Genomic DNA, 57,671 nt, shown 5'->3' on the forward strand with positions numbered 1-57,671 from the left:
GTACGGCCCCGCACATCATGCCCTCGACGAGACAGAGGGGGGCCGCCTCACCCCAGGACGAGGTCAGCGCCACCACGTCCGCGGCGGCGTACACATGCTCCATGTCGTGCCGTACGCCCAGCAGGTGCATCCGGCTCGCGAGCCCCCGGTCCGCCCCGAAGGCGACCGAGATGTCCGCGTCCAGGCCGAAGTTGGCCGGCGTCATCCCGGCGCCGCACATCAGCACCTGCCCCTCGGGCTCCCCCGCCAGCCACTCCCGCGCCGACCGCAGGAACAGCGGGACGTTCTTCATGGCGTCGTAGCGGGCGGCGAAGACGACCACCGGTGCCGTGGCGGGGATGCCGAGGGAGGTGCGCAGGGCGAGGCGGCGGGCCGCGTCGGGGCGGAAGCGGAGGAGGTCCACGCCGTTGGGGATGACGTGCAGCAGCTCACCCGGCACCCCCGCCGCCTCGTACGCCGCCCGCGTCGACTCCGCGCAGCACACACACGCGACGACCGTGCCGTCCGCGATGGCCGCCTTCAGCTCGTCCAGGGCGGCGCCCTGGTTCTCGGGGTCGGAGCGGTGCAGGCAGACGACGACGGGACGGCGCGGCAGGCCGGCCTGGTTCAGAAGCCGCAGCGGCTGCTCCTTCAGGGAAAGGATCACATCCGCGTCCGCCGTCGCCCGTGCGGTATCGGCCAGTTCCGGACCGGTGAAAACGGCCGGATCCCCGCTCACGCCACCCGGTCCGAAACTCCGGCCGAGCGAGGAGACGCCCACGCCGGCCGAGGTCAGCGACCGGTAGCAGGCGTCGTCCTCCATCCGCTGCCGGGTGGCCTCGCGGTGCACCTCGCCATGGATGCTCAGCACACGATGGTGCTGGTCACCCTCCTGCAGTCCGAGGACCACATCGGTATGAACGATCCGGGCTCCGCCGGAGAAGAAACCCTCGTAGACCGAGAGCACGTGCAGTCCGCGCCTCGCACGCACACGACCACCCGCCTTGCCACAAATCGAGCCATCCCCGAGAACTGCGGGTTAGCCGATATGAGGCGCCATCAATATTGCGTACGGATTAACTTGGCGCTTCGTGTCGGAGTCCTCTCGATTACACCCGGCGTTTGTTTACACGGACGAGCGAATGGCGGCGGTTCCGTAAGAATGTCCCGTGATTTTCTCGATCACCTTCGCAGAAATCGTCTTGGGCGCGGCCGAGGGAACGACCGGGGCGTTCGGGAGCGCCGAGAAGACGCCCGCCCTCGCGGACCAGTCCGCGAAGACGCCGTGGAACAGCTGGTGGGGTTCGCTCCGCCGCGAACCGGTCAGGTATGCCATGCGTTCGACGGTAGGGAGAAATGGCCCGCTGCTACTGTCCAATGACATGCGGGAAACGCAGACCAATCGGACGCGGACCAATCGGCCGCAGACCCATCAGACGCGGGCCCAGCTGGCGGGTGATCTGCTTCTCCAGCTCGGCCGGGACGGCACCGGTCCGCTGCACGAGCGGGTCAAACGTGCCCTGCGTACGGCGATCAGGGCGGGGCGGATCGAGATCGGTACCGCGCTGCCGCCCAGCCGCAGGCTCGCCGCCGACCTGGGTGTCTCGCGCTGGGCGGTGACCGAGGCGTACGGGCAGCTGGTCGCCGAGGGGTATCTGGAGGCGCGGACCGGCTCCGCGACCCGGGTCCGGTGGTCGAACACGGCGGACGACGGGGCGGCACACCGTGCGCCCCGCCCGGCACCCGCCGCCCGCTTCGACCTGGCACCGGGCCTGCCGGACCTACGGGCGTTCCCGCGCCGCCGCTGGGCGGAGGCGGTCCGTGCCCAGGCGGCGACCGTGGCCTTCACCGAGCTCGGTTATCCCCCGCCCGGCGGCCACCCCCGGCTGCGCGCGCTGCTCGCCGCCAGTCTGAACCGCTCGCGCGGGGTCGTTGCCGCCCCCGAGGACGTGACGGTCTGCACGAGCGTCACCGACGGCGTACGGCGTGTGTGCCAGGTGCTGCGGGCCCGTGGCATCACGGCGGTCGGCTGCGAGGAGCCGGGCTGGACGCGGCTGCGCGAGGTGATCCGCGCGGCCGGTCTGGAGCCGGTGCCGGTGCGGGTGGACGGGGGCGGGCTGCGCGTCGAGGACCTCGGCCGGCACCCCGGTCTGCGGGCCGTACTCGCCTCCCCGGCCCACCAGTTCCCGCTCGGCACCGTCCTCGCCCCCGAGCGCCGGGCCGCCCTGCTGCGCTGGGCCCACGAGGTCGACGGCGTCGTACTCGAAGACGACTACGACGCGGAGTTCCGCTACGACCGGCGGCCGGTCGCGGCGCTGCAGGGCATGGATCCGTCGCGGGTCGTGCTGTTCAAGTCGCTCAGCAAGATCCTCTCCCCCGCGCTCGGCATCGGCTGGCTCGTGGCGCCGCCGCGCTGGACCCATGAGCTGCACCTGGCCGACCAGACCGCGGCCCAGCCCCCGCCCCTGGACCAGCTGGCCTTCGCCGACCTGCTGGAGTCCGGCGCCTACGACCGCCATCTGCGCGCCTGCCGCAAGCGGTACCGGGACCGACGGGACGCGCTGGTGCGGGCGCTCGCCGAGCGGTTGCCGCAGGCGCCGGTGTCGGGGGTCGCGGCGGGGCTCCACCTCATCCTGCGGCTGCCGGCGCACGTGGACACGGGGGCCGTGGTGACGGCCGCGGCCGCCCGGTCGCTGCTGGTCGCCGACCTCGCCGCGTACCACGCCACCGAGGACCACACCGATCACGGCCTGGTCCTCGGCTACGGCAACCTCGCCGACGGGACGGTGGAGGAGGCGGTACGACAACTGCGCGCGGCGCTCGCCGAAGCGAGCCGCCGGGGCCCGTCGCGGCCCTAGCCCCGCCCCAGCCCTGCCCCAGCCCTTTCCTAGCCCTGTACTAGCCCTTCTTCAGGACCAGTTCCGTGTTGCGGTCGTTCGGGTCGCCGCCGAGGACCTTGCTGGAGCCGGGGGCGTTGTAGGCGATCTCGCGGTAGAGGGACGCGAGGCCGGTCTGGGTGAGGTCGGAGAAGTCGGTGCGGTGCGGGGCGGCCGACTCGACCAGGGTGGTGAACAGGGAGAGGGTGCCGTCCTTGTTGTCGGCGATCTCGATCACCCGGGCGAGCTGGGGGTGGTCCACGTGCGAGGCCGTCGAGATCTCCCAGAACGAACGGCCGCCGGACGCCTTGTGCGGGGTGATGTCGTTGCGGTGGATGTGGCCGTTCACCCAGGCGAGCACGTTGGCGTGCTTGGCGAGGACGGAGAGGACCGCCTGACCGCCGTGGCGGCGCTCCTTGGGGCGGGCGGGGTCGACATGGGAGGTGTTGTCCATCGTCTGGCTGGTGTGGTGGCTGAAGACGACGGCGTACGAGTGCTTGTAGTCCCGCAGTTGCTTGTCCAGCCAGTTCAACTGGGCCGTCCCGATGGAGCCTTCGTAGTGGCCGCCCGGGTCGGTGGTGTCGATGCTGATGCCGATGACGTCGTCGGCGATGCGGAAGGTGTAGTACTGGGTGCCCGCCGCGAGGTTGGCGGAGGAGTATCCGTGCCCCACCGGGCCGAGACCGCGGTACGCCGGGTCGAGGTGGGCCTTGAGGTACTCGGCCCGGGTGTGCGGCGCCCGCCTCTCGTCCGGTGTCACCGAACGCATGTCGCGCGCGTGCGCCTTCAACAGGTCCCGGAAGCCGTGGCCCTGCGGGTCGTTGCCGCTCCTGATGTGGTCCTGGAGCTTCTTGGCCTCGGCCGCGGACAGGTTCATCAGCTTCTTGCCACCGACCGCGTACTCGGCGAGCCAGGAGTCGCCGTGGCCGTAGCAGCCCAGCGGCAGGGCGTCGTGGTTGCCGACCGTGGAGTACCAGGGCAGGTTGAGGCCGGGGCTGCGGACCTCGCGGGTCGCGGCGGCCAGGAAGCCCTCCAGGTGCGGGAAGCCGAGCTGCTTGTCGCCGTCGCGGACGGTGGAGTCGGGCTGCCAGTAGAGCCCCAGCCCGCTGTTCTGGACACCTTCGTAGTGCCGCGGGTCACCGGAGTTGGGCGTGATCCGCCCCCCGCTCATGATGGTGAGGAACCACTCCAGCTCGGTCTTCGCGTTGTTGTCCGTGTTGTCGCCGGTGGTCATGGCGAAGTGGAGCGGGGTACCGGTGACCGGCGCTCCGCGCAGCGCGTTGATCCGCTCCACCAGCGAGATCGCCCCGTGCACGGTCAGCGCCTCGTGCGGACGCCAGGCGTGCTTGTCGGTCGAGCGGAGGTACTCGAGGCGCAGCGGGTGCTGTGCGTCGATCAGGTGCATGTCGGTGAGCTGCACGAAGGCCGCGAGTGCGGTACGGCGGCCGGCGCGGCCCGACTTGGGGGCGGCGAGGTCGCCGCGCACGACACGCGACCAGCCGGGGCCGTCGCCGAGCCTGCGGTACTGCGCGCCGGTGCGCGGGGCGGCGACCGTGGCGAGGGTGGTGCCCTTCGTGTACGGCGCGAGGGGCGCGGCCTCGATCTGGCGGGAGTGCGCCACGGTGGCCTGGTGGGCGTCGGTGGCCGTGGTGGCGGCCTGGCTGTCGGTGGGCCGCAGGGCGTAGCCGACGCCCGCGGAGACGGCCGCCGCGCCGGTGGCGGCGAGGACGGTACGGCGGTTGATCGCCGGGGTGGCGGCGACGACAGAGCGTATGCGCGACATGGCGCGATCTCCCCGAGTGCGAACGCGTCGGCAGTGGTCGCGGGCCGTCGCTTCCGCGAACTTCCCGCTCGTACTGGATGCTTGGCACCGGGGATGACCTGCGCGTGAACGAGACGGCAACGGGTGACACCGATCACCGTACGTGGATCTAGGAGAACCCTGTGCGTTTGCGGGCGCTCTTCGGACGGCCGGGGGGCGGTCACGCCGCGTTCATCTTTCGGGGTAGTCACCTTCTCGGCCGTGAACGGCCGAGCTTGTGTGCTCGGTCGTTCACACCTCGTCGCGCTCCCGACTGCCCCTTACGACAGGACGGTCACGGGTCGCATCTCCCGCTATCGGCTAGGCCGGTGACGGAACGGGCATGGTGACGAATGCCCACGCCGAGCGTGCGCGGTTGCGCACGTTGACCCCGGCGACGACATCGGCGGGGCCAGCGAGCCCGCACCGACGACAACGGAAGTGGTCCCTCTCGGACCGGTTGGCCCGCTCAGTGTGCCCGCAGCGCGGGCAGCGTTGCGAGGTATGGCGCGCGTCCACCTCCACAAACGGCACCCCGGCCTTCTTGGCCTTGTAGGCCAGGTGCTGTCCGAGCTGGTGGAAGGACCAGGAGGAGAGAGTGGCCCGCTGGTCGCGGCGAAGCCGTACCCGCTCGCGGATCCCGCCGAGTTGCTCGACGGCGATCCCGCGACCGGTGCGTTGCGCGACGGACACGATCCCCTTGCTGATCCGGTGGTTCACATGGGTGGCATGGCGATGCTCCTTCTGGGCGCGGCGGGCGAGGCGGCGGGTCGCCGAGCGGGTCTGCTTCCGCTGCAGTTCGGCACGCTTATGGGCCTGCCAGCGCCGGTATCGGCCCAAACGCCGACCCTGGTAGTTGGTTCCGTCGCTGGTGGTGGCCAGATTCACGATGCCCCGATCGACGCCGATCCAGTCGACCGGCTCGTACACCTCGGGCTCGGGCAGCTCGCAGGTGGCGACGAGGTACCACTTGCCGTTGCGGAACACCAGATCGCTCTCACCCTTGCGGTACTCCACCAGCGTCTTCATCTGGTCGGGCGAGCACACGAACCGGACGCCCTTCATCCGCCCGTCCACCGTCCAGATCGACACAGTGCGCGCGTCGTACTGCCACGACAGGCAGCGGTCGTCGAACGGCTGCGCCGCCTGCGCCCGGAACGCAATCGCGGCGCTGACCGCCTTGCGATACCGCCGGGACGTGGGAGCACCCAGCTTCCCGGCCCGCAGGCCCGCCTTCAGTGCCGCGTAGGCGTCAACGACCTTCTTCACCGCTCGCACCGCCGGCTGCGCCGACAGACCGAACGTCGCCTTCAGGTCCGCGTACACCTCCTTCTGCAGACCATTGCGGTCCGTCAGTTTTTTGGTGAACGCTACCTGCGCGGCGTAAGTGGCAGCCCGGTTGCAGGCACGCAGGGTCGCCTCCAGCACCGACGCCTGCCCGGGCGTCGGCAGCAGCTTCACCCGCACCACCAACTTCATGACATCGGACCGTAGTGCGACACCCGCACACACGATCACCCTTCACCCGGCAACCACCCAAACCAGCGATCCATCGACCTGCTGTTCGCCCCGTCGCGACCATCGCCAGAAGGAGGTGACGCTATTCTGCGGCGCTCTGCAGAGTGGCCACCGTCACATGCCCTGTCACCGGCCGGTCCCGCCACAGGGCCAGGCCCACGTCGACCAGCCGTACCCGCCTGAGCTCCGGCACCTCCGTCAGCGGGTGCCAGGCCGCCATGTCCGTCGAGCCGTTGGTCTCGGGGCGGAGTTCGCCGCCGATGACGCGGCCCTCGTAGACCAGGCGCAGGCCCTGGTGGTCGACGGTGCGGCCGAAGCGGCGGGGGAAGTGGAAGCGGTTGGTGTGGACGCCGAGGAGGCCGGTGATCTCGATCAGGTAGCCGGTCTCCTCGTCCACCTCCCGCAGGACCGTGTCGTAGGGGTCCTCGCCGTGTTCCATGCCGCCACCCGGCAGGGTCCACTCGGGCCGACCGTCGCCGTCGTACCCCCGGGCCAGGAGGAGTTGGTCGTCACGGACGCACATGGCGTAGGCCGCCACCCTCAATGTCGTTCGCACAGAGGGAAGTTAGCCGGAGACGGGAGGATTGGCAGGTGAGTATTCGGCGCGAACTCCGTCCACGCCTCGCCCGTGAGTTGCAGTGCGGTGCCCGTCGCCCGGGGCCCCGGCGAGACGCCCGAACTCGGCGATCCCGCCTGGGGACCCGCCTGGCTCGCCGCCCGGAACTACCTGGAGCTCATCGCCACCGCACCGGACCGCATCCGCGGCTGCGCCCACGACTCCTGCGTCCTGCACTTCTTCGACACCTCACGCAACGGCACCCGGCGCTGGTGCTCGATGGCCGCCTGCGGAAACCGGGCGAAGGCGTCACGTCATTACGCGCGCTCGAAGGAATCCTGAACCACCCGGAACTGTCGGGTGATTTGACGTCATTGACACCCCTTGCACCTAAAGTGCATAGCGGGTTTTCCCCATACGTCCATATCGCTTCGGTCAACACTTCCCAAACAACTGTCCCTTGGGTAAAGCTGTGCGCTCGTCCGGCACTGGAAACTTTCACCTACAAGGGATGCCGATGACCCTCACCCCCCAGAGACGCGTGGCCCGCATAGCCGTGGCCGCCGGTCTCGTCGCCGCGCTCTCCGCGGCGGGGCCGATACCCCTGGCCTTCTCCGCGGACGGCCCGTCCGCCACCACGCCCTCGGACGGCACCGTCAAGTCCGCGGCGGACAAGCTCGGTTCCGACGACGCCGACCTGCTCGCCGAGGCCAAGGCCCACGGCGACAAGAACATCACGATGATGGTCGCCACGGCCCCCGGCAGGACCGAGCAGGTCGCCGAGGAGCTGGACGCGGTCAAGGGCGGCACGGTCGGCAAGACGTACGACAAGCTCGGCTACGTCCGTGCAACCGTCCCCACGAGCAGGGCGGACGCGGCCATCGCCGCCGCCGCGAAGCTCTCCTCCGTGCACGGCATCGACCTGCGCGACGAGATACCGCTGGACGACCCGAGTGTCGCGTCCACTGCCAAGTCCTCGTCGGCGACGGCCACTTACCCGGCCCCCGACAAGAAGACCCCGGCCAGGAACCCGTACAACCCGTCCTTCGAGACGGGCGCCGTCGACTTCGTCAAGGAGCACCCGAAGGCGGACGGGCGCGGGGTCACCATCGGCATCCTGGACTCCGGCGTCGACCTCGGCCACCCGGCGCTGCAGAAGACCACCACGGGTGAGCGGAAGATCGTCGACTGGGTGACGGCGACCGACCCGGTCAACGACGGTGACCGGACCTGGCGTCCAATGCTCACCTCGGTCTCCGGGCCCACCTTCACCTACGGCGGCAAGACCTGGACGGCGCCGGCGGGCTCGTACCGGATCAGCACCTTCCTGGAGTCGTACACCACCGGCGGCGACGCGGCGGGCGACGCGAACCGGGACGGGGACACCACGGACAGCTGGGGCGTGCTGTACGACGCCGCCGCCGGGACCGTGCGCGTCGACCTGAACAACAACAACGACTTCAGCGACGACACCCCGATGAAGCCGTACAAGGACGGCTTCCAGATCGGGTACTTCGGCACCGACAACCCGGCGACCGACGTCGTCGAGCGGCAGCCGTTCGTCGTCGAGATCCGCAAGGACGTCGTCTACAACTCCACCGGTTCGAAGGCCGACTTCGTCAACATCGGTGTCATCGAGTCCGAGCACGGCACGCATGTCGCGGGCATCACCGCGGCCAACGGCCTGTTCGGCGGCAGGATGAACGGCGCGGCCCCGGGCGCGAAGATCGTCTCCTCCCGCGCCTGCACCTGGACCGGCGGCTGCACCAACATCGCCCTCACCGAGGGCATGATCGACCTCGTCGTCAACCGCGGTGTCGACATCGTCAACATGTCGATCGGCGGCCTCCCGGCGCTCAACGACGGCAACAACGCCCGCGCCGAGCTGTACACGCGGCTCATCGACACCTACGGCGTCCAGCTGGTGATCTCCGCCGGCAACTCCGGTCCCGGCGCCAACACCATCGGCGACCCGGGCCTCGCCGACAAGGTGATCTCCGTCGGCGCGGGTATCTCCAAGGAGACCTGGGCCGCCAACTACGGCTCCCAGGTGGAGAAGAAGTACGCGCTCCTCCCCTTCTCCTCCCGTGGCCCGCGTGAGGACGGCGGCTTCACGCCGACCCTGGTCGCGCCCGGCGCCGCGATCAACACCACCCAGACCTGGCTGCCCGGCGCCCCGGTCGCCGAGGCGGGCTACTCGCTGCCGGCCGGCTACTCGATGCTGCAGGGCACCTCGATGGCCTCCCCGCAGGCCACCGGCGCCTCCGCGCTGCTGCTGAGCGCCGCCAAGCAGAAGGGCATCGACCTCACCCCGGCGACCCTGCGCACGGCGCTGACCTCGACGGCCAAGCACATCAAGGGCGTTCAGGCCTACGAGGAGGGCGCGGGACGCATCGACATCGTGGACGCGTGGGACGCGATCCGCGACGACGCCACCGCCCACGAGTACACCGTCAAGGCGCCGGTCGACACCGCGATCGACTACGCGCTGAAGACGCCGGGCTTCGGCACCGGTCTGTACGACCGCGAGGGCGGTCTGAAGGCGGGTGACAAGAAGACGTACGACGTCACCGTCACCCGCACCTCCGGTCCGGACAAGGCCGTGCGGCACAGGCTGCGCCTGGAGAACAACGCCGGTGACACCTTCAAGCTGCTCGGCGACGACGACGTCAGGCTGCCGCTGAACCAGCCCGTCACGGTGAAGGTGCAGGCGCACCCGCGGTCCGCCGGCATCAAGAGCGCGATCCTGGACGTCGACGACCCGAGGACCGAGGGCACCGACAAGCAGATCCTGGCGACCGTGGTGGTCTCGACTCCGGTGAAGTACACCTTCTCCGCCGCGAACACCGTGCAGCGCAACAGCTCGCAGTCGTACTTCGTGACCGTGCCCGAGGGCGCCAAGTCCCTCGAGGTGGCCATCGGCGGGCTGAAGGACAAGAGCCAGACCCGGTTCATCGCCATCCACCCGTACGGCGTCCCGGTCGACAACACCTCGACCCCGTACTGCTACAACAACTACCTCGACGGCAACGGCTGCAAGCCCGACGTCCGTTCCTACGCCGACCCGCAGGCCGGTGTCTGGGAGATCGAGGTCGAGTCGCGCCGCACCTCGCCGCTGCTCGACAACCCGTACAAGCTGAACCTCGCCGTCTACGGCGCCGCCTTCGACCCGGAGACGGTGACCGTGCCCGAGGCCAAGGTCGGCACCCCGGCCACCGCCTCCTGGAAGGTCACCAACAACTTCGCCGCGATCGACGGCAAGCTGGTCGGCGGGCCGCTCGGCTCGGCGAAGTCGGCCCGCCCGACCATCAAGGAGGGCGAGACCCAGATCACCACGGTCGAGGTGCCCGCCGGAGCCAAGTCCCTCGACGTCGCCATCGGCAATGTCTCGGACGCCTCCGCCGACCTCGACCTGACGGTGAAGAACGCCGCCGGCACGACCGTCGGCTCCTCCGCCGACGGCGACTCGGAGGAGGCGGTCTCCATCGCCTCGCCCGCCGCCGGCACGTACACCATCGAGGTCGCGGGCTACTCCGTCCCGGCCGGCTCGACCGCGTACGACTACCAGGACGTCTTCTTCTCCGCCGCCCTGGGCACCGTCACGGTCGACGGCTCGACGCCGGTCAAGCTCGCCACGGGCGCCTCGGCGACCGTCTCCGGCAGCGTCACCGCCGCGGCGGCCGCCCCGGAGGGCCGGGAGTTCTTCGGCCAGGTCCAGCTGGTGAACGGCAACGGCTCGGTGGCCGGACTCGGCAGCGTGAAGATCGAGAAGGTCACGCCGTAGTCGCACCGGTACGGCGGTGAGGGCGGGCGTCCGTGCGGGACGCCCGCCCTCTGCCGTGCCGGGCCCCCTCCGTCATCCGCAGGGAAGGGCCGTGGCCTGCGGCAACGCCTCGGTGATCCCGGCGCGTTCGGTGGCGATGGACGTCTCGCCGACCACCACCTGGTCGGGGGTGGCCGAGTGCGGCGGGATGGCGACCAGGAGACGGTCGCCCTTGTGGAGGGCCTTGGAGACGGTGTCCGGGTCGAGCAGGAAGGTGATGTCCTTTTTCCCCTTCTCCGGCTTGTACGAGCGCGTGATGTGCAATGTCACCCGCTCCCGGCCGGGGTTGCCCGCGACCCGCTCCACGCGGGTGACGTCCCCCTCCGCCACCAGGGCGCTGCAGGCGAGGAAGTTGGCGCTGAAGAAGGGCGAACGGGCCGCGGAGTCGGCCGACTTGGCGCCCTGCGCGCTGCTCGCACTGTCGGCGGCGCCGCCCCCGGCCTGCGCCAGCAGCCAGCCCATCCCCGACAGCACGCCCGCGACGGCGGCGACGGCGAGCCCGGCGGTGGCGAACCTGCGCATCCGGGGCCGGGCGGGCCGTGACACCCGTACCGGAACCGGCCGCCGCTCGGGCCGAGGAGCCTCGGCGAGCGCGTCCCCGATCAGCCCGAGCCGCTCCCGCAGCAGGGCCACGTCGGCCACGGCCTCGCGGTGCTCGGCGGCGAAGGCGGCGTCGGCCAGGGCCTCGGCGCTCGGCTCCGCACCGGTGATCGCGGCCATCAGCGCGTCGGCGCCGTCGTACCCGGGGATCTCGTGGCTCCCGTGGCTCTCGTGGGCTTCGTGTCCGGCGGTCATCTCACACCACCTCGTCCTCGTGCAGACGGGCGCGCAGGGCCCGTACCGCCGTGTGCAGGCGGCTCTTGACCGTGCCCTCGGGGACGCCCAGCTCCTGGGCGATCGAGCGGACGGGCAGGTCGGCGTAGAAACGCAGGACGACGACCTGGCGCTGGGGATCCGGCAGCTCGTCCAGGCCCTGGGCGACGGCCAGGGAGAGCACGCTGGTGTCCTCGCCGGAGGGCTGCTCGTGCTGGCGCAGCGAGGACAGCCGCTCCCCCAGCCGCTCCTGGCGCTTCTTGGCCCGGTGCCAGTCCATGGCCAGGTTGGAGGCGACGACGGCCGCCCACGCGGAGACGTCGCGCGGGGCCTCGTACCCCTTGGCCGCCCGTTCGAGCAGCCGCAGGCGTACCTGCTGTACCCCGTCCGGCAGGTCCGCCTGCGGCACCCCGCCCAGCGCGAGCACCGCCCGCACCCGGCGTTCCTGAGCCGCGTCCAGGGGATCGCCGTGATCGTCCCCCTGGGCACGGCGGGCCTTTCTGCGCAGCACAAGCCACCCCCTCACCGCGTTTCCTCTACGACGCCACCGGGCACGGAAACGTTCGGCCGGGGACGGAGAACTTTTGCCGAGGTGTACGTCACACCCGTGCACGGGTGCAGCACAGCTTGCGGCAGGGGATCGTCGTAGGGCCAATTTCTCCAGCTCAGTGGGGGTGCGGCGGAAGTTCCGGAGGCGCCGGTCACTCGTCCGTGTCCCGGCTGCCGGACATGGGACGCAAAGAATTGGACAGGTGGACCCGGGTCGGCCGCATCATGGAAAAGCCGCGGACACACGAAGAACACGTAAAAGGGAGTCGCCGTGAGGGTCGGAATCGTCGGAGCCACCGGTCAGGTCGGGACGGTCATGCGCAGGATCCTCCAGGAGCGCGCCTTCCCGGTCACCGAGCTGCGCCTGTTCGCCTCGGCCCGCTCGGCGGGGACGGTCCTGGACGGTGTGACCGTGGAGGACGCGGCGAGCGCCGACTACAGCGGCCTGGACATCGTGCTGTTCTCCGCCGGCGGCGCCACGTCCCGGGCGCTGGCGGAGAAGGTGGCCGCGCAGGGCCCGGTCGTGATCGACAACTCCTCCGCGTGGCGCAAGGACCCCGAGGTCCCCCTGGTCGTCTCCGAGGTGAACCCGCACGCGATCGCGGACCGCCCCAAGGGCATCATCGCCAACCCGAACTGCACGACGATGGCCGCGATGCCGGTCCTGAAGGTGCTGGACGCCGAGGCCGGTCTTGAGGCGCTGGTCGTCGCCACCTACCAGGCGGTGTCCGGCTCGGGCCTCGCGGGCGTGGCGGAGCTGCACGGACAGACGCAGAAGGTCGTCGCCGACGCGGACAAGCTCACCCACGACGGCGGCGCGGTCGACTTCCCGGAGCCCGGCGTCTACAAGCGCCCGATCGCCTTCAACGTGCTTCCCTTCGCCGGCAACCTGGTCGACGACGGTCTGAACGAGACCGACGAGGAGCAGAAGCTGCGCCACGAGTCCCGCAAGATCCTGGAGCTCCCCGACCTCAAGGTCTCCGGCACCTGCGTCCGCGTCCCGGTCTTCTCCGGCCACTCCCTGCAGGTCAACGCCCGCTTCGCGCGTCCGATCTCCCCGGAGCGCGCGACGGAGCTCCTCGCCGCGGCCCCGGGCGTCGAGCTCTCCGACATCCCCACGCCTCTCCAGGCCGCCGGCCAGGACCCCTCCTACGTCGGCCGCATCCGCCGCGACGAGACGGTGGACCACGGCCTCGCCCTGTTCATCTCCAACGACAACCTCCGCAAGGGCGCCGCGCTGAACGCGGTCCAGATCGCGGAACTGGTGGCCGAGGAGCTGAAGGGCTAGGAGGCCCCCCGACCTCGGGGCCCCGGGCCTCGTACAGGAACAGCCGTACTCGACGGCCCGGACGTGGACCAGTGCCACGGCCGGGCCGTCGTTTGCGTTTCACCGGCGGGGAAGGTGCATCGCTTTCACCTGGGCCGCCGTGGAAGGATGACCGAACCCACACATAACGAGGAGATGACCGCGTGCCTGGCACAAACCTGACTCGCGAAGAGGCGCGGCAGCGGGCGAAGCTGCTCACCGTTGACTCGTACGAGATCGATCTCGACCTCTCCGGCGCGCAGGAGGGCGGTACCTACAGGTCCGTGACCACGGTGCGCTTCGACGTGGCCGAAAACGGTGCCGAGTCCTTCATCGACCTGGTGGCACCGACCGTCCACGAGGTGACGCTGAACGGTGATCCGCTGGAGCCCGACGAGGTCTTCAAGGACTCGCGGATCGCCCTGCCGGGGCTGCTCGAAGGACGCAACATCCTTCGGGTCGTCGCCGACGCCGCCTACACCAACACGGGCGAGGGACTGCACCGGTTCGTCGACCCCGTCGACCAACAGGCCTATCTCTACACCCAGTTCGAGGTGCCGGACGCCCGCCGCGTCTTCGCCTCCTTCGAACAGCCCGACCTCAAGGCGACCTTCCAGTTCACGGTGAAGGCCCCGACCGGCTGGACCGTCATCTCCAACTCCCCGACGCCGGAGCCGAAGGACGACGTCTGGGTCTTCGAGCCGACGCCGAGGATCTCGTCGTACATCACCGCGCTGATCGTCGGGCCGTACCACTCCGTGCACAGCGTGTACGAGAAGGACGGCCAGTCCGTGCCGCTCGGCATCTACTGCCGGCCCTCGCTCGCCGAGTTCCTCGACTCGGACGCGATCTTCGAGGTCACCCGGCAGGGCTTCGAGTGGTTCCAGGAGAAGTTCGACTACGCGTACCCGTTCAAGAAGTACGACCAGCTGTTCGTGCCGGAGTTCAACGCGGGCGCGATGGAGAACGCGGGCGCGGTGACCATCCGCGACCAGTACGTCTTCCGGTCCAAGGTGACGGACGCGGCGTACGAGGTGCGGGCCGAGACGATCCTGCACGAGCTGGCCCACATGTGGTTCGGCGACCTGGTCACCATGGAGTGGTGGAACGACCTGTGGCTGAACGAGTCGTTCGCCACCTACACCTCCATCGCCTGCCAGGCGTACCACCCCGCCTCGCGCTGGCCGCACTCCTGGACCACGTTCGCCAACTCCATGAAGACCTGGGCCTACCGGCAGGACCAGCTGCCGTCCACCCACCCGATCATGGCCGAGATCAACGACCTCGACGACGTGCTCGTCAACTTCGACGGCATCACGTACGCCAAGGGCGCGAGCGTGCTCAAGCAGCTCGTCGCCTACGTCGGCATGGACGAGTTCTTCGCGGGTGTCCAGGCGTACTTCAAGCGGCACGCGTACGGCAACACGCGCCTGTCCGACCTGCTCGGCGCGCTGGAGGAGACCTCCGGCCGGGATCTGACCACCTGGTCGCAGAAGTGGCTGCAGACCGCCGGGATCGACATCCTGCGCCCCGAGATCGAGACGGACGCGAACGGTGTCGTCACCGCCTTCGCCATCCGCCAGGAGGCCCCCGCCCTGCCCACCGGCGCCAAGGGCGAGCCGACCCTGCGCCCGCACCGCATCGCGATCGGCCTGTACGAACTCGACGACGAGAGCGGCAAGCTGGTGCGCGAGGAGCGCGTCGAGCTGGACGTCGACGGCGAGCTGACCGCCGTACCGCAGCTGGTCGGCAAGCGCCGTCCGGCCGTCGTGCTGCTCAACGACGACGACCTGTCGTACGCCAAGGTCCGCCTCGACGAGCAGTCCCTCGCGTTCGTCACCGAGCACCTCGGCGACTTCGAGTCGTCGCTGCCCCGCGCCCTGTGCTGGGCGTCGGCCTGGGACATGACCCGGGACGCGGAGCTCGCCGCCCGCGACTACCTCTCCCTGGTCCTGTCCGGTATCGGCAAGGAGTCCGACATCGGTGTCGTGCAGTCGCTGCACCGCCAGGTGAAGCTGGCGGTCGACCTGTACGCCGACCCGGCCGCCCGCGAGGCCCTGCTCACCCGCTGGACGGACGCCACGCTGGCGCATCTGCGGTCCGCCGCGGCGGGCAGCGACCACCAGCTGGCGTGGGCGCGGGCCTTCGCGGCGACCGCCCGTACGCCGGAGCAGCTGGACCTCCTGGAGGCCCTGCTGGACGGTTCGCAGACGATCGAGGGCCTGGTCGTCGACACCGAGCTGCGCTGGGCCCTGGTGCACCGGCTCGCCTCGGTCGGCCGGTTCGACGAGGCGGAGATCGCCGGCGAGTACGAGCGGGACCGGACGGCGGCCGGCGAGCGCCACGCGGCCAGTGCCCGGGCCGCCCGTCCGACGGCGGAGGCGAAGGCGGAGGCGTGGGCGTCGGTCGTCGAGTCCGACAAGCTGCCGAACGCCGTGCAGGAGGCCGTCATCGGCGGCTTCGTGCAGACGGACCAGCGTGAGCTGCTGGCGCCGTACACGGAGAAGTACTTCGCGGTGGTCAAGGACATCTGGGAGTCCCGTTCGCACGAGATGGCCCAGCAGATCGCCGTCGGCCTCTACCCGTCGATCCAGGTATCCCAGGAGGTCCTGGACCGCACGGACGCCTGGCTCGCCGGGTCCGAGCCCAGCGCGGCCCTGCGCCGCCTGGTCTCCGAGTCCCGCTCGGGCGTGGAGCGCGCGCTGAGGGCACAGGCCGCCGACGCGCAGGCGCGGTAGCGGTAGCAGTCGTCCGTACGCGGACGAAGGGCGCCCGGTGTCGTACCGGGCGCCCTTCGTCCGTCTCAGCGCACGACCATTCCGCCCGTGACATTGACGAACGTGCCGGTGATGCCGGCCGCGTGGTCCGAGGCGACGAAGACCGCGGTGGCCGCGATCTCCGCGAGGGTGGGGTTGCGCCGGGTCATGCGCATCCGGGCGAGATTGTCGACGATGCCCTGGACGGCGGCGGCGTCGATCGCCGGGTTGACGGCGGAGAGCTTCTCCACGGTGAACGTCTCCGGCACCCCGGCCGCCCACAGCCCCACCGCCCGCACCCCGCGCGGCCCGAGTTCCAGCGCCAGGTTCCGTACCAGGGTGTCGATCGCGGCATCGGCGGGTCCCGTTCCGCCCATCATCGGACTGCCGTGCGCGGAGCCGCTGTTGAGGGTGAGGACGACACCGGAGCCCCGCTCGGCCATCCGGCGGCCGGCCGCCCGTGCGGTGATGAAGTTGGCTCGGGCGCCGTTGATCACGGGGCGCAGGAAGTCGTCCACGGCCATGTCGGTGAGCGGGGCGCCCTGGACATCGCCGCGGGTGACGAGGTTGAAGGAGACGTCGACCTCGCCGACGTGCGCGAGGTGCTCCTCCACCGCCGTCTCGTCGAGCGCGTCCACGACCGCGACCTCGGCGCCCTCGATGTCCGCGGCCACCGCCTCCAGTGTCTTGCGGGTCCGTCCGACGAGGTGCACCCGGGCGCCCTCGGCGGCGAAGGCACGGGCGACGGCTCCGCCGATCGAGCCCCCGGCGCCGTAGACGATCGCGGTCTTGTCGGTGAGCAGCATGGTGGGCTCCTTCTGAGGTGTCCCGTACGGGTGCCGTAGGTGTGTCGTGTTCCGTGTCGGTCGGTCATACAGACGCACGGCGGTCCGGTCGCTCATCGGTCGCGGGGGATCACAGTTTCAGCGGCAGTCCGAAGGCCGGGAACAGGTGCGGTTCGAAGGAGGTGATCTCGGTGATGCGGTCGTCGGCGTCGAAGCGGAGGACGTCGAGGACCTGGGCGCGGTGGACGTGGGTACCGGGTCTGCGCACATAACCCCCCGCCGCGAGACGGCCGTTGGCGCGGGCGGGCAGATGGCGCCAGTGGCCGAAGAACAGGGGCGACGCCGGGTCGAGGGTGGGGCGCAGGAACTCCAGGAGGGCGTCCCGGCCGGTGAACCAGTACGGGTTCGGCGGCATGGTGAGCGTGACCTCCTTGGCGAGCAGGTCGGTCATCGCCGCGAAGTCGAGCTGCTCGGCGGCCGTCATGTACCGCTGCAGTACGGCGCGTTGGGCGTCCGTCGGCTCGGCGGCCGTCCAGTCGGCGCGCTGTCCGGGCAGACGGTCGCGGAGGGTGGGCCGGGCGCGCTGCAGTGCGCTGTTGGCGGAGGCGACGGTCAGGCCGAGGGCCTCGGCGGTCTCGGCGGCGGACAGGCCGAGCACGTCCCGCAGGACGAGGACGGCGCGCTGGCGGGCCGGGAGGTGCTGGAGGGCGGCGAGGAAGACCAGCTCCAGGGTCTCGCGGGAGACGGCGGCGGCCTCCGGCTGCTCCTCGGCGGAGGGCAGTTCGTCGTCGGGGTAGGGCTGCAGCCAGGTGACCCGGGCGGGCGGTTCGCCGGTGCCGTGGTTCATACCGGGGATCGGCTCGTAGCGCTGCGGGCGGCGGGCGGTGCGGCGCTGGAAGTCCAGACAGGCGTTGGTGGCGACGCGGTACAGCCAGGTGCGGGCGCCGGCCCGCCCCTCGAAGGTGTCGCGGGCCCGCCAGGCGCGCAGGAAGGTCTCCTGGACGAGGTCCTCGGCGTCGTCGTAGGAGCCGGTCATGCGGTAGCAGTGGACCTGGATCTCACGGCGGTGGGACTCGGTGAGGACGGCGAAGTCGGCCTCGGTGAGCTCAGGGCCTTTCGTCACGGAGGTCGGTGTGACGGAATCGCCGGCGCTGTCCCGGGCGACCCGGGCGATACGCCGCAGCCGCGCGACGGCGGCCGACAGCTCGGTCACCCCGGAGTACAGGACCGAGGCGGGCTGGGGCACCAGCTGGGTCACCCGGCGCCCGATGTCCTCGATCAGCCCCTGCACACTCGGCCCGCCCTGCTGCCGCTCCCGGTACGCCTTCTGCCGGCAGGCGGCCGAGCAGTACACGGAGCTGCGGCCGGTGCGCCCCTTCCGGCCGGGCAGCGGCTTGCCGCAGACGGCGCAGACGTCGGCGACCACGGGCACCTCCGGGGGTTGCGTCACGCGGGGACGGTGTGACGCTATCGCGGGTCGGGGCCCTTGAGGTGACTCCGGGCGCACTTGCGGAAGGCCGTCACCAACCGGCCGCGGTCGCCGGCGCGGGTGGCCAGGGCGACCTGGCTGGGCTCCACGCCGTACAGCGGGACGGCGGTGAGGTCGGGGCGCAGCCGGACGCCGGTCGGATACGCGGTGATGACCAGGGCCTCCCCCGCGGCGACGACCTCGAACTTGTCCTCCAGGTCCAGGATCTCGGGGCCGTCGGGCACGGGGCGGCCGTCCGGCCGGGGCTCGATGCGCCAGAAGGCCGCCCAGGTGGGGTCGGCGCCGATGATCCGGGGCATCGGCTCGTCCGCGATGTCGTCGAGGGTGACGGACTCCTTGCCGGCCAGCCGGTGATCGACGGGGACGACGACGGCCCGGGGCTCGTCGTACAGGACGCTCACCTCCAACTGGTCGGTGGCGAAGGGCAGTCGGGTCACCACCGCGTCCACGCGGCGGTCCAGCAGCGCCGCGTGCCCCTCGTCCCAGCGCAGATGCCGGCTGCGCACCTCGGCGTCCGGATGCCGGCGCCGCAGCTCGCGCACGGCCGCGGTGACGAACAGGCCGCTGGTGAAGCCGATGGTGATCCGGCTCGGTTCGGCGGCGGCGCGGGTCTCGGCCACGGCCTGCTCGGTGGAGCGCAGCAGCGCCTTCGCGCGGGGCAGGAACACCTCGCCGGCGTCGGTGAGCCGGGTGCCGCGCGGGGTGCGGTCGAGCAGCCGGGCGCCCATCTGCTGTTCGAGGCTCGCGATCTGCCGGCTGAGGGACGGCTGGGTGATGTGCAGGGCCTCGGCGGCCCGCCCGAAGTGGCGGTGCTCGGCGACGGCGGTGAAGTAACGGACCAGACGGAGGTCGAGGTCGGCCATGCGTCAAGCCTATCCACCTCGGGTGATGCCCGGATCGTATTGCGCCATGCGGAAGAGGCTTTGGACGGGGGCCGGGCCGCCTCCGGAGGATGGGGGCGTATCCCACCACCTCCCCTCCGAAGGGCCGCACCATGCGTGTATTCGTCACGGGCGCCACCGGTTTCATCGGTTCCGCCGTGGTCCGTGAACTTCTCGACGCCGGGCACCAGGTCACCGGCCTCGCCCGCTCCGACACGTCCGCCGCGGCTCTGAGGGCCGCCGGGGCCGAGGTGCGCCGCGGGGACCTGGCCGGCCTCGACGGGCTCGCCGAGGGGGCGGCCGCCGCCGACGCCGTCGCCCATCTCGCCTTCATCCACGACTTCTCGGCGGACTTCGACTTCGCCGCCGCGTGCGCGGCCGATCTGCGGGCCATCGAGTCGATCGGGGCCGCCCTGGAGGGCTCGGACAAGCCCTTCGTGATCTCCTCGGGCACGGCGCTGCTGTCGGGCGGCGGACGGGTCGGCACCGAGGAGGACACCCCCGTACCGGGGTCGTTCGGCGAGGTCCGGGGGCGGAACGAGAACGCGGCCATCGCGCTGGCCGACCGCGGGGTGCGGTCGGCGTCCGTCCGGTTCGCGCCGACCGTGCACGGCCGGGGCGACCACGGATTCGTCCATCTGCTGATCGGCATCGCCCGCGAGAAGGGCTTCTCGGCCCAGGTCGGCGACGGCGCCAACCGCTGGCCCGCCGTGCACCGCACGGACGCGGCCCGTCTGGTCCGGCTCGCCCTGGAGGGCGCCCCGGCGGGCACCCGCCTGCACGCGGTCGGGGAGGAGGGCGTCCCGTTCCATGAGATCGCCACCGCCATCGGCCGCCACCTGGACCTGCCGGTCCACTCCATCGCCCCCGAGGAGGCGGCCCCCCACTTCGGCTGGCTCGGCCATATCGCCACCATGGACGCACCGGCGTCGAACGCGCTGACGCGCAAGTGGCTGGAGTGGGAGCCGACGGGGCCGGGACTCCTCGAGGACCTGGAGGAGGGGCACTACTTCGACCGGCCGGCCTCCGTCTGAGGACCCGCCCGGGTCACTTCCCTGGGCTCCCCGCCCGGGTCACCTCCCCTGGCGCCCCGCGCGGATCACTTCCGCCAGAACAGGTGGTGGGTCACACCGCTCGGACTGGGCACGACCTCCAGATGGAAGCGGTCGCGCAGCTCGTCCGGCGACTCCCACAGCCGTAGCCCGGTCCCGAACTTCAGCGGTGAGACCACGATGTGCAGGGTGTCGACGAGGTCGGCGTCGAGGAACTCCCGGACGGTCGAGACCCCGCCGCCGAGCCGGACGTCCTTGCCCCGCGCCGCCTCCTTCGCCTGTGCGAGGACGTCGGCCGGGGAGGCGTCGACGAAGTGGAAGGTGGTGTCGGAGAGCGTGAACGAGGGGCGCGCGTGATGGGTCAGGACGAACACCGGGGTGCGGAACGGCGGTTCGTCCCCCCACCAGCCCTGCCACTCGTGGTCCTCCCAGGGGCCGCGCTGGGGTCCGAACTTGTTGCGGCCCATGATCTCGGCACCGATGTTGTGGTCCCAGTCCCGGGTGAAGTAGTCGTCCAGACCCCGGCTGCCGCCCGGGTCGTCGCGGTTGGGCCAGCTCGCGGTGGTCCACCCCCACTCGAACAGTTTTCCGGGGTCGATACCGGGCCCGAACGGCCGCTCCAGGCTCTGGTCCTCACGAGCACCGATCCCGTCGCTGGAGACGGTGAAGTTCTGGACCCTCAGTAGCTGAGTCACTCGTTCCTCCTGTTGCTGTCGACGACGGTGATACGACTCCCGGGAGCACCGGAACTCATCGCGGCACGTCCTTCGAGGCGGGCGTCCCGGATCTACCGTCGCAGCATCGCACCGGTCACGCCCATCGGACCCTTGGGCCCCTCCCCTTCGGCGGGGCGGAACGATCTGGGCGCCCCGGCGGTGCCCCGCACCCCGAGCTGGCCCGCCACCGTCGCCCCGAACGCCAGGGCCATGCCCGTGAGTTGGAGGGGGGTGAGGGCCTGGCCGAGGGTCGCCCAGCCGACGATCGCGGCGGTCAGCGGGGAGAGCGGGCCGAGGAAGGTGACCTGGGTGGCGCTGAGGCGGCCGATGCCACGGAACCAGAGCCAGTAGGCGACGGCCGTGTTGGCGAGCGCGAGATAGAGGTAGCCGCCGAGCGCACGGGCGTCGAGCGCGGGCGGGGCACCCTCGACCAGCAGGGCGAGCGGCGCGACGATCAGCCCGCCGGCGGTCAGCTGCCAGCCGGTGAGCGCGAGCGGACCCACCCCGTCGGGCCGCCCCCACCTCTTCGTCAGCACCGTGCCGGTCGACATGGACGCGGTCGAGGCGAGGGCGGCCAGGACACCGACGGGATCGAGCGCCCCGGCCGCCTTCAGTACGACGAGACTGACCCCGAAGGCCGCCACGATCCCGGCGACCAGCGCCCGCCCCGTGGGCCGCTGCCCCAGCAGCGCCGCGGACAGACCGACCACGAACAGCGGTCCGACCGAGCCGACGACGGCCGCCATGCCACCCGGCAGCCGGTAGGCGGAGAGGAAGAGCAGCGGGAAGAAGGCACCGATGTTCAGCGCGCCGAGCACGGCCGCCTTCCACCACCAGGCGCCGCGCGGCAGGACCCGGGCGACGGCCAGCAGCAGGAGCCCGGCGGGCAGGGCTCGGGCCAGGGCGGTGAACAGGGGGCGGTCGGGCGGGAGGAGTTCGGTCGTGACCGCGTAGGTCGTGCCCCAGGAGACGGGGGCGAGGGCGGTGAGGAGCACGGTCGCGGATCGCTTCATGACCAGATCCCATCAGAGAAAGCTTGGTAGGAATTAGCTTAGCGCTAAGCAACTTTCCGTCAAGCTACTTTCTTGCGGGTGACCGGAATCGCGCGGAATACTCGCCGTATGAGTGCACAGCGCAGGGACGCCGTCGACGCGATCATCGACCAGTGGGCGGCCGTGCGGCCCGACCTGGACACCAGGGCGATGGAGGTCTTCGGCCGGATCTTCCGCCTCTCGCGCGCGATGGGCGACCGGATGGAGAAGGCGTACGCCCCTCTCGGGATCTCCCGCGGCGAGTTCGACGTCCTCGCCACCCTGCGCCGCGCGGGCGAGCCCTACACCCTCTCGCCGCGCCAGCTCTCCGCGACGCTCATGCTCACCACGGGCGGTATGACCGGCCGCCTCGACAAACTGGAACGCGCCGCCCTGCTCCGCCGCTCCCCCGACCCCCACGACCGCCGCGCCCTCCAGGTGACGCTCACCGAGAAGGGCCTGACCGTCGCGGACGAGGCGGTCACCGCCGGCCTCGCCACCGAGACGCAGGCCCTGTCCACCCTGAGCGACGAACAGGCCGACCAACTGGCCGACCTGCTGCGAGTGCTGCTGGACGGGACACAGGGGGCGGGGGTGGGTGGCTAGGTGCTATCCCGGGAGGTTGGGGGCGGGTGGCCAGGGGGCGGCCGGGGGCCGTGTGCCGAGCCACTGTTCGGCGCCCCAGGCCTCGAACCGCTCCACCTCGGTGAACCCCAGTTTCTCGGCGAGCCGCATCGAGCCGGCATTGGCGGTCTGCGTGGTGAGGACGACCGGCTCACCGGGAAGGGCACCGTCGAGCCAGCCGAGCGCCGCGGCGCACGCCTCGAAGCCGTACCCGGCCCCCCATGCCCGGGGCAGGAACAGATAGCCGAGATCGGCCTTCCCCGCGGCGGCCGGACGGCGGTGACCCGTCGCCCTCCTGAGCAGGATCTGGCCGATCATCGCCCCGTCGAGTTCGACGACGAAGTTCCCGGGCCACCGCTCGGGCGCCGCGGGCATCTCGCGTTCGATCTCGTCACGCGGCCGGGCGCCGCCGAGGTAGGTGTGCACCTCCGGCGAGGCGTGCAGTTCGACGAAGGCCGCGCGGTCCCGGGCCTCGGGCGCACGCAGCACCAGCCGAGCGGTCCTGATCGGCTCGGGCGGCCAGGTCACGGACAATCCCAGATCTTCCATCCGCGCACGCTACGACACAGCCTCCCGGCGGCGCCGACGGTCAGTGATATCCGACGGCGCCGAGCCCGTGAGAACGCGGCGAGGGCGCCGGCCTCACCGGCTGACGGTGTGACCGGCGCCCTCGGTGAAATCGAGGTCGGCTGCGGGTCAGGCCTTCGCCTTGGCCTTGTCTGCGCCCGGCTTCGCCACGCGGTGGTGGGGGTGGGACTTGTCCAGAACCATCACCAGGCCCGCGATGACCACGAACAGGCCGATCGGGATCGCGACGTAGAGGCCCAGCGTCTGGATGACACTCAGGCCCTTGCCGGGGTCGTCGCCGTCGTCGCGGGTCAGCGCGAGCGCGGGGGACGACATGAGCAGCATCATCAGCGTCGTACCGGCGGCCAGGGCGCCGGCGCGCAGGGCGTTCTTCTTGTCCACGAGCCAAAAATATCCAACGCCGATCCGGGCCGCGCGTCCGGGGTGCCGTAAGGGGTGCGGTACGGGGGGACACCGGCACCGCCGGCTACGTCGGCGTCGTGGGCCGGCGCAGCACCTCGATCAGGGTGTGGAGCCGTGCCGAGCCCGCCAGTTCCTCCAGCGTCACCGGTCTGCCCTCCGCGTCCGCGATCGGCAGCCGCCAGTTCGGGTACTGGTCCCAGGTGCCCGGCAGGTTCTGCGGGCGCCGGTCGCCGACGCAGTCCGGCAGCCAGACGCCCACCATCCGGGCCGGTGTCCGCAGCAGGAACCGGTGGACGGCCTGGATCTCCGCCTCCTCCTGGGACTCGCCGTGCGCCCCGCCCGTGCCGTGGAGCAGCCCCAGCCGGGCGAGCAGGGCCAGCCACTCCCCCGTGTCCGCGGCGGCCTCCGCCCGCTCCTCCTCCAGGGGCCGGGTCAACAGCCCCAGCCGGTCGCGGAGTTCGACGTGTTCTCCGCTGAGCCGGGCCGCCGTGGGCGGCAGGTCGTGGGTGGTGGCGGTGGCCAGGCAGTCCTCGCGCCAGGCGTCCGGCGGCAGCGGACGGCCGTCGCCGTCCCAGTCCCGTTCGAACCACAGCACGGAGGTGCCCAGCACCCCCCGCTCACGCAGCCGCTCCCGCACGCCCGGCTCGACCGTCCCCAGGTCCTCCCCGATGACGACGGCCCCGGCGCGGGAGGCCTCCAGCACCAGCACGGCGAGCATCGCCTCGGCGTCGTAGCGGACGTAGGTGCCCTCCGTCGGCGGATGCCCCTGGGGCACCCACCAGAGCCGGAACAGGCCCATGACATGGTCGATGCGCAGGGCGCCGGCGTAGCGGAAGAGGGCGCGCAGGAGGCGCCGGTACGGTGCGTAGCCCGACTCGGCCAGGCGGTCCGGTCGCCAGGGCGGCAGGCCCCAGTCCTGGCCGCGCGCGTTGAAGGCGTCGGGCGGGGCGCCCACCGACATCCCGGCCGCGAAGTGGTCCTGCTGGGCCCAGGCGTCGGCGCCGTCGGGGTGCACTCCCACGGCGAGGTCGTGCACGATCCCGACCGGCATCCCGGCCTCGCGGGCCACCCGCTGGGCGGCGGTGAGCTGGGCGTCGGTGAGCCAGGCGAGACGGCAGTGGAAGTCGACGCGGTCCATCAGCTCGGCCCGCGCGCGGGCGGTCTCGGCGGAGCGCGGGTCCCGCAGCGCGGCCGGCCACCGTCTCCAGTCGGAGCCGTGCACCTCGGCGAGGGCGCACCAGGTCGCGTGGTCCTCCAGCGCCTCGCCCTGCTCGGCGAGGAAGTCGGCGTAGGCCGCCCGCCGCCCGGGTCCCAGCGACACCTCGCGGATCAGCTCCAGCGCCTCCCGCTTGAGCTCCCAGACGGCGTCCCGGTCGATCAACGCGCCCTTCTCCAGGACCGATCCGCGCAGCCGCTCCGCCCGCTCCAGCAGCGACCGCAGCCGTTCGCGGTCCTCGACGTACGCGTACTCCGGCACGTCCTCGACCCGCAGGTGCACGGGGTCCGGGAAGCGGCGGGAGGAGGGGCGGTAGGGGGACGGGTCGGTGGGGGCGCCGGGGACGGCCGCGTGCAGCGGGTTGACCTGGACGAAGCCGGCGCCGAGCGCGCGGCCGGCCCAGGCGGTGAGTTCGCCGAGGTCGCCGAGGTCGCCCATGCCCCAGGAGCGCCGGGAGAGCAGGGAGTAGAGCTGGACGAGGAGGCCGTACGAGCGTGCGGCGGGTGTCGGCAGCCGGGGCGGGGCGACGACCAGGTGGACGTCGGCGGTGCGGCCGTCGGGCGCGGTGGCCGTCAAGCGGTGGATGCCGGGCGGGAGCCGGTCGGCGGCACCCCGGGTCTCGCCCTGCTCGGTCTCCACGCGCAGCCGGGTACCGGCCGGGAGCCCGGCCAGGGCGGGGGACTCGGTGCCGGCCCACTGCACGACGGTCGGCGGCAGCAGCCGCTCGGACAGTTCCCGTTCACGGGCGGCGAGGGCGGTACGGACGGCCTCCTCGGTGGCCGTGTCGACGCCCAGGGCGGCCAGGGTCAGGGAGACCGCGGTGGCCGAGGCGGCGACGGCGCGGTCCGGGGAGGGGCTGTAGGAGGTGGCGATGCCGTGCAGCCCGGCGAGCCGGGACAGTTCCTCCGAGGGCGGCTCGGCCGGCCCCTGCGCCGTCATCTAGGGCCTCGTGGAGCCCGGCTCGAAGGCCGCCGGGTCGCCGGCCTCGAAGACCGCCGACTCGCTGGTCAGGGGCGCCGCGTCGGCGAGCGGCGGCTCACTGGTGAGGGGCTCCGTGTCGGGCAGCGGCGGCTCGCTGGTGAGCGGGGTCTCGGCGCAGGCGCCCTCGGCGCTGAAGACGCAGAAGTGCGGCTCGGGTTCGAGGGACGGCAGCTGCGCCGCGGGTTTGGAGAGGGGGTATGCCGGTGCGGCCACGAGGGACTCCTTTTCGGGTACGGCGACCTTGCGGGCTACGGCAGCCCTACCCAGTGGGCGCGGCGGCAGACGTACGGAAGGCAACTACGTGCCTCTCCTCACATTCTGGGCCGGACAGCCCACCACGTCACTCCCGCTACGGCCCACCCCTGCCGACTCCCGCCCACCGACCGCGGCGCTGCTGGTACCGCTCGCGCCCACCCGGCGAGGCTGCGCTACGCGTGAGGCATGGCGGTTTGGCCCGGGAGTGCGGGGGACTCCCGGGCCGGACACCCTCAAGGGGTGTCTCTCTGGCCGCAAGCCCTGTGTGACCAGGGGTATGCGAAGGCCCGGATCGTCAGGCGGAGATGCCGTCGATCCGGGCCATGGCGTCTTCCGCGCCGTACGGTTGCAAGTAGGGCAACCAGCGCGGGTCCCTGTGGCCGGTCCCGATGATGCGCCAGGCGAGACCGGTGGGCGGGGCCGGTTTGTGGCGGAGCCGCCAGCCGATTTCGAACAGATGTCGGTCGGCCTTCACGTGGTTGCAGCGGCGGCACGAGGCCACCACGTTGTCCCAGACGTGCTTGCCCCCGCGGCTGCGCGGGATGACGTGGTCGACGCTGGTTGCGACGCCACCGCAGTACATGCACCGGCCCCCGTCGCGCGCGAAGAGCGCCCTGCGGGTCAGAGGAACGGGCCCCCGATAGGGAACCCGGACGAATCGCTTGAGCCGGACCACGCTTGGTGCGGGGACTGTGACGGTCGCGCTGTGCATGAAGGCGCCCGACTCCTCGAGGGAGACGGCCTTGTTCTCCAGGACGAGGACGAGCGCGCGGCGGAGCGGTACGACGCCGAGTGGCTCGTACGACGCGTTGAGGACCAGGACATGCGGCACGGATGCCTCCTTGGGCGTCGGCGGCGCGTGGCTCGCGCCGGGACGATCTGTGGCCAGTCTCCCCTCTTGCCTGGTGGAAGCGCCACCATGTCCCGGTAACGGGCTGGGAGTGTTTTCGACCACATCTCATTCATCCCCCGGACCGGGATCGGTTTATCCCACCTGCTCATCCCGGGGTGCGCACGGTCCCTCCTCAGAAGACGGCAAGGATTCGCACACCGTCCACCGATAGTGTGGTGGGCCTGCCCGTCCGGTGACCTTTCCGTGACCTTGACCGAGCCGGACCAGCTCGGCATACCGGACGGCGGACCGTTGCACCTGGAGGTACCTGCCGTGTCCTTGCCCGCCGTCCTACTGGCCGTCGGTTCGTCGCCGTCACCCTCTCCGTCCCCCTCGGAGACGACGCCGACGGTCCCCTCCCTCCAGGACGCACAGGAGAGCGCGACGAACGCGGCCAGCTGGGTCGAGCAGAACTGGTCGACATGGCTGGCGATCAGTCTGCGGGTCGTGCTGATCCTGGTGATCGCGGGTGTGCTCAGAGCGGTGGTGCAGCGGGCGATCACCAAGCTGATCGACCGGATGACCCGCACCGTCGAGGCCGTCGACGGGACCTCACTGGGCGGTCTGCTGGTCAACAACGAGCGGCGCCGTCAGCGCTCCCAGGCGATCGGCTCGGTCCTCCGTTCGGTCGCGTCCTTCCTGATCCTCGGCACCGCCGCCCTGATGATCCTGGGCGCCTTCCAGATCAACCTCGCCCCGCTGCTGGCCTCGGCCGGTGTCGCGGGCGTGGCGATCGGTTTCGGCGCCCGCAACCTCGTCACCGACTTCCTCTCCGGCGTCTTCATGATCCTGGAGGACCAGTACGGCGTCGGCGACGTCATCGACGCGGGAGTCGCCTCCGGCGAGGTCATCGAGGTCGGCCTGCGCGTCACCAAGCTGCGCGGCGACAACGGCGAGATCTGGTACGTCCGCAACGGCGAGGTCAAGCGCATCGGCAACCTCTCCCAGGGCTGGGCCACGGCCGGCGTCGACGTCACGGTGAAGGCGAACGAGGACCTGGACAGGGTGAAGGCCACCCTGGACGAGGTCGCCGAGAAGATGACCGCGGAGGAGCCCTGGAACGAGCTGCTGTGGAGCCCGATCGAGGTCCTCGGCCTGGACAGCGTCCTGCTCGACTCGATGGTCGTCCGCGTCTCGGCCAAGACCATGCCCGGCAAGTCCATGACGGTCGAACGTGAACTGCGCTGGCGCATCAAGCGCGCCTTCGACGCCGCGGACATCCGTATCGTCGGCGGCGCCACGGCCCCCCTCGGCGAGGAGGAGCCCGTCGACGCGACCGCCGTGATCGCGGCCCCGTCGGCCCACTCCGACTCGGACTCCCCCCAGTCGGCGGCGACCGCGCCGATAGCCCAGCCGAGGACCGCGCCGAAGTAGCCGGCCGCTTCCGTCCCCACCGCCCCCGAGGTAACGAGTCTGTTGCCTCGGGGGCGGTTTCTATTGACGCCTCCTTCGCCTCGGGCTTACGTTCCTTTCCAGCCAATAGGAAACTTTCCTAACAATGGTGGGTATGAGAAGCTGAGCAGTCGAAAGGCAGGTGTCGACCACATGGCAGGAACCGCCGGTACGCCGGGCACCCCGCGCGTCCTGCGCGCCATGAACGACCGCGCCGCCCTGGACCTCCTCCTGGAGCACGGGCCGCTGTCCCGCACACGGATCGGCAAGCTCACCGGCCTGTCCAAGCCGACCGCCTCCCAGCTCCTCGCCCGCCTCGAAGCGGCCGGGCTCGTCCTCGCCACCGGCACCACCGAGGGACGGCCCGGCCCCAACGCGCAGCTGTACGAGGTCAACCCGGCCGCCGCGTACGCCGCCGGCCTGGACGTCACCCCGGAACGCATCCTGGCCGCCGTCGCCGACGTCACCGGCCGCACGATCGGCTCGTTCGAGCTGCAGACCCCCGGAAGGCGGCCCACCCAGCCCGTCGTCCGGCAGGTCACCGACGCCCTCGACGGCGCCGTGAAGGCGGCGGGCCTCGCCCGGGACGACGTCCACCGGCTCGTCATCGGCACCCCCGGCGCCTTCGACCCCAACACCGGCCGACTGCGCTACGCCTCCCACCTCCCGGGCTGGCACACCCCGAGCCTGCTCGACGAGGTCGCCGCCGCGCTGCCGATGCCGGTGGAGTACGAGAACGACGTCAACCTCGCCGCCGTCGCCGAACAGCGGCTCGGCGCCGCCCGTGGCCACGAGGACTTCGTGCTGCTGTGGAGCGAGGGCGGCCTCGGTGCCGCCCTCGTCCTCGGCGGTCGGCTCCATCGCGGATGGACCGGCGGCGCGGGCGAGGTGGGTTTCCTGCCGGTTCCGGGCGCGCCGCTCGTCCGGCAGGTCACCAAGGCCAACAGTGGTGGCTACCAGGAGCTGGCCGGCTCCCAGGCCGTCCCGCACCTCGCCCGGCAGATCGGCATCGGGGAGATCCCCTCGGGCCCGTACGCCGAGGTCGCGACCCTTCTCGTCGAGCGGGCCGCGGCCGAGGACACCGTCCTGAACCGACTGCTCCTGCAGACGTACGCGACCAGACTGGCCACCGGTCTCGCCTCCCTCGTCTCCGTCCTCGACCCCGAACTCGTCGTCCTCAGCGGCGCCGCCCTGACGGCCGGCGGCGAGGTGCTGCGCGCCCTCGTCCAGGCCGAACTGGAGGAGCTGGCCGCCGCCCGGCCGCGGCTCGTGGTCGGCGACGTCCGTGAACACCCCGTACTGCGGGGCGCGTTGGAGAGCGCCCTGGCGGCCACCCGCGACGAGGTCTTCGACACCTCGCGCTGACGCGCCGCAGCCCCGCACAGACACCCGCACCCCTCAAAGCCCCACCCCCCTCGCTCCACCTCCCTTCCCTCGCCATCCCCGCCCTGTCCCTGGGAGACCCAGCCATGCCCGGAATGTCCCGGAAAGCGGCCGTCGCACTCGCCGCGTCCGCCTCGATAGCCCTTCTCGCCACCGCCTGTACCGGCCAGTCCTCCTCCGGCGCCTCCGACGACGCGTCGAAGGACACGACCATCAACTTCTGGCACGCCTGGAGCGCCGCCTCCGAGACGAAGGCCGTGAACGCCCTGGTCGCCGGCTTCGAGAAGGCGCACCCCAACATCCATGTCAACGTCGTCGCCAACATGACCGACGACAAGATCAACCAGGCGCTGCGCACCGGCGGCGACAAGGCACCGGACGTCATCTCCTCCTTCACCACCAACAACGTCGGCAAGTTCTGCTCGTCGGGCGCGCTGGTCGACCTCAACCCCTTCTTCAAGAAGGACGGCATCGACCCGGAGACGACGTTCCCCAAGGCGATGAACGAGTACACCCAGTTCGACGGCAACCGCTGCACGGCGCCGCTGCTGGGTGACGCGTACGGCCTGTACTACAACAAGTCCGCGTTCGCGAAGGCGGGCATCAAGAACCCGCCCAGGACATGGTCCGAGTTCGAGACCGACGCCAAGAAGCTGACGATCACCAAGGGCGACTCGTACTCCCAGCTCGGCTTCATGCCGGACTACCACGGCTGGGAGACCACGACCGAGCACTACTTCGCGCAGTTCTCGCCGACGTACTTCGACAAGGCCGGCAAGTCGGACCTCGCCACCGACCCCGCCTTCCAGGCCGGTTTCACCCTCCAGAAGAAGCTCGTCGACGAACTCGGCGGCTTCAAGAAGCTGGAGACCTACCGCGCCACGCTCGGCGACGAGTGGGGCCCCAAGCACCCCTTCCACACCGGTCAGGTCGCCATGCAGCTGGACGGTGAGTGGCGCCTGGGCATGGCACTGGCCGCCAAGCCGAAGTTCGACATCGGCGTCGCTCCGCTGCCCGTCCCCGACGACCAGGCCAGCCAGTACGGCAAGGGCTACATCACCGGCACCATCACCGGGATCGCCGCCACCAGCCACAAGCAGAACGCGGCCTGGGAGTTCGTCAAGTACATCACCACGAACACGGACGCGGTGGTGAACTTCTCCAACGCGATCCACAACGTGCCCTCGACTCTGGCCGCCCTGAAGTCGCCGAACCTGAAGTACGACCCGCGCTTCAAGACGTTCCTGGACATCGCCGCGAACCCGAACTCCACGACGTCCCCCGCCTCCATCAACGGCGGTGTGTACCTCGCGACCATCCAGAACTTCGGCTACGACTACGAGAGCGGGAAGGTCACCGACCTCAAGGGCGGCCTGAAGAAGACGGCCGCGCAGATCGACACGGACATCGCACAGGCGAAGTAGCCGAGCCGATGAGCACCATCACGCCGGCGTCGAAGCGCCGCAAGGCTGGCCTCGCCGCGAAGCAGCGGAAACAGGCACTTCGCAATCTCGCCTTCATGTCGCCCTGGTTGATCGGCTTCGCGGTGTTCTTCGCGTACCCGCTGATCTCGACGGTCTATTTCTCCTTCATGCACTACGACGGCTTCAAGCCGCCGACGTGGAGCGGGACGAAGAACTGGACCTACGTCTTCGAGCACTACCCCTACTTCTGGCCGGCCCTGCGCAACACCCTCTGGCTGGTCCTCGTCATGGTGACCCTGCGGGTCGTCTTCGGGCTCGGCGTCGGCATGCTGATCACGAAGATCAAGACGGGCACGGGGGTCTTCCGCACCCTGTTCTACCTGCCCTACCTCGCCCCGCCGGTGGCCGCCACGATGGCCTTCGCCTTTCTGCTCAACCCCGGTACGGGACCGGTCAACTCGATCCTGGAGAAGATCGGCATCCCGGCCCCCGGCTGGTTCAACGACCCCAGCTGGTCCAAGCCGGCCCTCACCCTGCTCGCCCTGTGGGGCATCGGCGATCTGATGGTCATCTTCATGGCCGCGCTGCTCGACGTGCCCCAGGAGCAGTACGAGGCGGCCGAGTTGGACGGGGCGTCGGCCTTGCAGCGGTTCCGGTATGTAACCCTTCCCAACATTTCGCCGATCGTGATGTTCGCCGTGGTCACGGGTGTCATCCAGACGATGCAGTACTACACACAGCCCCTCATCGCGGGAAAGGTCGCCTCGGGCGTGATCCAGGGCGCCGGCACCCAGTTCGAGCCCGGCTATCCGGAGAAGTCGACCCTGACCCTCCCCCAGCTCGTCTACAACCTCGGCTTCCAGCGCTTCGACTACGGCTCCGCGTGTGTCGTCGCCCTGGTCCTGTTCGTGCTGTCCATGGCGTTCACCGCGTTCCTGATGCGGCGCCGGGGCGGTCTCAACCTGGCAGGTGACTGACCATGGCCCAAGTGCTGGACAAGCCCGTGCAGGTGAAGGCACCCGTCACCCCCGCCGAACGCACGGCCCGCCGCAGGACGCTCCTGCAGTGGATCGCCGTCCACTCCCTCGGGGTCGCGGCCGCGCTCTTCTTCACCCTCCCCTTCGTGTTCGTGTTCCTGACCTCCCTGATGAGCGACACCCAGGCCCTGAGCCGGGACCTGATCCCGCACACCTGGGAGTGGGGCAACTACCGGAAGGTCTTCGACACCCCGGGCTTCCTGACCTGGTGGAAGAACACCCTGATCTACGCGGGACTGGGAACGGTCCTCACGGTCGTCTCGTCCATCCCGGTGGCGTACGCGCTCGCCAAGTTCCGCTTCCGGGGCCGCAATCTCTCCCTGATGCTGGTCATCTCGATGATGATGCTGCCACCGCAGGTGATCATCATCCCGATGTATCTGTTCTGGGCGAAGCAGCTGGACCTGTCGGGCACGCTGTGGCCGCTGATCATCCCGATGGCGTTCGGGGACGCGTTCTCCATCTTCCTGCTGCGCCAGTTCCTGCTCACCATCCCGAACGAGTACATCGACGCGGCGAAGGTGGACGGCTGCGGTGATCTGCGCACCCTCCTGAGGGTCGTCATCCCCATGGCCAAGCCGGGCATCGCGGCCGTCGGCCTGTTCCAGTTCTTCTACGCCTGGAACGACTACTTCGGCCCGCAGATCTACGCCTCGGAGAACCCGGGCGCCTGGACGCTGAGTTACGGCCTGGAGTCCTTCAAGGGCGCGCACCACACCGACTGGAACCTCACCATGGCCGCGACCGTGCTGGTCATGGCCCCCGTGATCCTCGTGTTCTTCTTCGCCCAGAAGGCGTTCGTCGAAGGCGTCACGCTCACCGGAGTGAAGGGTTAAAGACGTATGAAACTCACCGTGGTCGGCGGAGGGTCGACCTACACCCCCGAACTCGTCGACGGCTTCGCCCGGTTGCGCGACACCCTGCCCATCGAGGAGCTGGTGCTGGTCGACCCGGCCGCCGAGCGCCTCGAACTGGTCGGCGGGCTGGCCCGGCGCATCTTCGCCAAGCAGGGCCACAGCGGCCGTATCGTCACCACCTCCGATCTGGACGCCGGGGTCGAGGGCGCCGACGCGGTGCTGCTGCAACTGCGCGTCGGCGGACAGGCCGCGCGGGAGCAGGACGAGACGTGGCCGCTGGAGTGCGGCTGCGTCGGCCAGGAGACGACCGGCGCGGGCGGCCTCGCCAAGGCGCTGCGCACGGTCCCCGTGGTCCTCGACATCGCGGAACGGGTCCGCCGTACCAACCCGGACGCCTGGATCATCGACTTCACCAACCCCGTCGGCATCGTCACACGCGCGCTGCTGCAGGCCGGCCACAAGGCGGTCGGTCTGTGCAACGTGGCGATCGGCTTCCAGCGCAAGTTCGCGAACCTGCTGGGCGTCTCACCCGCCGACATCCACCTCGACCACGTCGGCCTCAACCATCTGACCTGGGAGACCGGCGTACGCCTCGGCGGCCCCGAGGGCGAGAACATGCTGCCCAAGCTGCTCGCCGAGCACGGCGACGCCATCGCCGCCGACCTGCGTCTGCCCCGCGAGATCCCGGACCGGCTAGGTGTCGTCCCGTCGTACTACCTGCGCTACTACTACGCGCACGACGAGGTCGTACGAGAGCTGCGGACGAAGCCCTCCCGGGCCGCCGAAGTCGCCGAGATGGAACGGCAGCTGCTGAAGATGTACGGCGACCCCACGCTCGACGAGAAGCCCGCGCTGCTCGCCAAGCGGGGCGGCGCCTACTACTCGGAGGCGGCCGTGGACCTCGCCGCCTCGCTGCTGGGCGCGGGCGGATCGCCGTACCAGGTGGTGAACACCCACAACCGCGGCACGCTGCCCTTCCTGCCCGACGACGCCGTGATCGAGGTGCAGGCCGCGGTGGGCCCGAAGGGGCCGACGCCGCTGCCCGTGCCCGCCGTGGACCCGCTGTACGCGGGCCTGATGGCGAATGTGACGGCCTACGAGGACCTGGCCCTGGAGGCGGCCCTGCGGGGCGGCCGGGACCGGGTGTTCCGGGCGTTGCTCGCCCATCCGCTCATCGGCCAGTACGAGTACGCCGAGACCCTCACCGACCAGCTGATCGCGCACAACCAGGAGCATCTCGCGTGGGCCTGACCGCACGTGTCCTCGCCGTCGACGCCGGCAACAGCAAGACCGACGTCGCGGTCCTGTCACCCGACGGGACCGTCGTCGGCACCGGCCGCGGAGGCGGGTTCCGGCCGCCCGCGGTGGGGGTGGAGACGGCGGTGGACGTCGTCGCCGAAGCGGTGGGCGAGGCCTTCGCCGCCGCCGGGGTGGACTCCGTCGACCATGTCTCCGCCTGTCTCGCCAACGCCGACTTCCCCGTCGAGGAGGAGCAGTTGGCGGCCGCGCTGCACGCGCGCGCGTGGGGCGCGTCGACGGAGGTCCGCAACGACACCTTCGCGATCCTCAGAGCCGGTGTCACCGAGCCGCGCGGGGTCGCCGTGGTCTGCGGCGCCGGTATCAACTGCGTCGGCATGCGCCCCGACGGCCGTACCGCGCGCTTCCCCGCGCTCGGCCGTATCTCCGGTGACTGGGGCGGCGGCTGGGGCCTGGCGGAGGAGGCGCTGTGGCACGCGGCCCGGGCGGAGGACGGACGCGGCGGGCCGACCGCGCTCGCCCGCACGCTCCCGGCCCACTTCGGCTACGACACCATGCTCGCGCTGATCGAGGCGCTGCACCTGGGGGAGGTGGAGCAGCCGCGCCGCCACGAGCTGACGCCGGTGCTGTTCGCCACGGCGGCGGACGGCGATCCGGTCGCCCGCGCGGTCGTGGACCGGCTGGCGGAGGAGGTGGTCACCATGGCGACGGTCGCGCTGACCCGCCTCGACCTGCTGGAGGAGGAGACACCGGTGCTGCTGGGCGGGGGTGTGCTCGCCGCGCAGCACCCCCGACTCAGCGACGGCATCAGGGACCTGCTGGCGGCGCGCGCGCCGAAAGCGGTGGCGCGGGTGGTGACCGCGAGCCCCGTGCTGGGGGCGGCGCTGCTGGGGCTGGACCGGGTCGGAGCGAAACCGGAGGTGCACGAGCGGGCACGGGCGTATTTCGAGGGCTGACCTTTGGGAACCGAACTGATTCCGGGGGCGTATTCATGGGCAGGGGGTGGTGCGGGCCTCCGTGTCACGCGCCCTTGAACCGGCAACTCCACTGCGATCCCATCAAGATCCAGTGAAGGCCGGTGCGGATGTCGGTCGCGGCGGTGATACTGGCGGCGACGGGATGGCCATGGGGGAGGTCAACAGTGACAACACCGCCGAAGAGCAGTACGGCGCCACCGGGTTCGGGTGTGCCCACGATCCCGGCCGTGCCGCCGCAGCCCGCAAGGCCCGCGTCCCCCACGCCCGCGGGCCCCGAAGCCGTGCCCGAGCCCGCTCCCCCGCGCCGTACCGCGTTCGCCGAGGGCGTCGACCGGCTGCGCGCCGCCGCCACCACCGAGCCCGGGCGGCTGCGCATCATCGGCGCGCTCCTCGCCCTGCTCGTCGTCGGCTTCGGCGCGGTCGCCGCCTGGCAGATGACCGAGCGGGCCTCGGCCGCCGAGGACGTCCTCACCAGCAGCCAGCCGCTCAGCTCCGACGCGGCCGACATCTACGCCTCCCTGGCCGACGCCAACACGGCCGCGGCCAGCGGCTATCTCGCGGGCCCGCAGGAGAATCCCGCGATGCGCAAGCGGTACCAGGACGACATCGACACCGCCGCGGGCAAGCTGGTCACGGCCGCCGCCAACTCCAGGGCCGGTTCGGACTCGGCGAAGACCATCGCCGAGCTCAACAAGCTGCTGCCGACGTACAAGGGCCTGGTCGAGACCGCCCGCGCCAACAACCGCCAGGGCTTCCCGGTGGGCGGCGCCTATCTGCGGGCGGCCAACGAGACGATGCAGCAGCAGATGCTGCCCAAGGCCGAGGCCCTGTACCAGCGCGAGAACCAGCGGCTGAACTCGGACTACGCGGACGCCAAGGCGTTCCCGTGGGCCGCCCTGGGCCTCGGCGTCGCCGCCCTGGCGGCCCTCGCCTGGGCCCAGCGGCGCACCTTCCTGCGCACCAACCGGGTGCTGAACCACGGTCTGGTCACCGCCTCGGCCGCCTCCGTGGTGGTGCTGCTCTGGGTGGTCGTCGGCCACACCGTCGCCCGCGCGGGCCTGAACGACTCCTACGACCACGGTGTCCGTTCGCTGAACGTGCTGCACGACGCCCGGATCGCCTCCCTGACCGCCCGCAGCGACGAGAACCTGAGCCTGATCCGCCGCGGCGCCGACACCACCCAGGTCGCCGGCAAGCCCACGGACGCGTACGCCGTCGGCTACGACACCCAGATCGCCGAGCTGGCCGCCAAGCTCACCAAGGCCCGTTCCCTCGCCGACGACAGCGCGGGCCGGAAGCCGGTGAAGGACGCCGACGGATTCATGCAGGCCTGGAAGGACCGGCACGGCGTCGCCCAGCGCATGAACGACACGGGCGACTACCAGCGGGCCCGCGACAAGGTCATAGGGGTGGGCAAGGACCCGACGAGCGTGTGCTTCGACAATGTCGACGCCGCGCTCAAGAAGGCGCTCGTCCATGAGCAGTCCGAGTTCCAGCAGGCCGCGAGCGGCGGCCGGGACGCGCTGGACGGACTGCCGTACGGCGCCGCGGTGCTGGCGGTGCTGGCCGCGGCGGGCGCCGTCCTCGGCATCGGGCGCAGGCTGTCGGAGTACCGGTGAGAGGGGGCGTGACGATGAATGCACAGCGTCCGACGGAGCGTCCGGCACAGCGGCTGCGGGCCGGCCTGCGGGGCTGGGGCGGCGTGGGCGCGATGGCGGCCGTCTGCGCCCTCGCGCTGGCCCTCGTCCTGCTGCTGCCCCGGGCCCAGTCGAGTGGCGTCCCGGTGGGCGAAGGCGGCCAGGGCCTCGCCCACGGCCGGCAGGCCGACCTGGAGAAGAAGTGCCCCAACGGCAGGTACCCGCAGGACCAGAGCCTGTCCCCGTCCGGCGGCGGTGGGAGCACTCCGAACGTCGACGCCATCAGGACCCGGGGGCGGCTGGTGGTCGGCGTGGACACCAACAGCTACCGCTGGGGCTACCTCAACCCCAACAACGCCGACGGTGAGCTGGAGGGCTTCGACATCGACCTCGCCCACCGGATCGCCGGCGACATCCTCGGCGACCCCGCGAAGGTCACGTTCAAGGCCATCCCGACCAGCCGTCGTATCGACGCCATCAAGGACGGCGAGGTCGACATGGTGGTCCGCACCATGACGATCACCTGCGCGCGGCTGGGCGACGTGGCGTTCTCCGCGCCCTACTTCAAGACCGGCCAGCAGGTCCTCGCCCCCAAGAACTCGACGATCACCGGATACAACGACACCCTGGCCGGAAAGAAGATCTGCTCGGCGCAGTCCTCCACGGCCCTCGACAGCCTCACGGCGGACAAGGGCCATCGGCTCCCCGCCTCCACCGACATCAGCACCGTCGTCCCCAACCAGCTCGACTGCCTGGTGAAGTTGCAGCTCGGCGAGGTCGACGCGGTGGTGACGGACGGCGCGCTCGCCGCGAGCCAGGCCGCGCAGGACCCGACGGTGGAGCTCAAGGGCCGCCAGTTCACCGACGAGTACTACGGCGTGGCGATGAAGAGGACCTCCCAGGATCTGGTACGCCAGGTCAACCGAACGCTGGAGAACTACATCAGGGACGGCGACTGGGCCGACTCGTACCGGACGTGGCTGCACCCCACCATGGACCTGAAGGGCAAGAAGTCGACGTCCGCGACCCCTCCCGAAGCGCACTACCAGTGACCGGCCACCGACTCACGGACGACTGACGGACACGGACGACCGACGGACACGGACGACTGACGGACTACGACAGCAGCGAGAGGTGATCGATGGGCGTCACGGACCCCGCCGGGCCGGTGATGGACCGGGACGAGGTGGACCGTGCGCTGGCGCGGCTCGGCGCGGAGCACGAGGCGATCGAGACCTCGCTCCTCGCCCTCCAGGACCACGCGGGCCGCAGACTCCTCGAAGGTGCCGAGCTGACCGGTGTCACCAAGGAGCGCTGGGCGTCCACGGAGGCGTCGATCACGCTGCTGTGGGCGTACTTCGACGCGTACACGGACGCGCTGCGCGCCGCCCGGGACATCCGCTCCCGCCGCCGCTGGTCCAGCCGCGAGGACCTGGCGGAGCTGACCGAACTGCTGCGCGGCACCTCCGTCACGGTCGCCGGCTCGGCCACCGCAACCGCCAACATGCCGACGCTGACCGGGGGTTCGGGCAAGCTCAGCGAGCAGTTCTCGCTGGCCGCGCTGGTGGACCGGATGAACGACCTGTACGCGTCGAGCCTCGACATGGTCGTCGCCGCCGACGCCGTCTGGTCGGCGCTGCCCGCCCGGATCGATTTACTGGCCGCGGAGCTCCAGCGCACCCGCGAACTCGCCCACTCGGTGGGCGTGCGCCCCGGCGAACACCCGGCCGGCGACGACCTGGAGCGCATCACGCGCACCCTGACCTCGCTGCGTGAGCGGGTGATCTCCGACCCGCTCGCCCACTGGATCCCCACCCGGGGGAGTTCGGCGCCGGGCGGCGGCCGTCCGGACCTCACGGTGTACGACCGTGAGGCGCGCGCCCTGGAGGACGTGCGCCGGGAGATCGACGCCGTGCTCACCGTCCGGCAGGACGCCGAGCAGCGGCTGGTGCGGCTGCGGGACGTGCTCAGCCGCGCCGACCGCACACTCGCCGAGGCACGCACCGCGCGCGGCGAGGTCCTCGCGAAGATCGCCGCCACGGAGGTGCCCGTCGTCAGCGGTCCGCCGACCGCGCTGCAGGAGCAGCTGGCGACGGCCGCCGAGTACCGCAGACACGCCCAGTGGCACCGTCTGTCCCCGCTCCTGGAGTCCCTGGAGCAGAAGGCGGAGGACGAACTGCTGCGCGCCCGCGAGTCGTTGACCGCGGTCACCGCGCCGCTGGCGGTCCGCGCGGAGCTGCGCGGCCGCCTGGACGCCTACCGGGCGAAGGTCGCCCGGCTCGGATACGCCGAGGACCCGTTCCTGATCGAGCGCTACGACGCGGCGCGCCGCATGCTGTGGAGCGCGCCCTGCGATCTGCGCGTCGCCGAACAGGCCGTGCTGCGCTATCAGCAGGCGGCCGCCGAGGTGCTCGGCACCCCGCGCGTGCCGGGACAGGGCGGGCCCGAAGACCGTAGGGGGGAGTCATGAGCCAGGCACAGCAGCCCTGCCAGCGGCCGGACTGCGAGGGGACCTACGAGGACGTCGGCGGCGGCGAGCTGTACTGCGACACCTGCGGTCTCGCGCCCGTCGTCTCGGCGACCGGCTCGGCCGGCTCCGCGCCGTCCGGGGCCGACACGGGCGGCAAGGACTCGGCGGGCAGCGGCAGTTCACGCTCGGCCGGCCACGCCAGCTCCCGTACGTCGTCACACTCGTCGAAGTCCCGGCGCTCGGTGTCGGGACGGCTCTCACGCTCCCTGTCGGGCAAGTCCACCGGCCGCTCGGTGTCGGTGCGCAGCTCCGGCTCCAGCGGCGCCACCAGCACCCGCGGCCGTCTCGGGGTGGGCCTGGTGCAGGTGCCGGACGTGCCGAGGCCCGACCCGCGCGAGATGGTGCTGGAGAACCCGGAGGTGCCCGAGCGCAAGCGGTTCTGCTCGCGCTCCGACTGCGGTGCCCCGGTGGGGCGTTCGCGCGGTGAGAAGACGGGCCGTACGGAGGGCTTCTGCACCAAGTGCGGGCACCCGTACTCCTTCGTGCCGAAGCTGAAGGCCGGGGACGTGGTGCACGGCCAGTACGAGGTCGCGGGCTGTCTGGCGCACGGCGGGCTCGGCTGGGTCTATCTGGCCGTCGACAAGGCGGTCTCCGACCGGTGGGTGGTCCTCAAGGGCCTTCTCGACACCGGCGACCAGGACGCGATGGCCGCGGCGATCTCCGAGCGGCGCTTCCTCGCCGAGATCGAGCACTCCAACATCGTGCGCATCTACAACTTCGTGGAGCATCTGGACCAGCGCACCGGCTCCCTCGACGGCTACATCGTCATGGAGTACGTCGGCGGCAAGTCGCTGAAGGAGATCGCCAACGACCGCCGCACCCCCGACGGCAAGCGGGACCCGCTGCCGGTGGAGCAGGCCTGCGCGTACGGCATCGAGGCGCTGGAGGCCCTCGGCCATCTGCACAGCCGCAATCTGCTCTACTGCGACTTCAAGGTCGACAACGCCATCCAGACGGAGGACCAGCTCAAGCTGATCGACATGGGCGCGGTGCGCAGGATGGACGACGAGGAGTCGGCCATCTACGGCACGGTCGGCTACCAGGCGCCGGAGGTCGCGGAGGTCGGCCCGTCCATCGCCTCGGACCTCTACACGGTCGCCCGTACGCTGGCGGTCCTGTCCTTCGACTTCCAGGGCTACACGAACGTCTTCGTGGACTCCCTGCCCGACCCCGACAACATCGAGGTCTTCCGCCAGTACGAGTCCTTCTACCGCCTCCTGGTCCGCGCCACCGACCCCGACCCGGCCCGCCGTTTCGCCTCCGCGCAGGAGATGGGCGAGCAGCTCACCGGTGTCCTGCGCGAGGTCGTCTCCCTGCAGACGGGCCGCGCCCGCCCCGCCCTGTCGACCCTGTTCGGCCCCGAACTGAAGGTCACGGACACGGAGTTGTTCCCGAAGCTGGACGGGGAGGTGTCACGGCTGGGTGCGAGGGCGCTGCAAGCGAAGGCGAAACAGGCCCAGCCGACGCCCTCCGTCAACGGCACACCCGTCATCGTCAAGCCCATCAGCTCGCCCGCCGCCGCCCTCGCCCTGCCCGTCCCCCGCGTCGACCCCTCCGACCCGAACGCCGGTTTCCTCGCGGGGCTGATGACGACCGCTCCGGCCGAGCTGCTCGGGGCGCTCTCGGCGGCGCCCTCGTCCTCGGTCGAGACCCGGCTGAGGCAGATCCGGGCCTGGCTGGAGAACGGCGACTCGTACACCGCGCTGGAGGCCCTGCTCAACCTCGAGGGAGAGCGGCCGGACGACTGGCGGGTGGTCTGGTACCGGGGTGTCGCCGCCCTCGTCACCGGCGACCACGAGGGCGCCGCCCTCGCCTTCGACGCGATCTACGACGCCTTCCCCGGCGAGCCCGCGCCCAAGCTGGCCCTCGGCCTGTGCGCGGAGGTGCTCGGCCAGCTGGACAACGCCGCCGAGTACTACCGCCTGGTCTGGTCGACCGACCCGAGCTATGTGAGCGCCGCGTTCGGGCTGGCCCGCGTCCAGCTCGCGGCCGGTGACCGCGGTGGCGCGGTGGACACGCTGGAGTCCGTGCCTGAGTCGTCGATCCACTACACGGCCGCCCGGGTGGCCGCCGTACGGGCGCGACTGCGCGAGCGGGCGGCCGCCGCCTCGGACGCGCCCTTCCTGGACGATCTGACGGCCGCCGCGGGGCAGGTCGAGGCGCTCGACGCGTACGGTCTCGACCCGGCGCGGCGGGAGCAGTTGTCGGCCGAGGTCCTCGGCCGCGCCCTGGACTGGATACTCTCCGGGGGCCAGGGTTCGGCGCCCATGGGCCGGCGGACGCTGCTCGGCAGCGACCTGGACGAGCGGGGACTCCGCTTCGGCCTGGAGCGTTCGTACCGCACGCTGGCCCGGCTGGCGCGCGGCGGCGAGGAGAGGATCGACCTGGTGGAACGTGCCAATCGTTACCGCCCCAGGACGTGGGTGTAGTTGATGTCGCAGATGCCCCAGTTGTCCGCCTGTCCGAGCTGCGAATGGCCGCTCGAGTCGGGTGACCGCTTCTGCGGTGCGTGCGGATACGACCTGTCCGCCGTGCCGCCACGGCCGGACGACCATCCGACCGTCGAGCTGAGCGGCTCGGCGGTCGACGGCGGCGCGGCCTGGCCCGTCGCGGCCGTGCCCGGCCCCTCGCCCGCCCCCCATCTGCCCACCGATCTGCGCGGCACGGACTCGGGCGGCATCACGCTGCCCCCGGAGCAGCCCACCGGATCGCCGGTCTCCCCGGCCACCGGTGTGCGTTTCGACCGGCCGCCGGAGCCCGACGAGTACCCACTGCAGGCCCCCGACCCCCGGATCGCCGACCGCGCGGCCCCCGCCGAGGAGGCCAAGCTGTGCGTGGCCTGCCGCTCGGGCCGGGTGGACAGCGACGGCTACTGCGAGAACTGCGGGCACGCCCAGCCCAGGGAGCGCGACCACATGGAGCAGGAGTGCGGCCCGCTCGCCGCGGTCAGCGACCGCGGCCTGCGCCACCACCGCAACGAGGACGCCTTCGGCATCGGCACCGCCACGCTGCCCGACGGCTCCCCCGCCTGGGTGGCGATCGTCTGCGACGGCGTCTCCTCGGCGACCCGCCCCGACGACGCCTCGCTGGCCGCCGCCCGCGCCGCCAACGAGGCGCTGCTGGCGGCCCTGCCCCGCGGCACCCATCCCCAGCAGGCGATGCACGACGCGATCGTGGCCGCCTCGCACGCCGTCAACTCCCTGGCCGCCGAGCCGGCCACGGCCCGTGAACACTCCCCGCACCAGAACGCGCCCGCCTGCACGATCGTCGGGGCGATCGTCACCCCGGGCCTGCTGGTCGTCGGCTGGGTCGGGGACAGCCGCGCCTACTGGATCCCGGTGGACCGCGCAGCCCCGCCGGCCCGGCTCACCGAGGACGACTCCTGGGCGGCGCAGATGGTCGCCGCGGGCCTGATGAACGAGGCCGAGGCCTACGCCGACGAGCGCGCCCACGCGATCACCGGCTGGCTCGGCGCGGACGCCTACGAACTGGAGCCGCACACCGCTTCCTTCAAGCCGGACCGGCCCGGTGTGGTGGTGGTGTGCACGGACGGCCTGTGGAACTACGCGGAGGCGGCCGAGGACATGGCCGAGATCGTCCCCGCGGACGCCGCCGTACGACCGCTGCACAGCGCCCAGGTGCTGGTCGGTCACGCCCTGGACGGCGGGGGCCACGACAACGTAACAGTGGCCGTCGTGCCGTTCCCGGCCGTCGCTCAGGGGGCAGGATCGGCCTGAGGCCGTAACGACGGGGAGGCCTCGACGGACCGGAGGGGACCGGTCCGGTTTCAGTCATCGCCCCACCGGTGTGGGGTCCGCGAGGGGGATTCGATCAGGCATGGCCAATTTCTCGAAATCCAACGTGCCGCAGTTCTCGATGGACGTGTACCAGAACGAGTACCTGCCGGAAGGCGGCCGTGAGGTCAACGCGATCGTCACGGTGACCGCCACCGGCGGCGGCACCATCGGCAGCGCCGTCACGGCGCCCCATCTCTACGGCCGGGGGCAGGGGCCGTCCGCGGCGGTGGCGCTCATGGTCGACTGCTCCGGCTCGATGGACTATCCGCCGACCAAGATGCGCAACGCCCGCGACGCCACCGCCGCCGCGATCGACACCCTGCGCGACGGGGTGCACTTCGCGGTGATCGGCGGCACCCATGTGGCCAAGGAGGTCTACCCCGGGGGCGGGCGCCTCGCGGTCGCCGACGCCACCACCCGGAACCAGGCCAAGCAGGCCCTGCGCAAGCTGAGCGCGGGCGGCGGTACGGCCATCGGCACCTGGCTGCGCCTGGCCGACCGGCTGCTCTCCTCCGCGGACGTCGGCATCCGCCACGGCATCCTGCTCACCGACGGCCGCAACGAGCACGAGTCGCCCGAGGATCTGAGGGCTGCCCTGGACTCCTGTGCCGGGCGTTTCACCTGTGACGCGCGGGGCGTGGGCACCGACTGGGAAGTGAAAGAAGTCACAGGGATCGCCTCCGCACTGCTCGGCACCGCCGACATCGTCGCCGATCCGGCCGGCCTCGCCGCCGACTTCACGCAGATGATGGAGACGGCGATGGGCAAGGAGGTCGCCGACGTGGCCCTGCGGGTGTGGACCCCGGTGGGCACGACCATCAAGTTCGTCAAGCAGGTCGCGCCCACCGTCGAGGAGTTGACCGGCCGCCGCACCGAGGCGGGTCCCCGCGCCGGGGACTACCCCACCGGCTCCTGGGGCGACGAATCCCGTGACTACCACGTCTGTGTCGAGGTCCCGGTCGCCGGAATCGGCCAGGAGATGCTCGCCGCCCGCGTCTCACTGGTGGTCCCGCAGCCTGGGGGCACCTCCCACGCTTTCGGCAGTGGGGGAGGAAGCGCCGCGAACCTCGGCGCACAAGGGCTGGTGAGGGCCGTGTGGACGGACGACATGGTCGCCTCCACGTCCATCAACCCCCAGGTCGCCCACTACACCGGGCAGGCCGAACTGGCACAGGCCATCCAGCAAGGTCTCGACCTTCGCAAAGCGGGCGATATGGACGGGGCAACCGCCAAACTGGGCCGGGCCGTTCAGCTCGCCAGCGCCTCCGGAAACGCGGATACTGCGAAACTGCTTGCGAAGGTGGTGGACGTGGTCGACGCCGCGACAGGTACTGTGCGACTGAAGGCGAAGGTCGCGGAGGCCGACGAGATGACTCTCGAGACACGGTCGACAAAGACTGTTCGTGTAAAGAAGTGACGTAGTAGCCGCCGAGTACGACCATCCACGACCGTGTACGACCACCTACGACCAAGTAGGACCCTGAAGGAGAGGGGGACGCGCCGACATGCCGACCTGCCCGAACGGACACCAGTCGGGTTCCGACGACTGGTGCGAGGTCTGCGGTCACCGCATGGCCGGTGCCGTGCCTCCGCCACCCCCGCCGCCCCCGCCGGGCGGTGGCTACGGCTTCCCGCCCCCGCAGGGCACCCAGCCCGGCGGCCGTCCGCCGCACCTGTCCGCGGTGCCGGACCCCGAGCCGGAGCTCTGCCCGCAGTGCCGCACGCCCCGCGAGGGCGGTGCGCCCTTCTGCGAGGAGTGCCGGTGGAACTTCCTCACCAACACGGCGACCTCGTACACCCCGGCCGCCCCGCGCCCGTCGGCCCCCGGCCCGAACGCGCGCTACCAGCAGCAGCCGCCCGGCCCGTCGTACGGCGGCGGTGACTCCTTCGACTACCAGGGCTCCCGCCCGTCCCAGGTGAACCGCCCCGCCGAACCGATCCCGCCGTTCGGCAGCGAGCCCTCGGGCCCCACGCCCTTCGGCAACGACCCGCGCCCCGGCGGCTACGGCAACGACCAGCGCGCGGGCGGCCCGCCCAACTTCGGCAACGACTCCCGCGCCGGCGGACCCCCGAACTACGGCAACGAGTCCCGCCCCGGCGGCCCGCCCGAGTTCGGCGGCGACTCCCGCGCCGGCGGCCCGCCCAACTTCGGCAACGAGTCCCGCCCCGGTGGCCCGCCCAACTTCGGCAACGACCAGCGCGCGGGCGGTCCCCCCGGCTTCGGGAACGACCCCCGCCCCGGCGGCTACGGCAACGACCAGCGTCCCGGCGGCCCCGGCGGCGCCCCGTCCGGCTTCGGCGCCGACCCGTCCCGTCCGGTCCCGCCCCCGCCCGGCCCGACGCCGACCACCGGCGGCCCCGGCGGTCCCTCGGGCGGTCCAGGCGGTCCTGGCGGCCCCGGTATCCCGCAGGCGTTCCAGCAGCCCGGCCCGTCCGGCCCGCCGGCCTTCCCGCAGGAGACCCGGCGTCCCCCGCAGGGCGGCCCGTCCTTCGGCGGCGGTGACGACGACTGGGTGATCTCCCCGCCGTCGTCCGGCCCCGGCGCGCCCGGCGGCTCCGGAGCCCCCGGTGGCTACGGCTACCCGCAGCCCGGTGCCACCCAGGCGCCGCCCCCGCCGCCCGGCCAGGGCTTCCGGCCCGCGCCCGCCGGTCCGGCGACCTGGACGGCGACCATCGGCCCGGACCGTGAGTACTTCATGGCGATGATGCAGCGCTCGGGCCCGGAGGCCGCGGGGCTGAACCTGCCGGCGTACTCCCCCGAGCAGCAGCGCACGCTCTCCGGCAACCAGATCACCATCGGGCGGCGCCGCCACTCGACCGGTGACACCCCGGACATCGATCTGTCGGTACCGCCGGAGGACCCGGGCGTCTCGCATCAGCACGCGGTGCTGGTGCAGCAGCCCGACGGCACCTGGGCGGTCGTCGACCAGAACTCGACGAACGGGACGACGGTGAACGGGTCGGAGGAGCCGATCCAGCCGTTCGTGCCGGTACCGCTGCAGGACGGGGACCGCGTGCACGTCGGCGCCTGGACGACGATCACGATCCACCGCGGCTGAGATCCGCGGCCGAGGAGAACGGTCAGGTCCGGAGGGGCCACACATAGGGCCCCTCCGGATCGTCCAGCCACGCCCACTCGTGCTCACCGCCGACCGTGATGCCGTAGCGCTCGCGCTGTGGCCGCTGTTCGCGTTCCCACAGGGCGTAGGCCTCCTGCGGGTCCAGGACGCCGTGTGTGAGCGCGAGGAGGAAGCGGAACAGCTCGTGGTCCCTCGCGTGCCGCGGGATCCCGCCCAGATGCGCCGGTTCCGGCTCGGGGCGGCCGTCTCCGCGTAGCGGCACGAAGTACGCCGGGGTGTGCAGGAAGCGGCCCTCGGCGTACTCCCGGTCCCGGACGGTCAGGGCGAGCAGGCCGGTGGCGAACGGGGTCAGGACGCGGGCCCCTGGGGTGGACTGGGCGAGCCAGGCCCGGGGGACCGAGGTGAGGGCACAGGTCGCGATGGTGCGGTCGTAGGGGGCGCGCGCGGGGACTCCGCGGGCGCCGTCGCCCGTGACGACGGCCGGGTGATGGCCGGCGGCGGCCAGGTGCCGGCGGGCCGTCTCGGTGATCTCCGGGTAGAGGTCGACCGTCGTCACCAGGTCGTCGCCGAGGCGGTGGGCCAGCAGGGCCGCGTTGTAGCCGGTGCCGGTGCCGACCTCCAGGACCCGGTCGCCGTCCCGCACCCGCAACTCGGCCAGCATCTTCGCCATCAGCGAGGGCTGGCTGCTGGAGGAGACCAGGTCGCCGTCGCGCAGCCGGGTCGCCAGCGGGGCGTCGGCGTACGCGCCGCGCAGCCACTGCTCACGGGTCCGCGGGTCCGGGCTCTCGCCCCAGCGCCGCTCGTAGCCGCCCCGGACGCCGACGTAGTAGTACGGCACGAACAGATGCCGTGGCACCGCCTCGAACGCCTCGCGCCACACGGGGTCCGTCCGCCAGGCCCCGCTCGCGTCGATCTCCCGCACCAGCGCCGCCCGCGCCGAGACGGCGAGGTCGTCCAACTCCTTGTCGAGAGCGTCCGCGCCCATACCGTCCACAGTAGGTCCTAAGCCTCAAGTCCTCGTTCCCGTGTCTGAGAGCATGGACACCGTGAAAGAGATCCGGCGCGGCACGCTTCAGACGCAGACCTTCTACGAGCAGGTCGGCGGGGAGGAGACCTTCCGCCGCCTCGTGCACCGCTTCTACGAGGGTGTGGCGGACGACCCCGTCCTGCGGCCCATGTATCCCGAGGAGGACCTCGGTCCGGCCGAGGAGCGGCTCACGCTGTTCCTGATGCAGTACTGGGGCGGCCCGACGACGTACAGCGACAACCGCGGCCACCCGCGGCTGCGCATGCGCCACGTCCCCTTCACCGTGAACCGCGAGGCGCACGACGCCTGGCTGAAGCACATGCGCGTCGCCGTGGACGAGCTCGGTCTGTCCGAGGAGCACGAGGCGGAGCTGTGGCGCTATCTGACGTACGCTGCGGCCTCGATGATCAACACCCCTGACTGACAGGGGAATTGACTGACACGGGCGTCGACCGCCCGGGGTGGGGTGCGGATTCCGGTCGCGGAACGCCGGAATCCGGTCACAATCCGGTCAAGCTCGATTCACAAGCGCTTACCAGCGACCGCTCCCCTCTGACAGCATCGCCGGGAGGTCTGGACAACTTCCGGACGGCCACGGGGGGTCGGGGTGACGGGGTTCGGCGCGGTCGTGAGGTTCGTCCTCCTGCGCGCCCGCGCGCACCGCCTGCTGCTCGCCGCGGCCCTGCTGACCGTGCTGCTGACGACGGCGGTCCTGGCCACGCTCACCGCCTACTCGGCCGCGATCGGCGACGCGGCCCTGCGCCACTCGCTGAAGGACCCGCACAACGCGGCCGACAGCGCCCTGATCGTCAAGGCGGAGGTCCCCGCCGCGCGGCGCACGGCCGCCGACACCGTCGTACGACGGGAGGCGAGACGTGCCTTCGACGGGCTGCCGGTGACCGTGCGCACGCTGATCCGGTCGGGCCCGTACGCCCTGCCACGCTCCCTTCAGCCGCCGGCCGAGCGCTCCGGGGACCCGGACCTGACGTATGTGGCGGCGCTGGATCCCACCCAGGTACGGATCACTGAAGGCAGGATGCCCCGGGAGGGCGCCGCGGTCCGGGGCGGGACGCCCCGGAAGGGCGCGGTCGTCGAGGTGGCGCTTCCGCAGAGCGCCGCGCGTCCTCTCGGTCTGGGACCCGGCGACCGGCTCACGCTCGCCGACCGGCTCGGCGGGCCGACGCTGCGCGTCACGGTGACCGGCCTCTACCGCCCACGGGCCGCCGACGCGCCCTACTGGCAGCTGGACGACCTCGGCGGCCGGGGCGTCAAGACCCTCGACTTCACGACGTACGGCCCTCTGCTGGCCGCCCCCGGTGTCCTGGCCGACGGCCGGGTGAGCGCCGGGCAGTCCGCCTGGCTGGCGTCGGCGGACTTCTCGGCGCTGACGACGGCCCGGATCGGCGAGCTGCGCGCCTCGGCCCGGGCGGGCGGCGCGGCCCTGCGCAAGCAGCCCGTGCTCAGCGGCAGCACCGCCGCCGGCACCGATCTGCCCGACGTCCTGGACGCCGTCGAACGCTCCCTCCTCGTCTCCCGCTCCACCCTGCTGATCGTCGCCCTCCAGCTCGCTCTGCTCGCGGGCTGCGCTCTGCTGCTGGTGGCCCGGCTGCTGAGCACCGAACGCGCGGGCGAGACCCGGGTGCTGCGCGCCCGCGGCGCCTCCCGCGCCCGGATCACGGCCCTCGCGGCCCTGGAGGCGCTGCTCCTGGCGCTGCCCGCGGTGGTGGGCGCACCGCTGCTGTCGGGACCGCTCACCCGGCTGCTGGCCGGACAGGGGGCGCTGGCCCGGATCGGACTGCGCCTGGACGTGCCCGCCGCCGGGCGGCTCGGGGTGTGGCTGGTGGCGGGGGGCGTGGCGCTGGGCTGCGCGCTGGCGGTGACGGTGCCGGCGCTCACCGTCCAGGGATTCCGCCCGGGCAGGGCCCGGGCGCTGCCCGCTCCGGTCCGCGCGGGCGCCGACCTGGGCCTGCTGGCGGTGGCCGGGGTCGCGTACTGGCAGCTCGACCGGCAGACCTCCGGAGCCGTCACCGGCGACGCCTCCGGCACGCTGGGCATCGACCCGCTCCTGGTCGCGGCCCCCGCGCTGGCCCTGCTCGCCGGGACGGTGCTGACCCTGCGGCTGCTGCCCCTGGTGGCACGGCTGGCCGAGCGGCGGGCGGCCGGCGGGCGCGGGCTGACGTCGGCGCTGGCGGGCTGGCAGCTCAGCCGCCGCCCGATGCGCGGGGCGGCCCCGGTGCTGCTGCTGGTCCTCGCCGTCGCGCTCGGCATGCTGGCCATCGGACAGGGCGCCTCCTGGCACCGCTCGCAGGACGACCAGGCGGACTTCGGTGCCGGAGCGCCGCTGCGGATCCTGGGCGCGGGCGACGGCGGCCTCGGGCGCACGGAGGCATACGCCGGCATGGCCCATGTGCGGGAGGTCGCGCCCGCGGTCCGCACCGATCTGGCGCTGTCCGGCGACCGTATGGCGACGCTGCTGGCCCTCGACACCGCGCGTGCCGCGGACATGGTGCTGATGCGCCGGGACCTGGCGTCGGAGCCGGTACGGCCGCTGCTGGCGTCGCTGAGCCCGAAGGACCGGACGGCCGGGACCCAAGTGCCCGCCCGCACCGCCCGGTTGAGGCTGACGGCCGCCCTGCGCAGCTCCACCGGGCCCGGGATCACCACGGACGTCACGGCCACGCTGGAGGACGCCTACGGGACGCCGTACGAGGTGCGAGCGGGTCAACTCCCCGCCGACGGGCGGACGCACACGCTCGACATGGCCGTCTCCCCCGGTCCGCTGACCCTCACGAGCCTGCAGCTGGTGATGGCCCAGCCGGCCCTACGGCCGGAACAACACCGGCTCACACTCCGTGAGTTGACGGCCGTGGGTACCGACGGAACCGTACGGCGGCTGCCGTGGCCCACCGGCTGGAAGGCGGCCTCGCATCTCGACGGGCAGGTGTCGTCGCCGGACCAGCGCAGCCACCCGACCAGCCCGAGGACGAGCGGGTCGGGGTCGCCGACCGTCGAGTACGGCACGGGGTTCAAACCGGACGGGGACTTCTGGACCGTCTCGACGCTGACGGTGCGGTTGCGGGTTCCGCAGGCCATGCCGCCCGAGATCACGGCCGTCGCCACCGACCGCTATCTCGACTCGGCCGGTGCGCGCACCGGGCAGCGCGTGGACGTGCCGATCGGCGGGCAGACCGTGCCGGTGCGGATCGTCCGCGCGGTACGGGAGGTGCCGACGACGGGGGACGCGAACGGGGGCGCCCTGGTGGTCGATCTGCGGTCGGTGAACCGGGTGCTGGGGGCCCGGTACGGTGTGAGCGTCCCGCCCACCGAGTGGTGGCTGCGGACCGCGCCGGGCGACACGGCCCGGGTCGCCCGAGCGCTGCGCGCCCTGCCCGATCTGGACCCCACGCAGGTCGTGGTGCGGGACGAGACGGCCCTGCGGCTGCGGGACGACCCGTTCGGGGCGGGCCCGGAGGCGGCGTTCGCCGCGGCGGCCGCGGTGGCGGCGGCGCTGGCCGCCGTCGGCTTCGCGGTGAGCGCCGCCGGTTCCCTCGGCGAGCGGCGCGCCGAACTGGCGGTGCTGCGCGCGCTGGGTGCTCCGCGCCGCCGTCTGGCCCGCATGATCGCCGTCGAGCAGGGTGTGCTGGTGGCGTTGGCCCTGGTGGTGGGGGCGGCGCTGGGGACGGTGCTGACGCGGGCGGTGGTCCCGCTGATCGTGCTGACGGCACAGGCGACCCGGCCCGTGCCGCGGGTGCTGGTCGAACTGCCGGTGCCGCGGGTCGCCGTACTGCTGACGGCGGTCGCCCTCGCGCCGCTGCTGGTGATCACGGGGTTGGCGCTGCGGCGGGCGGAGCCGGCGGTGTCGTTGCGCGAACAGGGGGGTGAGTGAGGTGGGCCGGGTGCCGGCGCCCTGGGTCCGTACGCGGCTGCGGACCGCCCCGGCCGCGGCGTGCGCGCTGGCCCTGCTGGTGGCGCTCACCGCGTGTCTGGCGGCGGCGTTCCCACGAGCGGTGGACCGCTACGAGGACGCGGGGCTGCGCCGCGCCGTCGAGCGGGCGCGGCCCGACTCGACCGGTGTGAGCGTGTACGCCGGGCAGTCCGACCCGCTGCTGTCCCAGCGGATGCTGGAGAACGCGCTGCGCCCCGGCCCGCTCGCCCAACGGTACGCGGGGCTCCTGCCCGCCGTCCCGCGCCCGCTCGCCGTCGACCGCGGCCAGTCGACGTACGGGGTGCGCACCGCCGACGGGCAGCCGGTGCCGGATCCCTGGCTGCCCAGGCCGAGCGGTATCCCGGCGAAGATCGAGATCGCGGCCCAGCAGGGACTGGGGGAACACGCGACGGTCAGGTCCGGCCGGCTGCCCCGGGCCGACGGCCTGGTCACCGCGACGACGCCCTCCGTGGAGGCCGCGGTGAGTGTGGAGACGGCCAGGAGCCTGCGCATCGAGGTCGGTTCGGTGATCCACTTCCCGGGTGCGGGCCGCGCCCCGCTCGTCGTCCGGATCACCGGCATCGTCGCCCCGCGTGCCCCGGAGGGCGCCTACTGGTCCGGTCACCCCCTGCTGCGCACACCCAGCCTGATCACGGTCCCGAACACCGAACGCGACAAGTACTGGCTCGGCGCGCTGCTGATCGCCCCCGAGGCCGCCCCCGCACTGCTCGGCACGCCCGCGGACCCCGTGCGGTACTGGCAGCTGGCCCCGGCCACCACGCAGCTGCACTCCTACGACCTGGACCGTCTGAGGTCCGCCGTCGCCTCTCTGGAGGGCGGGCCGGCCATGCAGGAGATGCGCTCGGTCACCGACCCCTCGACGGATGTGAGCACCGGCCTCGACGACGTGCTCACCGCCTACGCGGGTCTGCGCGCCGGCGTCCGCCCGCTGCTCGCCGTCGCCGCCTTCGGCACCGGCACGGTCGCCGCCGTGGTCCTGCTCATGGCCGGCGGCCTCGCCGCGGACCGCCGCCGCTCCGAACTCACCCTGCTGCGCGCCCGAGGGGCCTCCCTACGAGGGCTGACGGGCCGCCTGTTCGCGGAGACCGCGGTGATCGCGCTGCCCGCGGGCGCCCTCGGCCTGACCGCGGCGCTGCTCGCGCTCCCCGGCAGCCGTGCCCTGTACGCGACGGCGGCGGCCACCGCGGTCACCCTCGCCGCCTGCGCGGCCCTGCCCCTGCGCGCGGCGGCCGTCCACCGGGTCGTGCGCGTCCACGGCGCCCGCGCGGACGTCGCCTCCGCACGGCCGTCCAGGCGCCGTACGGTCGCGGAGCTCACCCTCGTCGTGGTGGCCCTGGCGGCCGTGGAGACACTCCGCAGAAGAGGCGCCTCGGGCGACCGGCTGACCTCCCTGGCACCGGTGTTGGTGGGGGTGGCCGCGGCCCTGCTGCTGGTCCGCCTCTACCCGCTTCCGCTCCGGGGCCTGGCCCGCCCCGCGGCCCGGCTGCGCGGCGCGGTGGGCCATCTGTCGCTGGCCCGCGCGGGCCGTACGTCCGCCTCCGCGGTACTGCCCCTGCTGGCGCTGCTGACCGCGCTGACCACGGCGGCCTTCGGCGGCTCGGTGCTGGCGGGTGTGGCCCAGGCCCGCGACCACGCGGCGCTCCTCCTGGTCGGCGCCGACGCCCGCGTCGAGTCGCCGGGCCCGCTGCCTTCGGGCCTGGCGGACCGAGTCCGCCGGATGGCGGGTGTACGGACACTGGCCGCGCTGAGCATCACCTACCAGGCCCGGCCCAACGACGAGACCCAGTCGGTGCGACTGGTGGGCGTGGACCCCGGGGAGTACGCGGAGTTGGCGCGGCAGACGGGCCTGGGCCCCTTCGCCGCCGGGGAGTTGAGGCGCCGGTCGGCCGACGGGGCGCTTCCCGCCGTGGCCTCGCCCGCGGTCGCGTCGAGATTCGGCGGCCGGACCCTGCCGGTGCGTCTGGAGGACGGCAGTACGGTCCCCGTCCGTATCGCCGCCGTCCGGGACGGCACGCCGGCCGTCACGGCCGAGGACTTCCTGGTGGTGGACCGCGCCGGTCTGGACGCGAGGGTGGCCCGTCCGACCGTACTGCTGCTGACCGGCGCCCATCTGGACGGCTCCGCCCTGCGCCGGGCGGTGGGCGGCTCCGCGGGCGTCCATCTGCGCTCCGAGGAACGGGCCCGGTTCGTCGACTCCCCCCTCCAGTCCGGCGCGGAACGCGTCTACGCCGCCGGTGTGGCCGCCGGCGCGGGCTACGCCGTCCTGGCCCTCCTGCTCTCCCTCCTGCGCGCCGCCCCCGAACGGGCGGCCCTGCTCGCGCGCCTGCGCACCATGGGCCTGACCCGCGCCCAGGGCCGCCGCCTCCTGGTCCTGGAGTCCCTGCCCCAGGCCGTACTGGCGGCCGCCGGGGGCGCGTTGACGGGCTGGGCGACGATCCGTCTGCTCTCCCCGGGCGTGGACCTGACGACGATCGCGCTGGCCTCGGCCCAGCCCCCGGCGGGCGAAGCCGAGTTGCACACCGATGTGATGTCACTGCTGATACCGGCCACGGCGCTCGTGCTGGTGACGGTGGGAGTCGCGGGGGTTCAGGCCTGGTGGACGGGACGGCGCGGGGCGGTGGCGGAGTTGAGGGTGGGTGACACTCGATGACGGGCGCGGGGCGGTGGCGGAGGTGCGGATGGGTGACGCTCGATGACGGGCGCGGACCGGCGGACAACCGACCCGGGCACCGGCCCCAGGCACCGCCCCGGGGTTGCCGTCGACGATCGGACGCCCAGGAGATCCCGATGACCAGGAGATCCCGATGACCACGACCGAGCCCACCCTCGCCGACCTGGCGAACCGCGCCGCGGCCGGCCGCGACCGCCCCGTCTACGGCCACGACGCCCTCATCACCTGCGACCGCCTGGTCCGGATCTTCACCACGGACGGCATCGAGGTCCAGGCCCTTCAGGGCCTCGACCTCCTCGTCCGCGAGGGCGAACTCATGGCCCTGGTCGGCGCTTCCGGCAGCGGCAAGTCCACTCTCATGAACATCCTCGCCGGGCTCGACACCCCCACCGCGGGCAGAGCCCGGGTGGCCGGCCACGACCTGCTCACGATGACCGCGAAGGACCGTCTGGCCTACCGGCGCACCACCGTAGGCTTCGTCTGGCAGCAGACCTCCCGCAACCTGCTCCCCTACCTCACCGCGGCCCAGAACATCGCCCTGCCGATGCAGCTCGCCGGCCCGGGGAAGCGCCGTCGGCAGGCCGAACGCGCCCTGGAACTGCTGGAGTTGCTGGACATCCCCGACTGCCGGGACCGCCGCCCGCACCAGCTCTCCGGCGGCCAGCAACAACGGGTGGCCGTCGCCGTGGCCCTCGCCAACGACCCCGCGGTCCTGCTCGCCGACGAACCCACCGGCGAACTCGACTCCCACACCGCGGAACAGGTCTTCGCCGCCTTCCGCACCGCCAACGAGCGCCTCGGCACGACCATCGTGATCGTCACCCATGACCAGGCGGTGGCGGACCAGGTCCGCCGCACGGTCGCCATCCGTGACGGCCGTACCTCCACCGAGGTCCTGCGCCGCAGCGAGGTCGACGCGACGACCGGCCACGAGACGGTGGTCGCCCGCGAGTACGCCATGCTCGACCGCGCCGGCCGCCTCCAGCTCCCCGCCGAGTACACCGAGGCCCTGGGCATGCGCGACCGCGTGGCCCTGGAACTGGAGCGCGACCACATCGCGGTATGGCCGGACGACAGCGAGGAGGGGTGAGACCGGTGACGGGTGGCGCGGCCGGTCAGCGCACGCTGACGTCCAACGCCCCGAGCCCGGCCCGCCGTACGGCGATCGACCCGTAGGCGGTACGCAGCCGCAGCCACGCGCCCGACGAGAACAGCGTCGGCTCCCCGGCGCCCTCACCGCCCCGCAGGAACCCGAGCGACTGCGCCGCGTGCAGCGCGCGCACCGGGAGGCGGGTATCGGCGACCGTCCGGGACCAGATCTCCCGCCCGATCGCGTCGAGTTCGGCTCTGGTACGTCGTTCGGGCGCCAAGTCCCCTGTACGCGCCCGGAATTCGGCGACCGCCGCACCCACGGTCGCCCGCAGCTCGTCCGGCGCGGGCAGCCCCGGCACCGCCTGCCAGCCACCCCGCGGCGGCAGCACCCCGGCCCACGGCGGCCCGGTCACCGCCCCCGGCACGGCGGCGGTGGCGGCCGACTCGTCGACGGACTCCAGCAACTCCCCCGCGGACACGGTCACATCGAGGGTGACGTCCAGCCCGTCCTCGTAGGGCTTGGCGAGTCGTGCCGCCCGGATCGCCAGCACCTCGAAGGACGGCGGCCGCCCGAAGACGGCGAGCGCGGTACCGGCCGCCTGCAGCCGGACCGCCGCCGAGCGGTCGTAGTGGAGCAGCCGGGAGAGGAAGGCCGCGAGGTCCGCCGCCTCCCCCTCGTCGGCGAGGTGGAGGACCGTCATGCCGCGACGGCCTCCTCCTCGTCGTCCATGTAGCCCTGGAGGAACTCGCGTTCCTCCTGGGTGATCCGGCGCGGGCGCTGTGCCTCGAAGTCGAACGGCACGACGACCGTCGAGGCCCGTACATAGACCTGGTCGGAGTCCTTCACCTCACAGGTGATGGTGAAGGACGCGGCCCGTATCCGCGTGATCCACAGCTCGATGTCCACCGGGTGGTGCCGGTGGACGAGCTGCCGCTTGTAGTCGATCTCGTGCCGTGCCACCACCGACCCCTGCTGGAAGTCCTTCTCCGGGCGGAAGAGGAAGTCGATACGGGCCTCCTCCAGGTAGCGGACGAACACCGCGTTGTTGACGTGGCCGTACGCGTCCATGTCCGACCAGCGGAGGGGGCAGCGGTAGATGTGACGCAAGATCGATCAGCCCCGGGTCAGCTTCTTGTAGGTGGCGCGGTGCGGACGCGCGGCGTCCGGGCCGAGCCGCTCGATCTTGTTCTTCTCGTACGACTCGAAGTTGCCCTCGAACCAGAACCACTTGGAGTCACCCTCGTAGGCGAGGATGTGGGTGGCGACACGGTCCAGGAACCAGCGGTCGTGGGAGACGACCACGGCGCAGCCGGGGAACTCCAGCAGCGCGTTCTCCAGGCTGCTGAGGGTCTCCACGTCGAGGTCGTTGGTCGGCTCGTCGAGGAGCAGCAGGTTGCCGCCCTGCTTGAGGGTGAGCGCGAGGTTGAGCCGGTTGCGCTCACCGCCGGAGAGGACACCGGCGGGCTTCTGCTGGTCGGGACCCTTGAAGCCGAAGGCGGACACGTAGGCCCGGCTCGGCATCTCGACCTGTCCGACATTGATGTAGTCGAGCTCGTCACTCACGACGGCCCAGAGGGTCTTCTTCGGGTCGATGTTCTCGCGGCTCTGGTCGACGTACGAGATCTTGACGGTCTCGCCGACCTTGATGGAGCCGGAGTCCGGCTCCTCCAGCCCCTGGATCATCTTGAAGAGGGTGGTCTTGCCGGCGCCGTTGGGGCCGATGACACCGACGATGCCGTTGCGCGGCAGCGTGAAGCTGAGGTCCTCGATGAGGACCTTCTCGCCGAAGGCCTTGTTGAGGTTGTTGACCTCGACGACGATGCTGCCGAGCCGCGGGCCCGGCGGGATCTGGATCTCCTCGAAGTCCAGCTTCCGCATCTTCTCGGCCTCGGCGGCCATCTCCTCGTAGCGGGCGAGACGGGCCTTGGACTTGGCCTGCCGCCCCTTGGCGTTGGAGCGGACCCACTCGAGCTCTTCCTTGAGCCTCTTCGCCCGCTTGGCGTCCTTCTGCCCCTCGACCTTGAGACGGGTCTGCTTGGTCTCGAGGTAGGTGGAGTAGTTGCCCTCGTAGGGGTAGGCACGCCCGCGGTCGAGCTCGAGGATCCACTCGGCGACGTTGTCGAGGAAGTACCGGTCGTGGGTGATGGCCACGACGGTCCCCGCGTACTTGGCGAGGTGCTGCTCCAGCCAGTTCACCGACTCGGCGTCGAGGTGGTTGGTGGGCTCGTCGAGCAGCAGCAGGTCAGGAGCTTCGAGCAGCAGCTTGCACAGCGCCACACGCCGCCTCTCACCACCGGAGAGCTTGGTGACGGCCCAGTCGCCGGGCGGGCACCCGAGCGCGTCCATCGCCTGCTCCAGCTGCGCGTCGAGGTCCCAGGCGTTGGCGTGGTCGAGGTCCTCCTGCAGCTTGCCCATCTCGTCGAGCAGCGCGTCGGAGTAGTCGGTGGCCATCAGCTCGGCGATCTCGTTGAACCGGTCGAGCTTGCCCTTGATCCCGGAAACACCCTCCTGGACGTTCTCCAGGACGGTCTTCTCCTCGTTCAGCGGGGGCTCCTGCAGCAGGATCCCGACGCTGTAACCGGGCGACAGGAAGGCATCGCCGTTCGACGGCTGCTGCAGTCCCGCCATGATCTGCAGCACGGTCGACTTACCAGCGCCGTTCGGCCCGACGACA

The 57,671-nt window shown here is 71.9% G+C and carries 44 protein-coding genes and 1 pseudogene (2 of these 45 cut by a window edge); 25 read left to right on the forward strand and 20 right to left on the reverse strand.

Annotated features, from left to right (window positions below; translation table 11 throughout):
* Positions 1–946: the 5' portion of a glycosyltransferase gene (locus ABZT17_RS07500; RefSeq protein ID WP_356345144.1), read on the reverse strand. The gene continues 248 nt to the left of window position 1, outside the view; the window shows 946 of its 1,194 coding nt (coding positions 1–946); its start codon is at positions 944–946; its stop codon lies beyond the left edge, outside the window.
* A 415-nt stretch (positions 947–1,361) separates the two neighbouring features.
* Between ABZT17_RS07500 and ABZT17_RS07505 the strand changes: the two genes are divergently transcribed.
* Positions 1,362–2,837 carry a PLP-dependent aminotransferase family protein gene (locus ABZT17_RS07505; RefSeq protein ID WP_356344910.1) on the forward strand — a complete coding sequence of 492 codons (1,476 nt, stop codon included), beginning with the start codon at positions 1,362–1,364 and terminating at the stop codon, positions 2,835–2,837.
* A 40-nt stretch (positions 2,838–2,877) separates the two neighbouring features.
* Here the strand turns inward: ABZT17_RS07505 and ABZT17_RS07510 are convergent, their stop codons facing one another.
* The 3 genes from ABZT17_RS07510 to ABZT17_RS07520 all read right to left on the reverse strand — a co-directional run bounded on the left by ABZT17_RS07510 (position 2,878) and on the right by ABZT17_RS07520 (position 6,730).
* Positions 2,878–4,638: a TIGR03767 family metallophosphoesterase gene (locus ABZT17_RS07510; protein ID WP_356344912.1), complete on the reverse strand. Its 1,761-nt coding sequence runs from the start codon at positions 4,636–4,638 to the stop codon at positions 2,878–2,880.
* A 339-nt stretch (positions 4,639–4,977) separates the two neighbouring features.
* A complete protein-coding gene (locus tag ABZT17_RS07515) occupies positions 4,978–6,135 on the reverse strand; it encodes a transposase (protein WP_356344914.1) in 1,158 nt (385 codons plus the stop codon).
* A gap of 121 nt (positions 6,136–6,256) precedes the next feature.
* A complete protein-coding gene (locus ABZT17_RS07520) occupies positions 6,257–6,730 on the reverse strand; it encodes an NUDIX hydrolase (RefSeq protein WP_356344916.1) in 474 nt (157 codons plus the stop codon).
* A 99-nt stretch (positions 6,731–6,829) separates the two neighbouring features.
* On the opposite strand from ABZT17_RS07520, the pseudogene ABZT17_RS07525 reads away from it, so the two are divergent.
* Positions 6,830–7,072, forward strand: a pseudogene (locus ABZT17_RS07525) (CGNR zinc finger domain-containing protein); the annotation flags it as partial.
* Positions 7,073–7,247: 175 nt separating this feature from the next.
* Positions 7,248–10,514, forward strand: coding sequence for a S8 family serine peptidase (locus tag ABZT17_RS07530; protein ID WP_356344918.1), 3,267 nt, complete (start codon positions 7,248–7,250; stop codon positions 10,512–10,514).
* 72 nt (positions 10,515–10,586) lie between these two features.
* Here the strand turns inward: ABZT17_RS07530 and ABZT17_RS07535 are convergent, their stop codons facing one another.
* Positions 10,587–11,348: a hypothetical protein gene (locus tag ABZT17_RS07535; RefSeq protein ID WP_356344920.1), complete on the reverse strand. Its 762-nt coding sequence runs from the start codon at positions 11,346–11,348 to the stop codon at positions 10,587–10,589.
* Position 11,349: 1 nt separating this feature from the next.
* The gene (locus ABZT17_RS07540) at positions 11,350–11,877 is read right to left on the reverse strand and encodes a sigma-70 family RNA polymerase sigma factor (RefSeq protein ID WP_356345146.1); all 528 of its coding nucleotides are present in this window, start codon (positions 11,875–11,877) and stop codon (positions 11,350–11,352) included.
* A gap of 309 nt (positions 11,878–12,186) precedes the next feature.
* Between ABZT17_RS07540 and ABZT17_RS07545 the strand changes: the two genes are divergently transcribed.
* Together ABZT17_RS07545 and pepN are read left to right on the forward strand one after the other, a co-directional pair.
* Positions 12,187–13,203 (forward strand): aspartate-semialdehyde dehydrogenase, encoded by a 1,017-nt coding sequence (locus tag ABZT17_RS07545; protein WP_356344922.1) that lies wholly within the window; start codon positions 12,187–12,189, stop codon positions 13,201–13,203.
* A gap of 182 nt (positions 13,204–13,385) precedes the next feature.
* On the forward strand, positions 13,386–15,959 hold the full coding sequence (gene pepN / locus ABZT17_RS07550) for an aminopeptidase N (RefSeq protein ID WP_356344924.1): 2,574 nt from the start codon (positions 13,386–13,388) through the stop codon (positions 15,957–15,959).
* A 65-nt stretch (positions 15,960–16,024) separates the two neighbouring features.
* On the opposite strand, the gene ABZT17_RS07555 is transcribed toward pepN, so the two are convergent.
* From ABZT17_RS07555 to ABZT17_RS07565, 3 genes are all read right to left on the reverse strand, one after another.
* Positions 16,025–16,783: an SDR family oxidoreductase gene (locus ABZT17_RS07555; RefSeq protein ID WP_356344926.1), complete on the reverse strand. Its 759-nt coding sequence runs from the start codon at positions 16,781–16,783 to the stop codon at positions 16,025–16,027.
* A gap of 109 nt (positions 16,784–16,892) precedes the next feature.
* A complete protein-coding gene (locus tag ABZT17_RS07560; protein WP_356345150.1) occupies positions 16,893–18,188 on the reverse strand; it encodes a sigma-70 family RNA polymerase sigma factor in 1,296 nt (431 codons plus the stop codon).
* A gap of 41 nt (positions 18,189–18,229) precedes the next feature.
* Complete coding sequence (locus ABZT17_RS07565) at positions 18,230–19,114, reverse strand: LysR family transcriptional regulator (protein WP_356344928.1); 885 nt, start codon at positions 19,112–19,114, stop codon at positions 18,230–18,232.
* Positions 19,115–19,245: 131 nt separating this feature from the next.
* On the opposite strand from ABZT17_RS07565, the gene ABZT17_RS07570 reads away from it, so the two are divergent.
* Positions 19,246–20,166 carry an SDR family oxidoreductase gene (locus ABZT17_RS07570; protein ID WP_356344930.1) on the forward strand — a complete coding sequence of 307 codons (921 nt, stop codon included), beginning with the start codon at positions 19,246–19,248 and terminating at the stop codon, positions 20,164–20,166.
* A 65-nt stretch (positions 20,167–20,231) separates the two neighbouring features.
* Here ABZT17_RS07570 and ABZT17_RS07575 read toward each other — a convergent pair whose 3' ends face one another.
* Positions 20,232–20,879 (reverse strand): dihydrofolate reductase family protein, encoded by a 648-nt coding sequence (locus ABZT17_RS07575; RefSeq protein ID WP_356344932.1) that lies wholly within the window; start codon positions 20,877–20,879, stop codon positions 20,232–20,234.
* A 92-nt stretch (positions 20,880–20,971) separates the two neighbouring features.
* Positions 20,972–21,913, reverse strand: coding sequence for an EamA family transporter (locus ABZT17_RS07580; protein WP_356344934.1), 942 nt, complete (start codon positions 21,911–21,913; stop codon positions 20,972–20,974).
* Between the two features lie 108 nt (positions 21,914–22,021).
* Between ABZT17_RS07580 and ABZT17_RS07585 the strand changes: the two genes are divergently transcribed.
* Positions 22,022–22,537, forward strand: coding sequence for a MarR family transcriptional regulator (locus ABZT17_RS07585; RefSeq protein WP_356344936.1), 516 nt, complete (start codon positions 22,022–22,024; stop codon positions 22,535–22,537).
* Positions 22,538–22,540: 3 nt separating this feature from the next.
* On the opposite strand, the gene ABZT17_RS07590 is transcribed toward ABZT17_RS07585, so the two are convergent.
* The 5 genes from ABZT17_RS07590 to ABZT17_RS07610 form a co-directional block, all read right to left on the reverse strand.
* Positions 22,541–23,104: a GNAT family N-acetyltransferase gene (locus ABZT17_RS07590; RefSeq protein ID WP_356344938.1), complete on the reverse strand. Its 564-nt coding sequence runs from the start codon at positions 23,102–23,104 to the stop codon at positions 22,541–22,543.
* A 147-nt stretch (positions 23,105–23,251) separates the two neighbouring features.
* Positions 23,252–23,524, reverse strand: coding sequence for a hypothetical protein (locus tag ABZT17_RS07595; protein ID WP_356344940.1), 273 nt, complete (start codon positions 23,522–23,524; stop codon positions 23,252–23,254).
* Between the two features lie 85 nt (positions 23,525–23,609).
* On the reverse strand, positions 23,610–25,700 hold the full coding sequence (malQ, locus tag ABZT17_RS07600) for a 4-alpha-glucanotransferase (protein WP_356344943.1): 2,091 nt from the start codon (positions 25,698–25,700) through the stop codon (positions 23,610–23,612).
* The gene (locus ABZT17_RS07605) at positions 25,701–25,913 is read right to left on the reverse strand and encodes a hypothetical protein (RefSeq protein ID WP_356345152.1); all 213 of its coding nucleotides are present in this window, start codon (positions 25,911–25,913) and stop codon (positions 25,701–25,703) included.
* Between the two features lie 379 nt (positions 25,914–26,292).
* Positions 26,293–26,829, reverse strand: a complete 537-nt coding sequence (locus ABZT17_RS07610; protein ID WP_020116449.1) for an HNH endonuclease — start codon at positions 26,827–26,829, stop codon at positions 26,293–26,295.
* Between the two features lie 333 nt (positions 26,830–27,162).
* On the opposite strand from ABZT17_RS07610, the gene ABZT17_RS07615 reads away from it, so the two are divergent.
* The 14 genes from ABZT17_RS07615 (at position 27,163) to ABZT17_RS07680 (ending at position 46,239) form a co-directional block, all read left to right on the forward strand.
* Entirely contained in the window at positions 27,163–28,263 is a 1,101-nt protein-coding gene (locus ABZT17_RS07615) for a mechanosensitive ion channel family protein (protein WP_356345154.1), read from the forward strand.
* Positions 28,264–28,434: 171 nt separating this feature from the next.
* A complete protein-coding gene (locus tag ABZT17_RS07620; protein WP_356344946.1) occupies positions 28,435–29,646 on the forward strand; it encodes an ROK family transcriptional regulator in 1,212 nt (403 codons plus the stop codon).
* 104 nt (positions 29,647–29,750) lie between these two features.
* A complete protein-coding gene (locus tag ABZT17_RS07625) occupies positions 29,751–31,088 on the forward strand; it encodes an ABC transporter substrate-binding protein (protein WP_356344949.1) in 1,338 nt (445 codons plus the stop codon).
* A gap of 8 nt (positions 31,089–31,096) precedes the next feature.
* Complete coding sequence (locus tag ABZT17_RS07630; protein WP_356344951.1) at positions 31,097–32,065, forward strand: sugar ABC transporter permease; 969 nt, start codon at positions 31,097–31,099, stop codon at positions 32,063–32,065.
* Between the two features lie 2 nt (positions 32,066–32,067).
* Entirely contained in the window at positions 32,068–32,961 is an 894-nt protein-coding gene (locus ABZT17_RS07635) for a carbohydrate ABC transporter permease (RefSeq protein ID WP_356344954.1), read from the forward strand.
* Between the two features lie 6 nt (positions 32,962–32,967).
* Positions 32,968–34,233: a 6-phospho-beta-glucosidase gene (locus ABZT17_RS07640; RefSeq protein ID WP_356344956.1), complete on the forward strand. Its 1,266-nt coding sequence runs from the start codon at positions 32,968–32,970 to the stop codon at positions 34,231–34,233.
* Positions 34,224–35,195, forward strand: coding sequence for a BadF/BadG/BcrA/BcrD ATPase family protein (locus ABZT17_RS07645; RefSeq protein ID WP_356344959.1), 972 nt, complete (start codon positions 34,224–34,226; stop codon positions 35,193–35,195). The genes ABZT17_RS07640 and ABZT17_RS07645 overlap by 10 nt, the downstream gene beginning before the upstream one ends.
* Positions 35,196–35,380: 185 nt before the next feature.
* The gene (locus ABZT17_RS07650; RefSeq protein WP_356344962.1) at positions 35,381–36,835 is read left to right on the forward strand and encodes a hypothetical protein; all 1,455 of its coding nucleotides are present in this window, start codon (positions 35,381–35,383) and stop codon (positions 36,833–36,835) included.
* A gap of 14 nt (positions 36,836–36,849) precedes the next feature.
* Positions 36,850–37,905 carry a glutamate ABC transporter substrate-binding protein gene (locus tag ABZT17_RS07655; protein WP_356344965.1) on the forward strand — a complete coding sequence of 352 codons (1,056 nt, stop codon included), beginning with the start codon at positions 36,850–36,852 and terminating at the stop codon, positions 37,903–37,905.
* 89 nt (positions 37,906–37,994) lie between these two features.
* The gene (locus ABZT17_RS07660) at positions 37,995–39,323 is read left to right on the forward strand and encodes a hypothetical protein (RefSeq protein ID WP_356344967.1); all 1,329 of its coding nucleotides are present in this window, start codon (positions 37,995–37,997) and stop codon (positions 39,321–39,323) included.
* The gene (locus tag ABZT17_RS07665; protein ID WP_356344969.1) at positions 39,320–41,812 is read left to right on the forward strand and encodes a tetratricopeptide repeat protein; all 2,493 of its coding nucleotides are present in this window, start codon (positions 39,320–39,322) and stop codon (positions 41,810–41,812) included. Before ABZT17_RS07660 ends, ABZT17_RS07665 begins: the two co-directional genes overlap by 4 nt.
* Before the next feature lie 3 nt (positions 41,813–41,815).
* Positions 41,816–43,120: a PP2C family serine/threonine-protein phosphatase gene (locus ABZT17_RS07670; RefSeq protein ID WP_356344972.1), complete on the forward strand. Its 1,305-nt coding sequence runs from the start codon at positions 41,816–41,818 to the stop codon at positions 43,118–43,120.
* A 100-nt stretch (positions 43,121–43,220) separates the two neighbouring features.
* On the forward strand, positions 43,221–44,597 hold the full coding sequence (locus ABZT17_RS07675) for a VWA domain-containing protein (RefSeq protein WP_356344974.1): 1,377 nt from the start codon (positions 43,221–43,223) through the stop codon (positions 44,595–44,597).
* Positions 44,598–44,685: 88 nt separating this feature from the next.
* Positions 44,686–46,239, forward strand: coding sequence for an FHA domain-containing protein (locus ABZT17_RS07680; RefSeq protein ID WP_356344977.1), 1,554 nt, complete (start codon positions 44,686–44,688; stop codon positions 46,237–46,239).
* A 22-nt stretch (positions 46,240–46,261) separates the two neighbouring features.
* On the opposite strand, the gene ABZT17_RS07685 is transcribed toward ABZT17_RS07680, so the two are convergent.
* Positions 46,262–47,245, reverse strand: coding sequence for a methyltransferase domain-containing protein (locus ABZT17_RS07685; RefSeq protein WP_356344980.1), 984 nt, complete (start codon positions 47,243–47,245; stop codon positions 46,262–46,264).
* A 52-nt stretch (positions 47,246–47,297) separates the two neighbouring features.
* Here ABZT17_RS07685 and ABZT17_RS07690 point away from each other — a divergent pair, with 52 nt between their 5' ends.
* The 4 genes from ABZT17_RS07690 to ABZT17_RS07705 all read left to right on the forward strand — a co-directional run bounded on the left by ABZT17_RS07690 (position 47,298) and on the right by ABZT17_RS07705 (position 54,994).
* Positions 47,298–47,711, forward strand: coding sequence for a globin (locus ABZT17_RS07690; RefSeq protein ID WP_356344983.1), 414 nt, complete (start codon positions 47,298–47,300; stop codon positions 47,709–47,711).
* Positions 47,712–47,894: 183 nt separating this feature from the next.
* Entirely contained in the window at positions 47,895–51,173 is a 3,279-nt protein-coding gene (locus tag ABZT17_RS07695) for an ABC transporter permease (RefSeq protein ID WP_356344985.1), read from the forward strand.
* Position 51,174: 1 nt separating this feature from the next.
* Complete coding sequence (locus ABZT17_RS07700) at positions 51,175–53,883, forward strand: FtsX-like permease family protein (RefSeq protein WP_356344987.1); 2,709 nt, start codon at positions 51,175–51,177, stop codon at positions 53,881–53,883.
* 154 nt (positions 53,884–54,037) lie between these two features.
* Entirely contained in the window at positions 54,038–54,994 is a 957-nt protein-coding gene (locus tag ABZT17_RS07705) for an ABC transporter ATP-binding protein (protein ID WP_356344990.1), read from the forward strand.
* Positions 54,995–55,019: 25 nt separating this feature from the next.
* Here the strand turns inward: ABZT17_RS07705 and ABZT17_RS07710 are convergent, their stop codons facing one another.
* The 3 genes in view from ABZT17_RS07710 to ettA are tightly spaced (at most 6 nt apart) and all read right to left on the reverse strand, a layout consistent with a single transcriptional unit that may run on beyond the window.
* Positions 55,020–55,697, reverse strand: a complete 678-nt coding sequence (locus ABZT17_RS07710; protein ID WP_356344993.1) for a hypothetical protein — start codon at positions 55,695–55,697, stop codon at positions 55,020–55,022.
* Positions 55,694–56,104, reverse strand: coding sequence for a thioesterase family protein (locus ABZT17_RS07715; RefSeq protein ID WP_356344996.1), 411 nt, complete (start codon positions 56,102–56,104; stop codon positions 55,694–55,696). The genes ABZT17_RS07710 and ABZT17_RS07715 overlap by 4 nt, the downstream gene beginning before the upstream one ends.
* A gap of 6 nt (positions 56,105–56,110) precedes the next feature.
* Positions 56,111–57,671, reverse strand: partial view of an energy-dependent translational throttle protein EttA gene (gene ettA / locus ABZT17_RS07720; protein ID WP_356344998.1) — the 3' portion only. 104 nt of this gene lie beyond the right edge of the window; only the last 1,561 of its 1,665 coding nucleotides appear in the window; its start codon lies beyond the right edge, outside the window — the gene reads right to left on this strand; its stop codon occupies positions 56,111–56,113.

Source organism: Streptomyces sp. NPDC005648, assembly GCF_040605395.1.
In the GTDB taxonomy this organism is placed as follows: Bacteria; Actinomycetota; Actinomycetes; order Streptomycetales; family Streptomycetaceae; genus Streptomyces.

What these genes read in the sequence shown, in the direction of transcription:
- ABZT17_RS07660 (WP_356344967.1), top strand. Translation starts at nt 37,995, where the DNA reads ATGGGCGTCACGGACCCCGCCGGGCCGGTGATGGACCGGGACGAGGTG.
- ABZT17_RS07510 (WP_356344912.1), bottom strand. Translation starts at nt 4,638, where the DNA reads ATGTCGCGCATACGCTCTGTCGTCGCCGCCACCCCGGCGATCAACCGC.
- ABZT17_RS07585 (WP_356344936.1), top strand. Translation starts at nt 22,022, where the DNA reads ATGAGTGCACAGCGCAGGGACGCCGTCGACGCGATCATCGACCAGTGG.
- ABZT17_RS07505 (WP_356344910.1), top strand. Translation starts at nt 1,362, where the DNA reads ATGCGGGAAACGCAGACCAATCGGACGCGGACCAATCGGCCGCAGACC.
- ABZT17_RS07565 (WP_356344928.1), bottom strand. Translation starts at nt 19,114, where the DNA reads ATGGCCGACCTCGACCTCCGTCTGGTCCGTTACTTCACCGCCGTCGCC.
- ABZT17_RS07625 (WP_356344949.1), top strand. Translation starts at nt 29,751, where the DNA reads ATGCCCGGAATGTCCCGGAAAGCGGCCGTCGCACTCGCCGCGTCCGCC.
- ABZT17_RS07620 (WP_356344946.1), top strand. Translation starts at nt 28,435, where the DNA reads ATGGCAGGAACCGCCGGTACGCCGGGCACCCCGCGCGTCCTGCGCGCC.
- ABZT17_RS07535 (WP_356344920.1), bottom strand. Translation starts at nt 11,348, where the DNA reads ATGACCGCCGGACACGAAGCCCACGAGAGCCACGGGAGCCACGAGATC.
- ABZT17_RS07515 (WP_356344914.1), bottom strand. Translation starts at nt 6,135, where the DNA reads ATGAAGTTGGTGGTGCGGGTGAAGCTGCTGCCGACGCCCGGGCAGGCG.
- malQ (WP_356344943.1), bottom strand. Translation starts at nt 25,700, where the DNA reads ATGACGGCGCAGGGGCCGGCCGAGCCGCCCTCGGAGGAACTGTCCCGG.
- ABZT17_RS07580 (WP_356344934.1), bottom strand. Translation starts at nt 21,913, where the DNA reads ATGAAGCGATCCGCGACCGTGCTCCTCACCGCCCTCGCCCCCGTCTCC.
- ABZT17_RS07710 (WP_356344993.1), bottom strand. Translation starts at nt 55,697, where the DNA reads ATGACGGTCCTCCACCTCGCCGACGAGGGGGAGGCGGCGGACCTCGCG.
- ABZT17_RS07530 (WP_356344918.1), top strand. Translation starts at nt 7,248, where the DNA reads ATGACCCTCACCCCCCAGAGACGCGTGGCCCGCATAGCCGTGGCCGCC.
- ABZT17_RS07705 (WP_356344990.1), top strand. Translation starts at nt 54,038, where the DNA reads ATGACCACGACCGAGCCCACCCTCGCCGACCTGGCGAACCGCGCCGCG.
- ABZT17_RS07555 (WP_356344926.1), bottom strand. Translation starts at nt 16,783, where the DNA reads ATGCTGCTCACCGACAAGACCGCGATCGTCTACGGCGCCGGGGGCTCG.
- ABZT17_RS07635 (WP_356344954.1), top strand. Translation starts at nt 32,068, where the DNA reads ATGGCCCAAGTGCTGGACAAGCCCGTGCAGGTGAAGGCACCCGTCACC.
- ABZT17_RS07690 (WP_356344983.1), top strand. Translation starts at nt 47,298, where the DNA reads ATGGACACCGTGAAAGAGATCCGGCGCGGCACGCTTCAGACGCAGACC.
- ABZT17_RS07680 (WP_356344977.1), top strand. Translation starts at nt 44,686, where the DNA reads ATGCCGACCTGCCCGAACGGACACCAGTCGGGTTCCGACGACTGGTGC.
- ABZT17_RS07685 (WP_356344980.1), bottom strand. Translation starts at nt 47,245, where the DNA reads ATGGGCGCGGACGCTCTCGACAAGGAGTTGGACGACCTCGCCGTCTCG.
- ABZT17_RS07570 (WP_356344930.1), top strand. Translation starts at nt 19,246, where the DNA reads ATGCGTGTATTCGTCACGGGCGCCACCGGTTTCATCGGTTCCGCCGTG.
- ABZT17_RS07670 (WP_356344972.1), top strand. Translation starts at nt 41,816, where the DNA reads ATGTCGCAGATGCCCCAGTTGTCCGCCTGTCCGAGCTGCGAATGGCCG.
- ABZT17_RS07590 (WP_356344938.1), bottom strand. Translation starts at nt 23,104, where the DNA reads ATGGAAGATCTGGGATTGTCCGTGACCTGGCCGCCCGAGCCGATCAGG.
- ABZT17_RS07675 (WP_356344974.1), top strand. Translation starts at nt 43,221, where the DNA reads ATGGCCAATTTCTCGAAATCCAACGTGCCGCAGTTCTCGATGGACGTG.
- ABZT17_RS07630 (WP_356344951.1), top strand. Translation starts at nt 31,097, where the DNA reads ATGAGCACCATCACGCCGGCGTCGAAGCGCCGCAAGGCTGGCCTCGCC.
- ABZT17_RS07665 (WP_356344969.1), top strand. Translation starts at nt 39,320, where the DNA reads ATGAGCCAGGCACAGCAGCCCTGCCAGCGGCCGGACTGCGAGGGGACC.
- ABZT17_RS07655 (WP_356344965.1), top strand. Translation starts at nt 36,850, where the DNA reads ATGAATGCACAGCGTCCGACGGAGCGTCCGGCACAGCGGCTGCGGGCC.
- ABZT17_RS07640 (WP_356344956.1), top strand. Translation starts at nt 32,968, where the DNA reads ATGAAACTCACCGTGGTCGGCGGAGGGTCGACCTACACCCCCGAACTC.